This window comes from Cellulomonas sp. PS-H5 (genome assembly GCF_019265565.1).
Lineage (GTDB): Bacteria > Actinomycetota > Actinomycetes > Actinomycetales > Cellulomonadaceae > Cellulomonas.
In genome coordinates this window covers 228,510-282,460 of sequence record NZ_JAHVCI010000001.1, presented here as the reverse complement: position 1 = coordinate 282,460, position 53,951 = coordinate 228,510, and the positions used below count along the sequence as shown (strand labels likewise).

At 76.0% G+C, this 53,951-nt stretch carries 48 protein-coding genes and 1 tRNA gene; 10 read left to right on the top strand and 39 right to left on the bottom strand.

Going from position 1 to position 53,951, the window contains the following annotated elements; genetic code table 11:
- From J5O08_RS01230 to J5O08_RS01220, 3 genes are all read left to right on the top strand, one after another.
- Positions 1–1,501: O-antigen ligase (locus tag J5O08_RS01230; RefSeq protein ID WP_218705011.1), on the top strand; the 1,501-nt coding region annotated here is incomplete at its 5' end.
- Entirely contained in the window at positions 1,498–2,595 is a 1,098-nt protein-coding gene (locus tag J5O08_RS01225) for a glycosyltransferase family 4 protein (protein WP_218705010.1), read from the top strand. The genes J5O08_RS01230 and J5O08_RS01225, both read left to right, overlap by 4 nt.
- Positions 2,592–3,848 carry a glycosyltransferase gene (locus tag J5O08_RS01220; RefSeq protein ID WP_218705009.1) on the top strand — a complete coding sequence of 419 codons (1,257 nt, stop codon included), beginning with the start codon at positions 2,592–2,594 and terminating at the stop codon, positions 3,846–3,848. The genes J5O08_RS01225 and J5O08_RS01220 overlap by 4 nt, the downstream gene beginning before the upstream one ends.
- On the opposite strand, the gene J5O08_RS21480 is transcribed toward J5O08_RS01220, so the two are convergent.
- From J5O08_RS21480 to glmU, 8 genes are all read right to left on the bottom strand, one after another.
- A complete protein-coding gene (locus J5O08_RS21480) occupies positions 3,805–5,016 on the bottom strand; it encodes a glycosyltransferase (RefSeq protein WP_218705008.1) in 1,212 nt (403 codons plus the stop codon). The two genes, J5O08_RS01220 and J5O08_RS21480, sit on opposite strands and share 44 nt — an antisense overlap.
- Entirely contained in the window at positions 5,013–6,938 is a 1,926-nt protein-coding gene (locus tag J5O08_RS01210) for a polysaccharide biosynthesis tyrosine autokinase (RefSeq protein ID WP_218705007.1), read from the bottom strand. Before J5O08_RS01210 ends, J5O08_RS21480 begins: the two co-directional genes overlap by 4 nt.
- Entirely contained in the window at positions 6,935–8,152 is a 1,218-nt protein-coding gene (locus tag J5O08_RS01205) for a glycosyltransferase (RefSeq protein WP_218705006.1), read from the bottom strand. The genes J5O08_RS01210 and J5O08_RS01205 overlap by 4 nt, the downstream gene beginning before the upstream one ends.
- Positions 8,139–9,785, bottom strand: coding sequence for a sugar transferase (locus J5O08_RS01200; RefSeq protein WP_218705005.1), 1,647 nt, complete (start codon positions 9,783–9,785; stop codon positions 8,139–8,141). The genes J5O08_RS01205 and J5O08_RS01200 overlap by 14 nt, the downstream gene beginning before the upstream one ends.
- A gap of 501 nt (positions 9,786–10,286) precedes the next feature.
- Entirely contained in the window at positions 10,287–10,904 is a 618-nt protein-coding gene (pth, locus tag J5O08_RS01195) for an aminoacyl-tRNA hydrolase (RefSeq protein ID WP_147795746.1), read from the bottom strand.
- Between the two features lie 109 nt (positions 10,905–11,013).
- Positions 11,014–11,619 carry a 50S ribosomal protein L25/general stress protein Ctc gene (locus J5O08_RS01190; RefSeq protein ID WP_217615089.1) on the bottom strand — a complete coding sequence of 202 codons (606 nt, stop codon included), beginning with the start codon at positions 11,617–11,619 and terminating at the stop codon, positions 11,014–11,016.
- A gap of 319 nt (positions 11,620–11,938) precedes the next feature.
- The gene (locus J5O08_RS01185) at positions 11,939–12,922 is read right to left on the bottom strand and encodes a ribose-phosphate diphosphokinase (RefSeq protein WP_147795744.1); all 984 of its coding nucleotides are present in this window, start codon (positions 12,920–12,922) and stop codon (positions 11,939–11,941) included.
- Positions 12,919–14,526, bottom strand: a complete 1,608-nt coding sequence (gene glmU, locus J5O08_RS01180) for a bifunctional UDP-N-acetylglucosamine diphosphorylase/glucosamine-1-phosphate N-acetyltransferase GlmU (RefSeq protein WP_374225901.1) — start codon at positions 14,524–14,526, stop codon at positions 12,919–12,921. Before glmU ends, J5O08_RS01185 begins: the two co-directional genes overlap by 4 nt.
- A gap of 243 nt (positions 14,527–14,769) precedes the next feature.
- Here glmU and J5O08_RS01175 point away from each other — a divergent pair, with 243 nt between their 5' ends.
- From J5O08_RS01175 to ptsP, 3 genes are all read left to right on the top strand, one after another.
- Positions 14,770–15,207: a VOC family protein gene (locus tag J5O08_RS01175; RefSeq protein ID WP_218705003.1), complete on the top strand. Its 438-nt coding sequence runs from the start codon at positions 14,770–14,772 to the stop codon at positions 15,205–15,207.
- Between the two features lie 255 nt (positions 15,208–15,462).
- Positions 15,463–15,741, top strand: coding sequence for an HPr family phosphocarrier protein (locus J5O08_RS01170; RefSeq protein ID WP_218705002.1), 279 nt, complete (start codon positions 15,463–15,465; stop codon positions 15,739–15,741).
- A complete protein-coding gene (gene ptsP / locus J5O08_RS01165) occupies positions 15,738–17,474 on the top strand; it encodes a phosphoenolpyruvate--protein phosphotransferase (protein ID WP_308281221.1) in 1,737 nt (578 codons plus the stop codon). The genes J5O08_RS01170 and ptsP overlap by 4 nt, the downstream gene beginning before the upstream one ends.
- A gap of 224 nt (positions 17,475–17,698) precedes the next feature.
- On the opposite strand, the gene J5O08_RS01160 is transcribed toward ptsP, so the two are convergent.
- The 8 genes from J5O08_RS01160 to J5O08_RS01125 form a co-directional block, all read right to left on the bottom strand.
- Positions 17,699–18,373: a DUF6518 family protein gene (locus J5O08_RS01160; protein WP_218705001.1), complete on the bottom strand. Its 675-nt coding sequence runs from the start codon at positions 18,371–18,373 to the stop codon at positions 17,699–17,701.
- A 101-nt stretch (positions 18,374–18,474) separates the two neighbouring features.
- Entirely contained in the window at positions 18,475–18,855 is a 381-nt protein-coding gene (locus tag J5O08_RS01155) for a PH domain-containing protein (protein WP_218705000.1), read from the bottom strand.
- Between the two features lie 82 nt (positions 18,856–18,937).
- Complete coding sequence (locus tag J5O08_RS01150; RefSeq protein ID WP_218704999.1) at positions 18,938–19,603, bottom strand: nucleoside/nucleotide kinase family protein; 666 nt, start codon at positions 19,601–19,603, stop codon at positions 18,938–18,940.
- Positions 19,593–20,459, bottom strand: coding sequence for a sugar phosphate isomerase/epimerase (locus tag J5O08_RS01145; RefSeq protein WP_218704998.1), 867 nt, complete (start codon positions 20,457–20,459; stop codon positions 19,593–19,595). Before J5O08_RS01145 ends, J5O08_RS01150 begins: the two co-directional genes overlap by 11 nt.
- Before the next feature lie 50 nt (positions 20,460–20,509).
- A complete protein-coding gene (locus J5O08_RS01140) occupies positions 20,510–21,424 on the bottom strand; it encodes a sugar phosphate isomerase/epimerase (RefSeq protein ID WP_218704997.1) in 915 nt (304 codons plus the stop codon).
- A complete protein-coding gene (locus tag J5O08_RS01135) occupies positions 21,421–22,197 on the bottom strand; it encodes an ATP-binding cassette domain-containing protein (RefSeq protein WP_218704996.1) in 777 nt (258 codons plus the stop codon). The genes J5O08_RS01140 and J5O08_RS01135 overlap by 4 nt, the downstream gene beginning before the upstream one ends.
- Positions 22,194–23,192 carry an ABC transporter permease gene (locus J5O08_RS01130; protein WP_218704995.1) on the bottom strand — a complete coding sequence of 333 codons (999 nt, stop codon included), beginning with the start codon at positions 23,190–23,192 and terminating at the stop codon, positions 22,194–22,196. Before J5O08_RS01130 ends, J5O08_RS01135 begins: the two co-directional genes overlap by 4 nt.
- 109 nt (positions 23,193–23,301) lie before the next feature.
- Positions 23,302–24,354: a substrate-binding domain-containing protein gene (locus J5O08_RS01125; protein ID WP_218704994.1), complete on the bottom strand. Its 1,053-nt coding sequence runs from the start codon at positions 24,352–24,354 to the stop codon at positions 23,302–23,304.
- Positions 24,355–24,508: 154 nt separating this feature from the next.
- Between J5O08_RS01125 and J5O08_RS01120 the strand changes: the two genes are divergently transcribed.
- On the top strand, positions 24,509–25,666 hold the full coding sequence (locus tag J5O08_RS01120) for an ROK family transcriptional regulator (protein WP_218704993.1): 1,158 nt from the start codon (positions 24,509–24,511) through the stop codon (positions 25,664–25,666).
- A 103-nt stretch (positions 25,667–25,769) separates the two neighbouring features.
- On the opposite strand, the gene J5O08_RS01115 is transcribed toward J5O08_RS01120, so the two are convergent.
- The 13 genes from J5O08_RS01115 to J5O08_RS01055 all read right to left on the bottom strand — a co-directional run bounded on the left by J5O08_RS01115 (position 25,770) and on the right by J5O08_RS01055 (position 38,033).
- The gene (locus tag J5O08_RS01115; protein ID WP_218704992.1) at positions 25,770–27,698 is read right to left on the bottom strand and encodes an FtsX-like permease family protein; all 1,929 of its coding nucleotides are present in this window, start codon (positions 27,696–27,698) and stop codon (positions 25,770–25,772) included.
- A complete protein-coding gene (locus J5O08_RS01110) occupies positions 27,695–28,474 on the bottom strand; it encodes an ABC transporter ATP-binding protein (protein ID WP_218704991.1) in 780 nt (259 codons plus the stop codon). The genes J5O08_RS01115 and J5O08_RS01110 overlap by 4 nt, the downstream gene beginning before the upstream one ends.
- Positions 28,475–28,616: 142 nt before the next feature.
- A complete protein-coding gene (locus J5O08_RS01105) occupies positions 28,617–29,288 on the bottom strand; it encodes a response regulator transcription factor (protein WP_217615104.1) in 672 nt (223 codons plus the stop codon).
- The gene (locus J5O08_RS21475) at positions 29,285–30,637 is read right to left on the bottom strand and encodes a histidine kinase (protein ID WP_218704990.1); all 1,353 of its coding nucleotides are present in this window, start codon (positions 30,635–30,637) and stop codon (positions 29,285–29,287) included. Before J5O08_RS21475 ends, J5O08_RS01105 begins: the two co-directional genes overlap by 4 nt.
- A 7-nt stretch (positions 30,638–30,644) precedes the next feature.
- The gene (locus J5O08_RS01095; protein WP_218705029.1) at positions 30,645–31,325 is read right to left on the bottom strand and encodes a TetR/AcrR family transcriptional regulator; all 681 of its coding nucleotides are present in this window, start codon (positions 31,323–31,325) and stop codon (positions 30,645–30,647) included.
- 148 nt (positions 31,326–31,473) lie between these two features.
- Positions 31,474–32,172: a signal peptidase I gene (locus J5O08_RS01090; protein ID WP_218704989.1), complete on the bottom strand. Its 699-nt coding sequence runs from the start codon at positions 32,170–32,172 to the stop codon at positions 31,474–31,476.
- Positions 32,169–33,905: a hypothetical protein gene (locus J5O08_RS01085; protein WP_218704988.1), complete on the bottom strand. Its 1,737-nt coding sequence runs from the start codon at positions 33,903–33,905 to the stop codon at positions 32,169–32,171. Before J5O08_RS01085 ends, J5O08_RS01090 begins: the two co-directional genes overlap by 4 nt.
- Positions 33,902–34,603 (bottom strand): hypothetical protein, encoded by a 702-nt coding sequence (locus J5O08_RS01080; RefSeq protein WP_218704987.1) that lies wholly within the window; start codon positions 34,601–34,603, stop codon positions 33,902–33,904. The genes J5O08_RS01085 and J5O08_RS01080 overlap by 4 nt, the downstream gene beginning before the upstream one ends.
- Positions 34,600–35,319, bottom strand: a complete 720-nt coding sequence (locus tag J5O08_RS01075) for a hypothetical protein (RefSeq protein ID WP_218704986.1) — start codon at positions 35,317–35,319, stop codon at positions 34,600–34,602. Before J5O08_RS01075 ends, J5O08_RS01080 begins: the two co-directional genes overlap by 4 nt.
- Before the next feature lie 30 nt (positions 35,320–35,349).
- Positions 35,350–36,051: a hypothetical protein gene (locus J5O08_RS01070; protein WP_218704985.1), complete on the bottom strand. Its 702-nt coding sequence runs from the start codon at positions 36,049–36,051 to the stop codon at positions 35,350–35,352.
- A 4-nt stretch (positions 36,052–36,055) separates the two neighbouring features.
- Positions 36,056–36,745 (bottom strand): hypothetical protein, encoded by a 690-nt coding sequence (locus J5O08_RS01065; protein ID WP_218704984.1) that lies wholly within the window; start codon positions 36,743–36,745, stop codon positions 36,056–36,058.
- On the bottom strand, positions 36,742–37,296 hold the full coding sequence (locus J5O08_RS01060) for a hypothetical protein (RefSeq protein ID WP_218704983.1): 555 nt from the start codon (positions 37,294–37,296) through the stop codon (positions 36,742–36,744). Before J5O08_RS01060 ends, J5O08_RS01065 begins: the two co-directional genes overlap by 4 nt.
- A gap of 83 nt (positions 37,297–37,379) precedes the next feature.
- On the bottom strand, positions 37,380–38,033 hold the full coding sequence (locus J5O08_RS01055) for a hypothetical protein (RefSeq protein WP_218704982.1): 654 nt from the start codon (positions 38,031–38,033) through the stop codon (positions 37,380–37,382).
- A 544-nt stretch (positions 38,034–38,577) separates the two neighbouring features.
- Here J5O08_RS01055 and J5O08_RS21470 point away from each other — a divergent pair.
- The 3 genes from J5O08_RS21470 to J5O08_RS01040 all read left to right on the top strand — a co-directional run bounded on the left by J5O08_RS21470 (position 38,578) and on the right by J5O08_RS01040 (position 41,795).
- Positions 38,578–41,094, top strand: coding sequence for a LuxR C-terminal-related transcriptional regulator (locus J5O08_RS21470; RefSeq protein ID WP_308281217.1), 2,517 nt, complete (start codon positions 38,578–38,580; stop codon positions 41,092–41,094).
- A 76-nt stretch (positions 41,095–41,170) separates the two neighbouring features.
- Positions 41,171–41,245, top strand: a tRNA-Gln gene (locus J5O08_RS01045).
- Between the two features lie 22 nt (positions 41,246–41,267).
- On the top strand, positions 41,268–41,795 hold the full coding sequence (locus J5O08_RS01040) for a MarR family winged helix-turn-helix transcriptional regulator (RefSeq protein WP_218704981.1): 528 nt from the start codon (positions 41,268–41,270) through the stop codon (positions 41,793–41,795).
- 177 nt (positions 41,796–41,972) lie between these two features.
- On the opposite strand, the gene J5O08_RS01035 is transcribed toward J5O08_RS01040, so the two are convergent.
- From J5O08_RS01035 to J5O08_RS00990, 10 genes are all read right to left on the bottom strand, one after another.
- Positions 41,973–43,136 carry an ABC transporter permease gene (locus J5O08_RS01035; RefSeq protein ID WP_308281216.1) on the bottom strand — a complete coding sequence of 388 codons (1,164 nt, stop codon included), beginning with the start codon at positions 43,134–43,136 and terminating at the stop codon, positions 41,973–41,975.
- Complete coding sequence (locus J5O08_RS01030; RefSeq protein ID WP_218704980.1) at positions 43,133–44,071, bottom strand: ABC transporter ATP-binding protein; 939 nt, start codon at positions 44,069–44,071, stop codon at positions 43,133–43,135. The genes J5O08_RS01035 and J5O08_RS01030 overlap by 4 nt, the downstream gene beginning before the upstream one ends.
- A gap of 135 nt (positions 44,072–44,206) precedes the next feature.
- Complete coding sequence (locus tag J5O08_RS01025) at positions 44,207–44,965, bottom strand: response regulator transcription factor (RefSeq protein WP_218704979.1); 759 nt, start codon at positions 44,963–44,965, stop codon at positions 44,207–44,209.
- A complete protein-coding gene (locus J5O08_RS01020) occupies positions 44,962–46,401 on the bottom strand; it encodes a sensor histidine kinase (RefSeq protein ID WP_218704978.1) in 1,440 nt (479 codons plus the stop codon). Before J5O08_RS01020 ends, J5O08_RS01025 begins: the two co-directional genes overlap by 4 nt.
- A gap of 196 nt (positions 46,402–46,597) precedes the next feature.
- Complete coding sequence (locus tag J5O08_RS01015; RefSeq protein ID WP_218704977.1) at positions 46,598–48,724, bottom strand: hypothetical protein; 2,127 nt, start codon at positions 48,722–48,724, stop codon at positions 46,598–46,600.
- An 82-nt stretch (positions 48,725–48,806) separates the two neighbouring features.
- Positions 48,807–49,793 carry a glycoside hydrolase family 130 protein gene (locus tag J5O08_RS01010; protein WP_218704976.1) on the bottom strand — a complete coding sequence of 329 codons (987 nt, stop codon included), beginning with the start codon at positions 49,791–49,793 and terminating at the stop codon, positions 48,807–48,809.
- 3 nt (positions 49,794–49,796) lie between these two features.
- Positions 49,797–50,633 (bottom strand): carbohydrate ABC transporter permease, encoded by an 837-nt coding sequence (locus J5O08_RS01005; RefSeq protein ID WP_147795722.1) that lies wholly within the window; start codon positions 50,631–50,633, stop codon positions 49,797–49,799.
- A 1-nt stretch (position 50,634) separates the two neighbouring features.
- Entirely contained in the window at positions 50,635–51,606 is a 972-nt protein-coding gene (locus J5O08_RS01000; protein WP_218704975.1) for a carbohydrate ABC transporter permease, read from the bottom strand.
- Between the two features lies 1 nt (position 51,607).
- Positions 51,608–52,888, bottom strand: a complete 1,281-nt coding sequence (locus tag J5O08_RS00995; RefSeq protein ID WP_218704974.1) for an extracellular solute-binding protein — start codon at positions 52,886–52,888, stop codon at positions 51,608–51,610.
- Between the two features lie 21 nt (positions 52,889–52,909).
- On the bottom strand, positions 52,910–53,926 hold the full coding sequence (locus J5O08_RS00990; RefSeq protein ID WP_217615114.1) for a LacI family DNA-binding transcriptional regulator: 1,017 nt from the start codon (positions 53,924–53,926) through the stop codon (positions 52,910–52,912).
- Positions 53,927–53,951: the final 25 nt, after the last annotated feature.

Genomic DNA, 53,951 nt, shown 5'->3' with positions numbered 1-53,951 from the left:
GGCGCCCGCCCCCGAGCTCGCCCCCGGCGTCCGCCCGCACCGCGTCGCGGTCGGCGGCGCGCTCGCCGAGCGGCTCCCCCGCACCACTGCCGGCCGCCGCGCGCTCGCCGGGGGCGCGCTCGTCGCCACCGCCCTCGTCGTCGGCGCGGCCACCTCCGCGCAGCCGGTGCTGGCCCTCGGCGTGGCCGCGGTGGTGCTGGTCGTCGGCCTCACGCTGCGGATGCCGATGGCGCTGCCCGTGCTCGGCATGCCGCTCCTGCTCCTGGTCAACCGGGTCGGCGGCGCGCTGTCGGTGTCGGACTTCGTGCTGTTCGCCGCGTTCTGGCCGGCGCTGCTGTTCTGCCGCCGCCCGCTGACCCGGCCCATGCGCAACGTGCTGTGGGCGTCGGCGTTCTACCAGGCCACGGTGCTGTTCACCGTCATCGCCAACCCCTACGTCGCGAACGCCGTCGAGTGGTTCCACGAGTGGCTGCTCGTCGGCGGTGCGCTCCTCGTCGGCTGGGCGATCGGCGCCGCCGGGCACGCGCGGCTCGCGCTGGGCCTGTACGTCGGCGGCTCCGTCGTCGTCGCCCTCGCCGCCCTGGGCCAGTTCGCCGTGAACGCGGCCTCCGGGAACTTCGGGCCGGTGTACCTGAACGAGCCGCTGCTCATGCACAAGAACTACATCGGGTGCGTGCTGGCGTTCGCGGCGATCATCGTCTACACCCGGCCGCGGTGGCTGCAGTGGAACGACCTGATCTGCCTCGGCCTGTTCGGGCTGTTCCTCGCCGGCATCCTCGTGGCGCAGTCCCGGCAGGCGCTCATCGGCCTCGCCGTCGCCATCGCCGTGGTCGCGCTGCGGCCCGACCCGCACCGGCACCGGTCGAAGGTCGTGCTGCTCGCCATCGCCGGCGCCGCGGTCGTCATCGGCACGCTGGTGCAGGACCAGCTGGAGTCCGGCAACCAGTACAACTCCGCCTACCAGCGGCTGATCTGGTTCCGGCAGTCGCTGCTGATCTGGGAGCAGTACCCGTGGTTCGGCGCCGGCCTGCGCTGGTGGTACACCGACCGGTTCGAGGAGAACTTCCAGCCGCCGAACGCCGAGTTCGAGATGCTGTCGTCCGGCGGCATCGTCGGGCTGGTCGGGTTCCTCGTGATGTTCCTGGCGATCCTGGTCATCCTCTGGCGGGTCGACTCCCGGTACGGCACCCTCGCGTTCGTCCTGGTGCTCATGCGGTTCGTGCAGGGCCAGTTCGACCTGTTCTGGGTCGCGGCCCAGGTGTCGATCCCGTTCGTCATCGCCGGGATCTGCCTCGGCGCCCAGGCGCACGCGCAGCGGTCCGGGGAGGTCGAGGACGAGCCCGCGGTGCTCGGACCGCCGCCGCCGTCGTCCCGGAGCACGCCCGGCCCGTCCGACAGCCCCGCCGGCCGGCGCGCCCGGCACCTGCGCGAGGCCGTCGTCGGCGGTCGGCCGCGCCGCCCCCGCCCCGCGCTGCCCGTCGGCCACCGGGAGCCCTCGTGACCGCGCCCGGCGCCCCCGCGGCGCGCCCCGACGTCGTGCACGTCGTGTGCACCGACGCCTTCGCCGGCGTGGAGCGCTACGTCACGACGCTCGCCCGCACCCAGGACGCCCGCGGCCTGCGGGTGCACGTCCTGGGCGGGGCCGCCGACCGGATGCCCGCCGAGCTCGCCGGCTCCGGCGTCCGCTGGTCCCCCGCACCCACCCCGCTGCGCGCCGCCCGCGCGCTGCGCCGGCTGGACGCCCGGCTCGTGCACGCGCACATGACGGCCGCCGAGCTCGCCGCGACCGCCGCGGCCCGAGCGCCGGTGGTCGCGACCCGGCACTTCGCGGACCGCCGCGGGTCGTCCGCGGTGGGCCGCGCCGTCGGCCGGTTCGTCGCGCCGCGGATCGCCGCCCAGGTCGCGATCAGCGCGTTCGTGGCCGACCGGGTGGAGGGCCCGTCGACCGTCGTGCACCCCGGCGTCCCGGTGGTGCCGCGCACCGGCGCGGAGCCGGACCGCCGCCCCGTGGTGCTGATGGCGCAGCGGCTCGAGGCCGAGAAGCGCACCGACGTGGCCCTGCGGATGTGGGCCGCCTCCGGCCTCGCCGCCGAGGGCTGGGAGCTGCACCTGGCGGGCGACGGCGCCCTGCGGCCCGAGCTGGAGGCGCTGGCGGCGTCGCTGGGCCTCGGCGGGTCCGTGCGGTTCCTCGGCATGCGCGCCGACGTGCCCGCGCTGCTGGCCACCGCCGGGATCTTCTTCGCGCCGCGCGGCGACGAGCCGTACGGCCTGTCCGCCGTCGAGGCGATGGCGCACGGCACCCCCGTGGTCGCGGGTCGCGGCGGCGGGCACTCCGAGACGGTCGGGGCCGCCGACGGCGCGGTGCTGGTGCCGCCGGACGACGTCGAGGCAGCGGGCGCCGCGCTCGCCCGGCTCGCCCGCGACCCCGAGCGCCGGGCCGCCTACGGCGAGGAGCTGCGGGCGCTGCAGCAGCGCCGGTTCGGACCGGAGACGCACGCGGACGGGATCGCGGCGGTGTACGCGGCGGCGCTGGGCGCCCCGCTCGGGCCTGCGGCGACGCCCGCAGCGCCCGGCGTGACCGGGGTGACCCCGTGAGCGCCGACACCCGGGACGCGGCAGGCGCGGCGTCCGGCCCCGACGCGGCCGGGGCTCCCGACGCCCGCCCCGGCGGAACTCCGGCCGGCGGCGACCGCCGCGACCTCGTCGTGCTCTCCCTCGAGCCGTGGGACGAGGTGTGGCGCCGCAACCAGCACCTGGTCGCCGGCCTGCTCGCGGCCGACCCCGGCCTGCGGGTGCTGTTCGTCGAGCCCCCGGTCGACCACCTGCACGACCTGCGGCGCGGCGCGTCCCCGACGCTCGGCCGGCGGCTGCGCGCGCTGGGGCCGGACGACGGCGCCCCCGCGGGCCGCGCCTGGGCGTACCGGCCCACCAAGTGGCTGCCCCGGCGCCTCGACCCGGCCGGCGACGACCGCCGCGCCCGCACGGTCGCCCGGGTGGCCCGCCGGCTCGGCATGCCCGACCCCGTGCTCTGGGTGAACGACCCCGACGGCGCCGCGGTGCTCCGCGCCACCGGCTGGCGGTCGCTCTACGACGTGACCGACGACTGGCTGCGGGCCGTGCGCGAGCCCGCCGAGCTCGAGCGGACCCGCGCGGCGGAGGACCTGCTCGTCGAGCGGTGCGCCGAGGTCGTCGTGTGCTCCCTCGCCCTCGCGCGGGCCAAGGGCGCCGACCGCCCGGTCACGCTGCTCACCAACGCCGTCGACGTCGACGCCTACCGGACGCCGCAGCCGCGCCCCGCGGACCTGCCGGACGGGCCGTACGCCGTGTACGTCGGCACGATGCACCCGGACCGCCTGGACGTGGAGGCCTGCCTGCGGGTCGCCACCCACCTGCGGGCCACCGGGGCGCGCCTCGTCCTCGTCGGGCCCGCGCTGCTCGACCCGCTGGACCTGACCCGGCTGGACGCCGCCGGCGCCCTGGTGCTGGGCCCGCGCCCGGCGGCGCTGGTGCCCGGCTACCTGCAGCACGCCGGCGCCCTGCTGGTGCCGCACGTGGTCGACGGGTTCACCGACTCGCTGGACCCGATCAAGCTCTACGAGTACCTGGCCGTCGGCCGGCCCGTCGTCGCGACCCCGGTCGCGGGGTTCCGGGACCAGCCCGCGGACCGCGTGACCACGGCCTCGCCGCAGAACCTCGCCGACGCCGTCGTGCGGGTGCTCGCGGAGGGCCGCCCGGACGGGATCGGGCCGGCGCCGGCGGACGTGCCGCGCTGGTCGGACCGGGTGCGCGAGATGCAGGCGGTGCTCAGCCGCGTGCGGGCCTCGCGACCCGCCGCCACACCGCGGTGAGCCGCTCCGCCGTGCGGGCGACCGCGTAGTCGGCCTGCACGTCCTTCCACGCGCGGTCCGCGCGCGCCGCCGCCTCCTCCGGGCGGTCCAGCACCTGCGCGACGGCCTCGGCCAGCGCCGGCACGTCCCGCGGCGGCACCACGAGGCACCGCGGCGTGCCGTCGGCCGCCACGGCGATCTCGTCGATGCCGCCGCCGGCGGTCGCGATCACCGGCACGCCGCGGGCCATGCCCTCGACGACGACCTGGCCGAACGGTTCGGGCACCGGCGAGGCGTGCACCAGGACCGACAACCGGTCGATCTCTCCGACCGGGTCCGCGACCCAGCCGGTCAGCTCGACCCTGTCGGTGAGACCCAGCGCCGCGACCTGCGCGCGCAGCTCGACCTCGTACGCCTGCTCCTCGAACAGCGCGGCGCCGACCACCCGGAACCGGGCGTCCGGGAACCGCTCGGTGAGCAGCGCGGCGGCGGCCACGAACTCCCGCTGGCCCTTCGTCGGGCTCACCCGGCCCACCAGCCCGATCACCGGGGTGGCGGGTGCGGGGCGGGCGGCCGGGTCGGCGGCGACCTGCTCCGGCGCGAGGCCGGGGTACGCGAGCGTCCAGCCGCGCGGCAGCGGCAGCAGCGTGCGCGCGGTGGCGTGCGAGTTCACGACGACGTGCCGGGGCCCGCGGCGCGCCAGCACCCGCAGCACCCGGGCGACCGGCGCCGGCAGGTAGTCCTCGGCGATCCGGTCGTGCACGTGCCAGACGAGCGGGCGGCGGGCGAGCCGGGCGGCGGGCAGCCCGAGGACGTCGGCCTTGAGGGACGTCGTGTGCACGACGTCGGGCTGCAGGTCCCGGAGCAGCCGGGCGAGCCGCGCCACGAACGGCAGGGTCGCCGCCGCCGAGCGGGCCGCGCCCAGGGCGGACCGGCCGGCGGCCGCGCGGTCGGTCTGCGCGATCCGGGAGTCCAGGGGCAGGACCCGGACCGCGACCCCGGCGTCCCGCAGCCGCCCGGCCAGCGGCCCGTCGGCGAACAGCACGACGGTGACCTCGACCGCGGCCGGGTCGAGGGCGCGGACCGTGCGCAGCAGCGCGAGCTCCGCGCCGCCGAGCTGGGCGGTGTGGTCGAGGACGACCACCCGCACCGGGCGCGGGGCGGCGCCCGGTGCGGGGGCCGCGGTCACTTCGACTCGGCGGCGACCGGCGCGCGGTCCTCGGCGGGGCGGTCGGCGTCGGTGTCGGCGTCGGCGTCCGCGTCGGACTCGGCCTGCGCGGACCGGTCGGCGGCGCGGTCGTCCGCGGACGGCTGTGCGTCCTCGGCGACGACGTCGGCGGCGCGGTGCTGGCCGTCGCCGCGGGGGCCCGACGCGTCGGCGCCGGCCTCGCCGGGGACGGTGCGCTCGGCGTCCGCGGTGCGCTCGGCGTCGGCGGCGTGCTCCGCGTCCGCCGCGCCCTCGGCGTCCGCGGGCGCCTCCGCGCCCGGCGCGGGCTGGCCGGCCGACCCGGCCCCGGCACGCTCGTCCTCGGGACGTGCCTCCTCGGCGTCCGCCTCCGCGGACTCCTCGGCCCCGGCGAACGCGTACGTCGCCTCGTAGGTCGCCTCGCTGCGCTCGGTCGTGCCGTCGACCGACAGGCCGAGCAGCGCGGCGTTCGCGGCCCGCAGGCGCTCCGCGGACTCCTCGACCGCGCCGACGTGCGTGTGGCCCAGCGTGACCGCGAGCAGCACGCCGTCGGCGTACGAGCCGAGGATCGTCGCGTCGGCCGCCACCAGCATCGGCGGGGCGTCGATGATGACGACGTCGGCGGTGGCCCGGAGCTGCTCCACGAGCGCGCGGACGTCGGACGAGGCCAGGAAGTCGGCCGGGTCCAGCTCCGTCTGCAGCGCGGGGTGCACCGACAGGTGCGGGATCGCCGTCGGCAGCGCGGCGGTGCGGGCGCGGCCGCCGGCCCGGCCGGTGCGCACGGGCGCGTCGGCGTCGGCGGGCAGCAGCGCGTTGAGCCGCGGCTGGCGCAGGTCGCCGGAGAGCACGACCACGCTCCGGCCGGACAGCGCCCAGGACGCCGCCAGGTTCGCGGCCAGGAACGACCGCGGGGTCTCGACGTCCGCCGCGGTCACGACGATCACGGCGCTGCCGGAGTCGTTCTCGACCGCGGCCTGGAGCGCGGTGCGCAGCTCGCGGATCGACCGGGTGTAGGCCGTCGCCTCGCGGCGGGCGACGGGCAGGGTGCCCTCGGCCTCGGCCGACTTCAGGGCGACGCCCGTGCCGGAGAGCCGCGCCAGCACCGGGGCGCCGGCCGAGCGGCGCGCCTGGCCGGAGGTGCGGACCTTGGTGTCCAGGCCGCGGCGGACGACCGCGAGGCCGATGCCGACGAGCAGGCCGGCCAGCGCCGCGATCGCGTAGACCAGGCTGCCCGGGATGCTCACCAGCGTGCTGCCGACGGCGTTCTGCAGGATGGTCGCCGGCGAGGCCAGCAGCTGGGCCTGGGTGAGCTGGCCGGACAGCGTCTGGTACTGGTCCATCGTGGTCGAGTACTGCGCCTCGAGCAGGCCGTCGACCGGGTCCACCTGGGCGTTCGGGCTCGTGGCGGCCGTGGCCGCGGCGGCGGCGCGCCGGGCCTCCGTGATCGCCTTCTGCTGCTGGTCGATGCTGGTGGCGAGCGTGCTCAGCCGCTCCTGCATCGACGCGAGGTCGTCGTCGAACTGCGCCTGCAGCGCCGCGACGTACGCGGTCGCGATGGCGTTGGCCCGGTCCACCGTGGCGTCGGCGTCGGGGCCGGTCTCGGTGATGATGACCGTGTTCGGGTTGTCCGTGGCGTACTCCGCCGAGGACGACGCGGCCAGGCCGTCCGCCAGGTCGGCGTCGCCGAGGTCCTTCGCCGCGGCGGCCGTGACGGCGTCGCTCGTGACCAGGCTCGGGTCGCTCTCCAGGCGCACGCCCGAGGCGGCCAGCGTCTCGGCGTCGACGATCTGCACCGTCGCCGTGCTGGCGTACTGCGGCTCCTGGCGGGACACGTAGAGGTACGCGCCGCCGAGCGCGGCGAGCACGGACACCAGCACCAGCCACTTGCCGAACCAGATGGTCCGGAACATGTCCTGCAGGGTCATCGGGATCGCCTCTCGGTCAGCACGGGTTCTGCGGGGTCGGGCCGCTCGGGTCCGCCGGGTCCGGCGGACCTCCCGGCCGCGCGCTCCTCGCGCACGACGCGGTGCAGCCGCTCGACGAACCGCTCCGCGGCGAAGTCGTCGGCGTGCGCGGTCAGCACCGAGGGGTCCCAGGTGCGGGCCAGCGCGCGACCGGCGGCCTCGGCCACCAGGTCGGGGTCGGGGGCGTCGAAGAACTCCCCGGTGACGCCGTCGCGGACGGTGTCGAGGTACCCGCCGTCGCGCAGGACGACGGACGGGCGGCCGAAGGCGGCGGCCTCCAGCGGGGACAGGCCGTAGTCCTCGTACGAGGCGGCGACCAGGGCGGCGCTGTTCCGGTAGAGCCAGCGCAGGCGCGCGTCGTCGACCCGGCCGGCCAGCACGACACGCGGCAGGTCGCGCACGCGGTGCTCGAGCGCGGCGCGCTCCGGGCCGTCGCCGACCACGACCAGCCGCGCACCCGGGGTGCGCCGCACGGCCTCGATCACGACGTCCACGTTCTTGTACGGCAGCAGCCGCGCCACGCACAGCAGGAAACCGGGCTCGACGCCCTCCACCGGGGTCTCGGCGCCGCCCGGCAGCATCGCGGGCGGCGGCGGCACGATCTCCGCCTCGATGCCGTAGACCTCGCGGATCGCGCGGGCGGTGACCGTCGAGTTCGCCAGGTAGCGGTCCGCGGTGCCGGCGGCGCGCCGGTCCCACGCGCGCAGGGCCGGCGCGAGCAGCCCGAGGGCCGCCGCCGCGAGCCGGCGCTGGGCGCCGCCGGGAGCGTTGCCGGAGCCGCCCTGCCGGGACGGGCCGAGGTACCGGTCCGACTGGTAGAGCCAGCGCGCCGGGGCGTGGCAGTAGACGACCTTGCGGCCCGTGGTCGGGAACCCGTGCGCCCAGCCCGTCGACGAGGCCAGCAGCACGTCCGCCTCGATCGGCGTCGCGCCCACGGCCGGGGCGAGCAGCGGCAGCGCCAGCCGGTGGTGCCGGCGCAGCACGCCGAACCGGTCGATCGGGCTGGTCCGCACGTCCAGCGGCGCGAACTCCGGGAAGGTCGCGGCCGGGTCGTACAGCGTCGTGTAGAGGGGGGCGCCGGGGAACGCGTCGGCCATCACCAGGGCGACGCGCTCCGCACCGCCGCGCTGCGTGGCGTAGTCGTGCGCCAGCGCGACCCCGTCACCGACCGCCATGACCGCTCACGACGACGTGCACGGTGCGCCACAGGATCATCAGGTCGAAGGCGATCGACCAGTTCTCCACGTACCGGAGGTCCAGCTTGACCGCCTCCTCCCAGGCGAGGTCGGCGCGGCCGCTGATCTGCCACAGGCCCGTGAGGCCGGGCTTCACCAGCAGGCGGCGGCGCGCGGACTCCCGGTACTGGGCCACCTCGTAGGGCAGCGGCGGGCGCGGGCCGACGAGGGCCATCTCGCCCTTGACCACGTTGATCAGCTGCGGCAGCTCGTCGAGCGAGTGCTTGCGCAGGAAGTGGCCGATGCGGGTGATCCGGGGGTCGCGGTCCATCTTGAACAGCGGGCCGTCGGCCTCGTTCGCGGCGCGCAGCGCGGCCAGCCGCTCCTCGGCGTCGACCACCATGCTCCGGAACTTCAGCATGGAGAACTCGCGGCCCTCCTTGCCGACCCGGGTCTGCTTGAACAGCACCGGGCCGGGGCTGGTGAGCTTCACTGCGAGAGCCGTGGCGGCCAGCACCGGCGACAGCACGAGCAGCGCGCCGAGCGCGAACGCCGTGTCGAACGCGCGCTTCGCGAGGATCCGGGACCGGCGCGACTCGGCGGCGTTCACGTGGATCAGCGACAGCCCGGCGGTCGGCTCCAGCGTCACACGCGGGCCGAAGACCTCGACGATGCCCGGGGCGACGACCAGCTCGGTGTCGGTCCGCTGCAGCGCCCAGGACAGCCGGCGGAGCGCCTGGCCCGACAGCTCGGAGCCGGTGACGATCACGACGTCGAACTCGCCGTCGACCGCCACCTGCACGACGTCCGACACCGTGCCGAGCACCGGGACGCCCAGCGCGGGCAGCGGGCCGTCGAACGAGGGCACGCACACGCCGGCGATGTTGTAGCCGTACTGCGGCAGACCGCACAGGTCGTCGACCACGTGCGTGATGGAGGAGGCGTCGCCCACCACCAGGGTGCGGCGCATCGACTCGCCCTGGGCGCGGCGCTTGTGCAGCGACCGGCGCGCCAGGTGGCGGGCGCCGAGCAGCAGCACCGCGACCAGCGGCAGCGCGAGGAACACGATCGTGCGGGGCACGTCCACGTCCGCGCCGACCGCGAACACCGCCAGCGCGGCCGCGGTCAGCACGCCGCCGCGGATCACGGCCTCGAACTCCTGGTGGCCGTCGCCGATCACCTGGCGGTCGTAGCCGCGCTCCACCGCGACGAACGCGATGTACAGCAGGCCGATCATCAGGCCCCAGGACAGCTGGAGAAGCGTCACGCCGTGCATGAGGAACAGGAGCAGCGTCGGGACGCAGGTGGCCAGGACGACGTCCCGGGCCAGGGTCTCGACCTGGTAGGCGGCGTGCGAGCCGCGCCAGCCCGAGGGCGCGGCGTGGCCCAGCGGCTCGTGGAACGGGCGGTCGGACGCCCAGGACAGCCGGGGGCCGCGGGTGTCGCGGCGGCGCTCGGCGGCCGCGTGCTCGGCCGGGGTGCGCTCGGCGGCGGACTCCCCCGTGGCGGGCTGCTCCGTGGGGCGATCGACGGCGCCCGCGGGGGCCGTCGTGCCGCTCGGTGCCACCGTGCCCGGTGCCGCGACGTCGCGCTGCGCGGAGCGCGAGACGTCGTGATCGTCGAGCAGACTCATGTCGGATCCCCCCGGGCGGCTTTGGTGTGAGTTGAGGCTATATCAGCGTGTTTGTCCTAGTCCGCCCGATGTGTCCGTTTTCACCCCTTTCACACCCGTATGGGCGAGCGCAGCCCCTCTGACGTGCACGAACACCCCCGAACGGCCCCCGCCGGGGGTACCCGGAGGGGGTGGTCCTGACCAGCACGAACCCCGCTGACCAGCGCCGACGCGAGGGCCTGCGGCGGGCCGACGGCGGCGCGGTTCACCCGCCCGCGCAGCCCCGCGCGCCCCCCGCCCGACCCGGGCCTCCGCGCCCGCGCGCCCCGCGCGCCGGACGGGGCGTGCGTCGAGCGGGTACTCGACACGTCGAGCGAGTAGTCGCCGACTGCTCGCTCGACGCGTCGGCTACTCGCTCGACGGGCGCCGCGGCGATGCGGGGCGGGCGCCACCGCGGCGCGGACGCGCGCGAGGCCGCCACCCCCGGTGGGGTGACGGCCTCGGTGGCGCGCGGTGGCGCGGCTACGCGGTGCGGGTGTGGAACCGGAGCTGCGCGCGCTCCAGGCCCTCGGTGACCAGCATCTCCACGGCGTCCGCGGCGTCGTCCAGCAGCAGCGGCAGCTCCTTGAGCTCCGGCTTGGCGAAGTCGCGCAGCACGAAGTCGGCCGCGTCCATCCGCCCCGGCGGCCGGCCGACGCCGACGCGCACCCGCAGGTAGTCCTTGGTGCCGAGCGCCTTGGTGGTGTCGCGCAGGCCGTTGTGCCCGCCCTCGCCGCCACCGATCTTCAGCTTGATCTCCCCGAACGGGATGTCGAGCTCGTCGTGCACCATGATCACGCGCTCGGGCGGCACGTCGTAGTACCGCGCCAGCGCGGCGACGGGGCCGCCGGACGTGTTCATGTAGGTGGTCGGCTTCGCGAGCACCGCGCGGGGGCCCGGGGCGCCGCCGGGCAGCGTGCCGATGCGCACCTCCGCGGTGGCCGCCTGCGGGCGCCGGGACAGCACGCCGCCCTTCGACCCGAACGAGGCCTGCCCGCGGCGCGCGAGCTCGTCGAGCACCATCTGCCCGACGTTGTGCCGGTTCCCGGCGTACTGCGGCCCGGGGTTCCCGAGCCCGACCACCAGCCAGACGTCGCTCATCGCGGCGCCACTCCCTCCGTCGTCCGTCTCCGGGGACGCCGGACGCCCGGCACCGTCACGGTACCGGGCGTCCCGACGCGGTCGGCGCGCGCGGGGCGCGCCGGGCGGATCACTCCGCGGCAGCCTCGGCGGCGGCCTCGGCCTCGGCCTCGTCGGCGGCGCGGTCCTCGGCGGAGACGGTCGGGACCGTGACGGTCACGACGATGGTCTCCGCGTCGGTCACCAGGGCGGAGCCCTTCGGCAGGGTCAGCTCGCCGGCGGTCAGCGCGGTGCCGGCCTCGAGGCCCTCGATGGAGACCTCGACGTGCTCGGGCAGGTGCGTGGCCTCGGCCTCGAGCGCGAGCGCCTGGGTCTCGACGATGTGGATGGTGCCGGGGGCCGACTCGCCCACGACAGTCACGGGGACCTCGACCGAGACCTTCTCGCCGCGCCGGACGATCAGCAGGTCGACGTGCTCGATGATGTTCTTGACCGGGTCGCGCTGGACGTCCTTGGCGAGGGCCAGGACCGGCTTGCCGTCGAGCTGGATCTCGAACAGCGCGTTCGCGGCGCCCTTGACCGCGAGCATGGTCTCGTGGCCCGGGAGGGCGACGTGGACCGGCTCGGTGCCGTGCCCGTACAGGACGGCCGGGATCTGGTGCGCGCGGCGCAGGCGGCGCGCGGCGCCCTTGCCGAACTCGGTGCGGGCGGTGGCGGCGAGCTTGATCTCGGACACGGTGACTCCTGGAGTGCTGAGAAGGGCGATGGCGAGCGGTGGTGGCCTCGACGCGGGGCGCTGGACGGGCACGCGGAGGCGTTCCACCCTGTCGATCACGGACCGGATGGACCCGGGTCTCTCCGGTGACCGTCCGACATCCCTCGCCGAGGCAACTGGTCGATCTTACCCGGGCGCGCGGCCCGCACGAAACCGGCCCGGCGACCACGCAGCGCGCCCCGACGGCCCCGGGACGCGCCGACGCGCCGAGGCCCGCTCCCCCGGCGTGGGGCGAGCGGGCCTCGGGCGGGCGCGCGGCGACGGGCGCCGCGCGCGGGGCTCAGGACTGGCCGTCGAACAGGCTGGTCACCGAGCCGTCGTCGAACACCTCGCGGATCGCGCGGGCGATGAGCGGCGCGATCGACAGGACCGTGAGGCCCTCGAACCGGCGCTCCTCCGGGATCGGCAGCGTGTCCGTGATGATGACCTCGCGGGCGCCCGACTGCTGCAGGCGGTCGATCGCCGGGTCCGACAGCACGCCGTGGGTCGCCGCGACGATGACGTCCTTGGCGCCGGCCTCGTGCAGCACGCGCACCGCGCCGGCGATCGTGCCGGCCGTGTCGATGAGGTCGTCGACCAGCACGCAGGTGCGGCCCTCGACGTCGCCGACGACGCGGTTGGCGACCGTCTTGTTCGGCTGCCGGATGTCGCGCGACTTGTGCACGAACGCCAGCGGGCCGCCGCCGAGCTTCTGCGCCCACAGCTCCGCGACGCGGATGCGGCCGGCGTCCGGGGACACGACGGTGACGTTCTGCACGTCGACGCGGGTCCGCACGTACTCGGTGAGGATCGGCATGGCCCACAGGTGGTCCACCGGCCCGTCGAAGAAGCCCTGGATCTGCGCGGCGTGCAGGTCGACGCTCATCAGGCGGTCGGCGCCGGCGGTCTTGAACAGGTCCGCCATGAGGCGGGCCGAGATCGGCTCGCGGCCGCGGTGCTTCTTGTCCTGCCGCGCGTAGCCGTAGAACGGCGCGATCACGGTGATGGTCTTGGCCGAGGCGCGCTTGAGCGCGTCGACCATGAGGAACTGCTCCATCAGCCACTGGTTGATGGGCGCCGCGTGGCTCTGCAGCACGAACACGTCCGCGCCGCGCACCGACTCGGCGAACCGGACGTAGATCTCGCCGTTCGCGAAGTCGTAGGCCGTGGTGGGCAGGAGGTCGATGTCGAGGCTCTTGGCCACGGCGGCGGCGAGCTCGGGGTGGGCGCGGCCCGAGACCAGGACGAGCCGCTTCTCACCGTCCTGCGAGACGATCCCGGTCATCGTGCGGTGTCCTCCGTGCTGGGCTGGGCGTCGGGCAGCGGGGCCGGGTGGTCCGGCAGGGTGGGGGGTGGCGTGCGGTGCACGCCGGTGCCGGCGGTCGCCTGGCCGGCGCGCTCGCGCTCGGCACGGGCCTGCGGCGACAGCTCGGCGTCCTCGCCGCGGGCGCGGGCGGCGGCCTCGGCGGCCGGGGTGCCCGGGCGGGACCGCGCGACCCAGCCCTCGATGTTGCGCTGGGCACCGGCGCTGACCGCGAGGGCCCCCGCCGGCACGTCGTGCCGGATCACGCTGCCGGCGCCGGTGTACGCGCCGTCGCCGACCTCGACCGGGGCGACGAACATGTTGTCCGAGCCGGTCCGGGCGTAGGAGCCGATCGTCGTGCGGTGCTTGCGCACGCCGTCGTAGTTGACGAAGACGGAGGCGGCGCCGATGTTCGTCTCGACGCCGATCGTGGCGTCGCCGACGTACGACAGGTGCGGCACCTTGGACCCGGCGCCGATCTCGGCGTTCTTCGTCTCGACGAACGTGCCGATCTTGCCGCGCTCCCCGAGCACCGTGCCGGGGCGCAGGTAGGCGAACGGGCCGACGGTGGCGTCCTCGCCGACCACGGCCAGCGAGCCGTGCGTGCGGACCACCGTGGCGCGGGCGTGCACCTCGACGTCCTGGAGGGTGGTGTCCGGGCCGATCGTGGCGCCGGTGGCGACCGACGTCGCGCCGAGCAGCTGGGTCCCGGGGAGCAGCGTCACGTCCTGCGCGAGCTCGACGTCGACGTCGACCCAGGTCGTGGCCGGGTCGACGACCGTCACGCCGGCGCGCATCCAGCCGTCGAGGACCCGGCGGTTGAGCTCGGCGCGCAGCACCGCGAGCTGCGCGCGGTCGTTGACGCCCTCGACCAGCACGGGGTCGTCGGTGCGCAGCGCGCGCACCCGGCCGCCGTCGCCGCGGGCGATCGCGAGCACGTCGGTCAGGTAGACCTCGCCCTGCGCGTTGTCGCGGCCGAGCCGGCCGAACGCGCCGCGCAGCACGGCGGCGTCGAAGACGTAGACCGAGGAGTTGATCTCGGCGATCGCGCGCTGGGCGTCGGTGGCGTCCTTCTCCTCGACGATCCCGAGAACGTCCCCGGCGTCGGGGGCGTCCGGGCCGGCGCGCAGGATGCGGCCGTAGCCCGTCGGGTCCGCGACCTCGGTGGTCAGCACGGTCACCGCGTTGCCGTCGGCGGCGTGCGCGGCGAGCAGCTCGCCGAGCGTCTCGCCGTCGAGCAGCGGGATGTCGCCCGCGAGCACCACGACGGGGCCCTCGACGAGCACGCCGGAGGCGCTGCCGGGCTCGCCCGGGCCGTCGTCGGCCGACGCGGCCTCGGCCTGCGCGGCGGCGTCCAGCACGGACAGCGCGCACTGCACGGCGCGGCCGGTGCCGGGGACGTCGTCCTGGTCGGCCACGAGCACCTGCGGCATGACCTCGCGGGCGTGGGCCGCGACGGCCTCGCGCTCGTGCCGGACCACGACCGCGGTGCGCCGCGGCTCGAGGGCCTGGGCGGCCGCGAGCGCGTGCCCGAGCATGGAGCGGCCCGCGAGGGTGTGCAGGACCTTCGGGGTGGCGGATCGCATCCGCGTTCCCTCGCCTGCGGCGAGGACGATGACCGCGGCGGGGCGGGGGGTGGTCACCTGTGGGTGCTCCCTGTGAGAGGTCTGCCCGCGCACCCTAGGGGCGAGCCGGGCGGGGACGTCGTGCGCTGACGCACTCTACCGCCGCCGGGGAGCCCGCCGTCGCGGGTCCGGTCCGGCGGCACCATCATGGGACCGGCGCGGGCGCCGGCCGGGCGTCCGCCGGTCCCCGCGAGGAGTGCTCCCATGACCGACGCGACCGCTCCCGGCGCCGCACGGCCCCGGGTCGTGCAGACGGTGCTGGACACCACCGATCCGCGGGGCCTCGCGGAGTTCTACCGGGCGCTGCTGGGCATGGAGTACCGCGCCGGGGACGAGCCGCCCGCGCCCGGGGAGCCGGACCCGCAGGGCGACGACTGGCTGGTCCTGCGCGGCGACGGGCTGTGGCCGCTGGCGTTCCAGAAGGTGCCGGAGATCACGCCGCCGACGTGGCCGGAGCCCGCCGTGCCGCAGCAGCTGCACCTGGACATGACGGTGCCCGACGGGGACACGCTCGACGCGCAGCGGGACCGGGCGGAGGCCCTGGGTGCCCGCCTCCTGCTCGACCGTCGCGACGACCCGGACGAGCCGCTCTACGTGCTCGCCGACCCGGCGGGCCACCCGTTCTGCATCTTCGTGGGGTGACCCGCCGCGCGCCGGGAGGTGACCCGCCGCGCGGCGCCCGGCGCCGCCCGCGCCGGCGCGCCCCTGACGCGCCGCGCTCGACCCGGGCGTTTGACGGCGCAGGCCCGGCAGCCGTACAACTGACGCCACCAGGGTTGTTACTGAGCGGTTCAGGCAAGACCTGAGGCACCGGCGAGCGTCGGACGCCTCAGGTCTTTTTTGTTGCCCTGGCGCGCCGTCCGACGCAGGTCGGCGCGACGAGAAGGGAAGTCCCCCATGCCTCGACGTCGAGCACGAGTCGCCACCGCCACCGGCCTGCACGCCCGCCCGGCGTCGCTGGTGACGCGCAAGGCCGCCGAGGGCGGCCACCCCGTCCTGATCGGCCGCGAGGGCGAGCCCGGCGTGGACGCCTCGAGCATCCTGTCGGTCATGGGCCTGCGCCTGCAGCACGGCGACCAGGTCGAGCTGAGCTCCACCGCCGACGACGCCGAGGCGCTGCTGGACGAGCTGGCCGCCCTGCTGGAGAGCGACCTGGACCTGGTGGAGCAGGCGTGACCACCGTCGACGCGGCCCCCGCGGGTGCGCCCGCCGCCGGCACCGTGCTCGCCGGGATCGGCGTGGGGCGCGGCGTCGCGCTGGCCCCCGTCGCCCGGGTCGCCGCCCCACCGTCGGTCCCGGCCGACGAGCCCGCGCCCGCCGACCCGGCCGCCGCCGAGGCCCGGCTGCGCGCGGTGCTCGCCGAGGTCGGCGACGACCTGCGCGCCCGGTCCGCCGCGACCGGCAACGCCGACCTGAGGAACATGCTCGAGGCCGCCGCCACCATGGCCGGCGACCCCGCGCTCGCCGCCGAGGCCGCCCGCCTGGTGCACGCCGGCACCGGCCCGGCCACCGCGCTGGACCAGGCCGTCGAGGGCTTCGCGGCCGTGTTCACCGCCGCCGGCGGCGACCTCGCCGAGCGGGCCACGGACCTGCGCAGCGTCCGGCACCGCGCCGTCGCCCGGCTGCTCGGCGTGCCGGAGCCCGGCCTCGCGGCGCTGGACGCCCCGGCCGTGGTCGTCGCGGACGACCTGTCCCCCGCCGACACCGCCGCCCTCGACCTGTCGAAGGTCGCCGCGATCGTCACCGAGCTCGGCGGCCCCACCAGCCACACCGCGATCGTCGCCGGCCAGCTCGGCCTGCCGTGCGTGGTCCGGGTCGCCGGCGCCACCGCCCTGGCCGCCGGCACGCCGGTCCTCGTCGACGCCGCTGCCGGCACCGTCGAGGTGTCGCCGTCCGCCGAGGCCGCCGACCGCGTGGCCCGCCGCGCCGAGGACGAGGCCGTCGTGGCCGCCGTCACCGGCCCGGGCGCCACCGCCGACGGCCACGAGGTCCCGCTGCTGGCCAACGTCGGCACCCCGGACGACGCCCGCGCGGCCGCGCCGCGCACCGAGGGCGTGGGCCTGTTCCGCACCGAGGTGCTGTTCCTCGACGCGCGCACCGAGCCCGCCGTCGCCGACCAGACCGCCGCGTACGCGGAGGTCATCGAGGCGTACGCGGGCCGCAAGGTCGTCATCCGCACGCTCGACGCGGGGGCCGACAAGCCGCTGGCGTTCGCCACCCAGGCCGACGAGGAGAACCCGGCGCTCGGCGTCCGGGGCTACCGGCTGGTCCGGTCGTTGCCGGGCATCGTCTCCCGCCAGCTCGAGGCGCTGGGCGCGGCCGTCCGCGCGCTGCCCGCCGAGCGGCAGGCCGACGTCTGGGTCATGGCCCCGATGATCGCGACCCCCGCCGAGGCCCGGGCGTTCGCGTCGGCCGCGCGCGAGGTGGGCATCGTCAAGGTCGGCGTCATGGTCGAGGTCCCCGCGGCCGCGCTGCTCGCCGAGGCGATCCTGGCCGAGGTCGACTTCGTGTCCCTGGGCACCAACGACCTGGCGCAGTACACGATGGCCGCCGACCGGCTGCGCGGCGAGCTCGCCGACCTGCTGGACCCGTGGCAGCCGGCCGTGCTGTCGCTCGTCGCCGCGACGGCCTCGGCGGGCGTGCGCGTCGGCAAGCCCGTCGGCGTCTGCGGCGAGTCGGCCTCCGACCCGCTGATGGCGCTCGTGCTCACCGGCCTCGGCATCACCAGCCTGTCGATGGCGGCGGGCCGGGTGCCCGCCGCGCGCTACGCGCTGCGCTCGCTGACGCTGGAGGCCTGCCAGGCGCTGGCCGCGGCCGCGCTGGCGGCGCCCGACGCGGCGTCGGCCCGGGCCGCGGTGCGCGCCGGGCTGGACGCCGACGTGGCGCGGGTCCTCCTCGGCGAGGGCTGACCGACCCCGCCGGGCGGGCTCCTACGCAGGCCCGCCCGGCGGCCCCGCTTCCTCCTCGTGGGTGGAACCGAGTGGAGGGGGGGGGGGCGGCACCCACCCCGGGGGGGGGGGGGAACGACCCCCCCGGGCCCCCCCGCCCCCCCGGGGGGGGCACCCGCGGGCCGGGGTCGCCCCCCCCCGCCCCGGCGTGTCGGGCAGAACGCTCCACCGATGTCCGCTCCCGGCTACGTGAGGGCCACGTGGACCGCGGCGAAGCCGGCCGCGCCCACGACCGCCGCGGCCGGGAGCCAGCGCAGCAGCGCGCCGGTCTGGCCACCGACCCGGCCGAGCAGCACCACCAGCAGGGCCGCCACCACGGCGAACACCGCCGCGTCGTCGCCGTACCGCAGCATGACCGCGTACGTCACGACCGCCTCGGCCAGCCAGCACCCCGCGAGCAGCGCCGGACCCAGTCCGCGCCACGGCCCCGCCGCCGTCCGCCAGAGCCGCCCGGCCCAGCCGAACACCGGCCCGCCGACAACGCCCGCGACCACCCACACGGCGACCGACGCCGCACCGACGGCGAACCCCCGCAGGTCGGCCACCAGGTAGTACCCGGCGACCTCGCCGGCGCAGGCGAGCAGGCCGGCGAGGGCCGCGACCCACCCGCGCCGGGCGAGCGCGCCCACCAGGAACGAGGCGACCAGCCAGGGGCTGACGGCGTTCGCCAGCCCGGCGAACCACGTCCCGCCCAGCAGCGTCTGGCCGAACGAGGTCAGCGCCCCGACCGCGAGGCCCGCGCCGACGGCGGCGGCGAGGACGGCGGGGGCGGGACGGCCGGGGACGGGGGCAGGCGCGGGCGGCCCGGGGTCGACGGGCGGGGCCGGGACGGCGCGCGGGGCGGGGACGGCGGTGCTCACGGCTCCCATCCGACCGCGCAGCGCCCCGGGTCGTCGTCCCCCCGGGGCCGGACCGCGCCCGCGCGCCCGTCCCCCTGGGGTCGGGCGCGCGCCTCAGGCGGTCAGCGCCCGCCCGAGGCGATCAGCCAGAGCACCGTGTCGTGCACGTGCCGCGCCTTGTCGTCGCCGCGGAACGTCGCCTCGTGGACCGTCGAGCCGGCGGTGATGGCGAGCGTCGCCGAGGACGCGAACTTCCCGAACATCGACTTGTCCGACACGAACGACACCGAGGTGATCGACCGGATCGGCAGCGACGTCACGGCGCTCTTGCCGCCGACGAACGACTTGTCCTGCAGGATCACGCGCAGGTTGGTGACCCCGACGAACCCCGTGCCCGCGCCGGTGCAGTCGTAGACGGCGAAGACCTGCTCGCCCTGGATGAGACCGGCCTGGACCTTCTCCAGCTGGTCGGACTTGTCGTGCGGGACGGTGGCGGTGGACATGCGGGGCGTCTCCTCGGGCTCGCGTCGGTGCGGTCACCCACCCCATCGGCGCAGGGCGCAGCGGGTTGAGCGACCGGCCGGCTCACCCGGCGGCCGGCGCCAGCTCCCCCGAGACCACCAGGTCCGCCCGGTCGCGGGTCGACTCGATCAGCACCGCGTTCCGCCCGTCGACCTCCGTGGCCCACGCCGTCGCCGCCTCGACCGTCCGGCCGTGCCGGGTGTGCCGGTCCACGAGCCGCCGCTCCCGCTCGCCGCCCGGCGTCGCGCAGAACCACGCGTCGTCAAGCGCGTCCCGGACCTGCGCCCACGGGCCCTCGTCGACCAGCAGGTAGTTCCCCTCGACGACGACGACCGCGTGGTGCGGCTCGACCGCGAGCTCGGCCGCGACCGGCTCGTCGACCTCCCGGCGGAAGCTCGGCACGTACACGGTGTGGTCGGTCTCGGCGTGCACCCGGCGCAGCAGGGCGAGGAACCCCCAGCCGTCGAAGGTGTCCAGCGCGCCCTTGCGGTCGTGCCGCCCGAGCCGGTCGAGCGTGTCGTTGGCCAGGTGGAACCCGTCCATCGGCAGGTGGACGGCGTCCGGTCCGAGCGCCTCGACGAGCCGGAGCGCGAGCGTCGTCTTGCCGGCCCCGGGGCTGCCCGCGATGCCGACGACGACCCGCCGGCCGGTGCGGTCGGCGAGCTCGCGCACCCGGGCCGCGAGCGCCCCGAGGTCCGCGACCGCGGCGCCCGCGCCCTCAGGCGGCACGGTTCGCCTCGAGCAGGCTCGTCATGTGCCGGTGGGCGTGCGCCGCCAGCGCTGGGCCGTCGCTCCACAGGTTCCGCCAGATCGCCAGGTCGTTCGACAGCGTCGGCGAGACCACCGCGGAGGAGAACGACTCGAACGTGATCGGCCCGGTGTAGTCGACGGCCGCGAGCGCGTGGAAGAACCCGGTGAGGTCGAGGTGCCCGCTGCCCAGGTAGCCGCGGTGGTTCTCCCCGATGTGCACGTAGCCGAGCCGGTCGCCGACCAGCAGCACCGGCCGCACGAGGTCGGACTCCTCGATGTTCATGTGGTACGTGTCGAGGTGGATCAGCACGTTGTCCTGGCCGATGTCGTCGGCCAGCCGCAGCGCGTCCGCGGCGGTGTTGATGACGTTGGTCTCGTACCGGTTGCAGATCTCGAGGCCGAGCGTCATCCCGCGCCCGGCGGCCTCGGCGGCGAGGTCGGTCAGCGTGGCGACGACGTTCGCGCGCCCGGCCGTCGACAGCGGCCGGCCGTACTTGCCGAGCGCGCTGTACAGCGCCCCGGTGAAGTGGGTGCCGCCGAGCTCGTGCGTGATCCGCAGCGAGTCCTGCAGCAGCGCCGCGCCCCGCTCGACGACCGCGGGGTCGTCGCTGGACACGTCGGCGTCGAAGGCGAGGCCGCGGGAGCAGACGATGCCGAGGCCGGCGGCCTCCAGCTCGGCGCGCGCGGCGACCACGTCGAGGGCCGGGGAGTCGTGCAGCGACAGCTCGAGGAGGTCGTAGCCGGCCTCGCGGGTCTGCCGGATGATCTGGGTCATCTCCGCGGGCGAGGTGCCGCCGGCGAAGACGAGGGCGTGGACGCCGAGCAGGTTGGTCATGGCGGTTCCGTTCGTCCGTGGGTGGTCGGGTGGTCGGGTGGTCGGTGGGGTCAGGCCGGCACGGGCGCCGGGGCGGCGAGCGACAGCGCCGCGGCCGCGAGCTGCGCGCGCAGGAACCGGACCGAGGTCTCCGCGATCTCGTCGGGGTCCGTCCACTGCGCCCGCCACAGCCCGATGTCGACGGCTGACGCGGGCCCGACGACGTCGCGCGCGAACGACTCGACGGTGATCGGCCCGGCGTACCCGGCGGCGAGCAGCGCCCGGAGCAGCCGGGGCCAGTCGAGCGTCCCGGTGCCGAGCGCGCCCCGGTGGTTCTCGGAGGCGTGCACGTAGCCGAGCCGGTGCCCGGCGACCGCGACCGGGGCGACGACGTCGGCCTCCTCGAGCGCGGCGTGGAAGGTGTCGAGGTGCACGACGACGTTGTCCGCGCCGACGTCCTCGACGAACGCGAGCGCCTGGGCGGCGGTGTTGAGCAGGTTCGACTCGTACCGGTTCACGTACTCGACGCCGAGGGTCACCCCCTGCGCGGCCGCCTCGTCCGCGACGTCGCGCAGGGTGGCGACGGCGCTCGCGCGGCCGGCAGCGGTCGGCGGCTCGAGGTACCGGCGCATCGCCGAGTGCGTCACGCCGCCGACGTAGGTCGACCCGATCGCCGCGGCGAACGCGACGGCCTCGGCCAGCCGGTGCCGGCCCCGCGCGACCACGGCCGGGTCCGGCGAGGTGATGTCGTCGTCCGGACCGAGGGCGAGGGACACGGCGGGGGCGATCCCGTGCCGCTGGAGCGCGGCGGCGGTGTCCCGCCAGTCGAGCACCGACCGGTCGACGGCGGGGACCTCGATCAGGTCGTACCCCGCCCGGGCGGCGGCCCCGATCGTGCGGTCCGCCTGCTGCGGCGCCCAGCCGAAGCCCCAGAGCCCGGCGTGCACCCCGAGGGGCGGCAGCCCGCCCGCGCCCGCCGCGCTCACGCGGCCTTCGCCCCGGTGATGAGCGCCACGAGCTCGTCGCCCGAGGTCTGGTCCGCGCGCCGCTCCGCCACGGCGAGGCCGGCCCGCATCACCCACACGTGCTGGGCGAGCCGCAGGACCTGGTCGAAGTTGTGGCTGATGAGCAGCACCGCGACGCCGGAGTCCTGCAGCTTGCGGATCACCGCCTCGACGCGCGCGGTCTCCTGCACGCCGAGCGCCGCGGTCGGCTCGTCCATGATGACGATCGAGCTGCCCCAGCCGGCGGCGCGGGCGATCGCGACCGCCTGCCGCTGCCCGCCGGACAGCCGGCGCACCCGGGACGTGACCGGCGGGACGTTCACGGCGAGCCCGCCGAGCAGCGTCTCGGCCTTGGCCCGCATGGCCGCGCGGTCGAGGAACCGGACGGGCCCGACGCCCTTGGTGATCTCCCGCCCGACGAAGAAGTTCTGCCAGACGGTCAGGTCCTCGACGAGCGCGAGGTTCTGCTGCACGGTCTCGATGCCGTGCGCCCGGGCGTCGAGCGGCGAGTCCAGCTGGACCCGCTCGCCGCCGAGGGTGATGGTGCCGCCGTCCGGCCGGTGGATGCCCGACAGGCAGCGCACCAGGGTGGACTTGCCGGCGCCGTTGTCGCCGATGAGCGCGGTGACCTCGCCCCGGCGCATCGTGATCGAGGCGCCCTTGAGGGCGTGCACGCCGCCGAACGACTTGGTGATGTTCTCCGCGGTCAGGACCAGGTCGACGCCCTGGTCGGTCGCGGGCACGGTGGTGGTCATCGCTTCTGGAACCTCGTGAGCAGGGCCGCGAGGACGACGACGAGTCCCACGGCGAGCGGCTGGTAGAACTGCGAGACGGCGAGCAGCGTGAGCCCGTTAGTCAGGGCGGTGAGCAGCAGCGCACCGAGGACCGGGCCGACGATCTTGGCCCGGCCCCCGGACAGGCTGACGCCGCCCAGGACGACCGCGGCGATCGAGTTGAGCAGGTAGTTCGTGTTGATCGCCGGCTCGGCCGCGCCGATCCGCGCGACCAGCAGCAGCGACGCCATGCCGGCCAGCGCGGCCGCCCAGACGTAGACGGCGATCCGGACCCGCGGCGCCTTGACGCCGTTGGCGACCGACGCCTCCTCGCTGCCGCCGACGGCCTGCACGTGCAGCCCGTACCGGGTGCGGAACATGACCACCCAGGCCAGCACGCCGACGACCAGCGCCACGATGAACGGGTAGCCGACGAAGCCGATCTTCCCGGTGGTCAGCCGGAGCAGCTCCGGGCTGAACACGCTGATCGGCTTGCCGTCCGTGAGGATCAGCGCGGCGCCGGTGGCCACGCCCAGCGTGCCGAGCGTCGCGATGAAGTCGGTGACCTTGCCCTTCGCGATCAGCAGGCCGTTCGCGACGCCGATGACCGTCGCCGACAGCACGCCCACGACCGCGGCGGGCCAGAACGGCAGCCCGGCCCGGAACGCGAGGCCGAAGCCGACCGCGCCGATCGTCATGGTCGCCGAGATCGACAGGTCGATGCCGCCGGTCGTGATCACGAACGACTGGGCCACGGCGAGGATCACCAGGATCGCGCCGGCGACCAGCATCGCCTGGATGTTGCCGAGGGTGAGGAACGTCGGGCTGAGGATGCTGAACACGACGACCAGGACGACCAGGCCGATCGGGGCGGCGTTCTCCGCCCAGAAGCTCAGGTGCCGCGCCTCGGCGAGCGCGCTGACCGCGCGGCGCGTGGGCGGGGGTGCCGACGTCGTCGGCGTTGCGGTGGTGGTCACGAGGGCTCTCTCCGGTCGGCGCCGCGGGGCGGCGGCGCGGGACGGGTGGGCTGCGGGGTGGAGCGCGCGGAGCGGCGCGGCGCAGGGGGTCGGCGCCGCCCCGCGCGGATCAGGGCAGGAGGTCGGTCAGGGGGTTGTCGAACTCCTGGAACGGCTGCGGGAACGCGTCGAGCGCCTGCTGCGCGGTGCTCGCGTCCACGAGGGCCGTGGGCGACTCGATGTCCGCGGGCAGGTCGGTGCCCGCGGTCGCGACCTCGCAGGCCTGCACACCGAGCGAACCGATCGCGTAGGGGTACTGCGCCACGGTGGCGCTCAGCCCGCCGTCGAGCACGGACTGCAGCGCGTCCTGGTTGCCGTCGACGCTCACCACGGTGATGTCGCCGGTGCGGCCCGCGTTCTCGACGGCCTTGACGATCCCGAGGCCCATGTCGTCGTTCGCGGCGAAGAAGGCCGTGATGTCGGGGTTCGCGGCGATGATGTCGGTCGCCTTGGTGAGGGCCACGTCGCGCTTCCAGTCGGCGGCCTCCTCCTGGACGACGTCGACCGAGTCGCCCACGGCGCCCTGGAACCCGTCGACGCGCGCGGCGCTGGTCACGTCGCCCGAGACGCCGCCGATGATGGCGACCTTCGAGCCGGCGGCGACCTTGCTCACCACGAAGTCGCCGGCCTTGCCGCCCGCGGCCTCGTTGTCGGTGCCGATGTAGGTGGCGATGTCGAGGTTCGCGGCCGACGCGGCGTCGGCGTCGATCGGGTTGTCGATGTTGACGATCGGGGTGCCGGCGGCTCCGACGGGGGCGAGCGCCTGGACCAGGTTGGTGCCGCTGATCGGGTTGACGACGAAGCAGCCGAAGTCCTGGCCGGCGAGGGCGGACAGCTTGTCGGCCTGGCCGGTGGTGTCGCCGATGTCGGCCGCGGCCTGCACGGTCACGTCGACGCCGTCGGTCTGCGCGGTCTCCTCGATGCCCTGCTGCATGGCCTGGAAGAACGGGTTGTCGAGGCCCTTGATGACGGCGGCGACCTTCTCGCCGCCACCGCCGGACGCGGTGGTCGAGCCGCCGCCGGAGCTCCCGCCGTCGGAGCAGGCGGCCAGCGCGAGGGCGACCGTCGCGGCGGCCGCGGCGGTGACGAGTGCGGTCCGGGACTTCGAGGGTGCGTGGGACATGGCGATCCTTGGCCTCCAGGGGCACCACTGTGTGCCCGCATCTCCGAAACTACGACCCCTTTTGACTGACGTCAACCCAAAAGTCCCGCCACTTCTCGGCAGAGTTCGCGGTAACGTGGGCCTCGACCCGACGCGCACCCCAGGAGGCGAACCGATGCCGCAGGTGACCGGCCACACGGCCGACGTGCTGGACCTGTTCCGCACGCTCGGCGCGCTGAGCCGCATGGAGGTCATCGACCAGACCGGGCTGTCCCGGTCGACGGTGAACCAGCGCCTCGGCTCGCTCGAGCGCGCCGGCCTGATCCGGGAGATCGGCGGCGCGGAGTCCAGCGGCGGGCGGCCGTCCAGCCGGTTCGAGTTCGCCGCCGACCGCGCCCGGGTGCTCGCCGCCGACATCGGCGCGATGGGGTTCACCCTGGCGGTCTGCGACCTCGCCGGCCGCCCCGTCGCCGACCTGTCCCGGGACGTCGAGGTGTGGGCCGGGCCCGAGAAGGTGCTGGCCATGGTGCAGGAGGGCTTCGACGAGCTCGCCTCGCCGGACGACGTCTGGGCGGTCGCGGTCGGCGTGCCCGGGCCGGTGGAGTTCGCGGCGCACCGCGTGGTGAACCCGCCGATCATGACCGGCTGGGACGGCTTCGACATCGCCGCCGCCTTCCAGCCCCGGTACCGCGGGCCGGTGGTGGTCGAGAACGACGTCAACGCGCGGGCCGTCGCCGAGGCGCGGCTCACCGGCGCGGACAACATCATCGGGCTCAAGGTCGGCACCGGCATCGGCGCCGGCCTGGTGTTCAACGGCAGCATCGTGCGCGGGGACAAGGGCGCGGCCGGCGACGTCGGGCACACCCGCGCCCTGCACACCGACCCCGAGCCCCGCCCCTGCCACTGCGGCAACCTCGACTGCCTGGAGACCTACGCCGCGGGCTGGGCGCTGGTCCGGCAGCTCGCGGACCTCGGGCGAGACGTGCGGCGCACGGGCGACGTGGTGGCGCTGGTCCAGCAGGGCGACATGGAGGCCGTGCGGCTGGTGCGGGCGGCGGGCCGGGCGATCGGCGAGTCGGTGGCCGGCCTGGTCAGCGTCCTGAACCCGCGGCGGATCGCGCTCTCGGGCCAGCTGGCGCAGTGCGGCGAGGTGCTGCTGTCCGGCATCCGGGAGCGGATGTACCAGCAGACGTTGCCGCTGGCGACGCGCGACCTCGTGGTCGGGCCGTCGGACCTGGGCGAGCTCGCGGGGGTGACGGGGCTGGCGCTGATCGCGATCGACACGCTGCTGGCCCCGGACTCCCTGGAGGCGGTGCTCTCGGCGACGGTGTGACGGGGCGCGATCCCCACCCGATTCTCGCGTCGCCACCCTCGGGAGCAGGTGACAGCGCGCGGATCGGGTGGGGATCAGGGTGGGCCCGGCCTCACCTCGGGCCTCAGGCCGCCCGGGCCGCCAGGCCCCCGGCCGACGGCCGCGTCGCGCGGACCGCCGCCGCGACCGGCAGCGTCAGCCCGATCAGCGCCACGACCGCCAGCAGCCCGCCCAACACCACCGGGTCGAGCACCGGCACCGGCACCCCGAGCAGCCCCTGCCCGACGCCGAGCAGCGCGGGCAGCACCGCGGCCAGCCCCACCCCGACGGCGGTGCCGGTGATCAGCGCCGACTCGGCCGCGACCATCCGGATCAGCTGCGCCCGCGTCGCGCCCGTGCGGCGCAGCAGCGCGAGCTCCGCCCGCCGGGTCCCGACCAGCCCCACCAGCGTGGTGCCGGCCGCCACCGCGACGAACGCCAGCAGCGCCAGGAGCAGCGCGGTCGACAGCCCCTGCTCCCCCGCGGCCGCGTCGCGCACCGAGGCGGCGTACCCGGCGGGGTCCGTGACGTCGAGCCCGGTCGCGGCGACGGCCGCGCGCACGTCCCCGGCCGCCGCCGGGTCGTCGGCGCGGACGAGCAGCACGCCGCCCTCGGCCCCCGCGGCGACGGTGGTCCCGGACCCGATCAGGTAGTCGCCGAGCCCGAGCCCCCGCTCGTAGACGGCGACCACCGTCAGCTCCACGGACTCGCCGCCGACCCGCACCTCGACCGGCCTGCCCAGCCCGGTGCTGCCGAGGGCCGCCTCGCTGCTCACCGCGATCGTCCCGTCCCGCCCGAGGTCGTCGAGCGAGCCGGACCGCACGTCGGGGTCGAGCAGCGTGGTCTCGGCCGGCACGGTGCGGAGCGTGGCCGGCTCCCAGGACAGCCCGTCGAGGAACGGCAGGTCCTCGTCCTCGGCGTCGGTCCGGACCTGGGCGGGCACGCCCGCGGTGACGCCCGCGGCGGCGACGCCCGGCAGGGCCGCGACCTCGGCGGCCGCCGCCTCCGGCACCCCGGCGGACCCGGGGTCCCGCGCCACGACGTCCGCGACCACCCCGTCGCGCACCTGCTGCTCGGCCGCGTCCACGATCGCCGCGTTCGCCCCGGACTGCACGGTGCCGAGCGCGAGCAGCAGCGCGAGCGGCAGGACCGCACCGGTGAGCCGCCGGGAGAACCCGCGGGCGTTGGTCAGCGCCAGCGTCGGCACGGCGCGCGACCCGCGGGTGAGCCGCAGCCCGCGCTCCGCGCCCCACCGGACCAGCAGCGGCCCGACCAGCGCGGCCGCGATCAGCAGCACGATCGCCGAGGTGGTCGCGGCCGCGGCGCCCGCGATCCCGGGCAGGGCGAACGGCACCAGCGCGGCGACCAGCCCCGCGGCGACGAGGGCGGCGGCCGTGAGGGCGCGGCCCCGCGGGATGCCCCGCGGCTCGACCGCGGCCTGCTGCACGGCGCTCGCCGGGCTCAGCCGCGCGCTCTCCCGACCCGCCAGCCGCGCGCCGAGCAGCGCGGTCGGCACCAGCAGGGCGAGCGCCCCGAGCACCGGCCACGGCGACAGCGCGGGCGCGTACCCGGCAGGCACCACCCCGCCCGCGGCCAGCACGTCGGACAGCAGCGGCGCGAGCAGCAGCCCCGGCACGGCGCCGACGGGGGCGGCGACCGCGAACACGAGCAGCACCTCCGCGGTGACCAGCTGCCGCACCTGGCCGGTCGTCGCGCCGACCGCCCGCAGCAGCGCGAACTCCCGCGCCCGCGGCCTGAGCGCTCCGGCGAACGTCGACGCCACGACGAGCAGCGCGATCAGCACCGCCGTCCCCGCGAACGACGACGCGACGGCGAGCAGCATCGACGCGGCGGGGTCGTCGGACGCCCCGGCGGCGAGCCGGGTCCCGGCCTCCACCCAGACGCCCGTCGCGGTGAGCAGCGCGGCCGCGAGCGCCACGACCAGCGCGCTGCCGGCGAGGCTGCCGCGGTGCACGCGGACGGCGGACCGGGCCATGGCCCCGACGGCGCTCATCGGCCCAGCTCGATCATCCGGGCCGTGACCTGCTCGGTCGTCGGCGCGTCGAGGTGGCCGGCGATCAGGCCGTCGGCCAGGAACAGCACGCGGTCCGCCGCCGCGGCGACGTGCGCGTCGTGCGTCACCAGCACCAGCGTCTGCTGCAGGGTCTGCGCGGTCGAGCGCAGCACCTCCAGCACCTGGTCGCCGGTGTGCGAGTCGAGCGCGCCGGTCGGCTCGTCGGCGAACACCACCGCGGGCCGGGTGACCAGCGCCCGGGCGATCGCGACGCGCTGCGCCTGGCCGCCCGAGAGCTCGCCCGGCAGCCGGTCGTCCATCCCCTCGAGCCCCACGGCCGCCATGAGGTAGCGGCGCAGGTGCGCGTCGGGCTCCCGGCCCCCGAGCAGCAGCGGCAGCGCGATGTTCTCCGCCACGGTCAGGTGCCCGACCAGGTTGTACGCCTGGAACACGAAGCCGATCCGGTCCCGGCGCAGCCGGGTCACCGCGTCGGGCGACATCGCCGTGAGGTCGGACCCGCCGACCACGACCCGCCCGCTGGACGGCCGGTCCAGGCCGGCGGACACGTTGAGCAGCGTCGACTTCCCGGAGCCCGACGGCCCCATGACGGCCGTGAACGACCCGGGGGCGAGCGCCAGGGAGACGCCCGCGAGCGCCGCGACCGTGCCGCGGCCGTTGGGGTAGGTGCGGTGGACCCGGTCCAGCAGCACGGCGGGCTCCGACGCGGTGTGCGTCGGGCTCGCGGGGCTGGTCGGGGTGGGTGCGGTGGCGCTCATGGCCGGTCTCCTCGTCTGGGGTTCTGCGTCCCCTCGACGCTAGGAATCCGGCACCCCCGCCCTCCAGCCGCCTGCGACGGAACCCGCGGGCCTGCATCCTTCGACGCAACCGCTCCCCCGCCCGGCCGACCCCGGGCGCGCGTCACCCCTCGTCGGGGACCGTGACCACCCGGTTCTGGTACGCCCAGACGACGGCCTGCAGCCGGGACCGCACCCCGAGCTTCGGCATCATCCGCGCCAGGTGCGACTTCACCGTCGACACCTCGACCACCAGCTCGGCGGCGATCTCCTCGTTCGACATCCCCTGCGCGAGCAGCCGGAGGATGTCCTGCTCCCGGGCGGTCAGCACGTCCGCTCCGCGCTGCACCGTCACCGGCTGCAGGCGGCGCCGGTCCGCGAACTCGCGCAGCACCCGGTGGGTCAGCGCCTGGTCGAGCGTGCCCCGCCCCGCGGCGACGTGCCGGACCGCCCGCACGATCTCCTCGGGCTCGGCGTCCTTGAGCAGGAACCCCGACGCGCCCGCCTCCAGCGCGCCGAACACGTAGTCGTCGAGGTCGAACGTCGTCAGCACGAGGACCGGCACCGGCCGCTCGACCTCCGGCCCGCAGAGCTCGCGGGCGACGCTGATGCCGTCCCGGCCGGGCATCCGGATGTCGAGCACCGCCACGTCGGGCTCGGTGCTGCGGGCCAGCGCCACCGCCTCGTCTCCGTCGGCCGCCACGCCCACGACCTCGAGGTCGGGCTCGGCGGCGAGCAGCGCGGACAGGCCGGCGCGCACCAGGGGCTGGTCGTCGGCGATGAGCACCCGGATCACGGGGCGTCTCCCTCGGTCAGGGGCTCGCGCGGCAGCACGAGCCGGACCTCCCAGCCCCCGTCGGGGGTCGGGCCGTGCCGCAGGTCGGCGCCCACCAGCTCGGCGCGCTCCCGCATCCCGCGCAGCCCGTACCCGGGGTGCGCGGGGTCGTCGGCGGGGACGTCGCCGGTGGGCACGCCGTTGCGCACGGTCAGCACGACGGCGTCGGCGCCCCGGTCGTCGACCGTCACCCGGCAGGCCGCCCCGGGGGCGTGCGTCCGGAGGTTCGCGAGCGCCTCCTGCACGATCCGGTACCCGGCGAGCTGGGCCAGCGGCCCGACGCGCGCGCCGAGCGCGGCGCCGTCCGCCCCGTCCGCCCCGGGCGCGCGCAGCACGTCCAGCGTCACGTCGCCGGGGGCGCCGGGCGCGGCCGCGACCAGGTCCGGCACCGCCGCGAGCGTGAGCGCCGACGTCTCCGCGCCGTCGTCCTCGCGCAGCAGCCCGACGAGCCGCCGCAGGTCGGCGAGCACCACCCGGCTCTGCTCCCGAACCTGGCGCACCCCGGCGCGCGCGGCCTCGGGGTCGGTCGTGATCTGCCGGTCGATCGCCGACGCCATCAGCGCGATCCCGGACAGGTGGTGCGCCGCGAGGTCGTGCAGCTCGCGGGCCATCGCGGTCCGCTGCTCCGCCAGCGCCGTGCGGACCCGGGCCTCCTGCTCGCCGGCCAGCGCGCGCAGCTCCCCCTCCTGCGCCGCCCGCACCGCCCGGCGCGACGACACGACCAGGGCCGGCACCAGCCCGAGCGCGACGACGGCGACCGCCTGCGCCGCGGCGGCGAGCACGAGGAGGGGGGTCCCGGGCGCCTCGACCGCCGCCGCCCCCGCGACGGCCGACGCCGCCGCCAGCAGCACCACCCCGGCGACGAGCGCGAGGCGGACCCGGGCGAGCGGCACGGTGACCGCGGCGCGGTACGCCGCGACGACGACCGCGAGCGTCAGCAGCCCGGACGCCGCGACCGCGGGCCCGCCGCCGGCGACCGCGGCGAGGAGCGGGACACCCGTGACGGCGACCAGCGCGCGGCGCGGCGCGACCCGCGCGACGGCCACCGCGCCGGCCTGCACCGCCAGGGCGACCAGGACGAGCCACCAGCCGGGCGTGCCCGCGGTCGGCACCGGGTCCGGGTCGGCGGGCTCCATCGCCGCGAGCGCCGGCAGCGCGAGCAGCCCGGCGACGCCGAGCGCGAGCGTGACCGCCGCCGCCACCACGTCCCCCCGACGGACGGTCGCGGTGCCGGGGCCGACGGGCGACGCGGCGCGCCGGGATGCGGCGGGCGCGGACGTGGTCGGCGTCGCCGCGGGCACCTCGGGCACGGCGCCCTCAGCCCTCCGGCGTCGCCGGAGCGTCGCCACCGGCCGCGCCCTCGCGGCGCGCCCGTGCGGTGGCGGTCCGCCTCCCGGCCTCGGGCGCGCTGGTCAGCCGGGGCCGGCGCTCGAGGCCGGACAGCCCGTTCCAGGCCAGGTTCACCAGCGCCGCGGCCACGTCGGCCTTCTTCGGGCTGCGGGCGTCCAGCCAGTACTGCCCGGTGAGCGCGACCATGCCCACCAGCATCTGCGCGTAGATGGGCGCGGTCCGCGGGTCGAGGTGCCGCCGCTTGAACTCGTTCGCCAGCAGGTGCTCGACCTGGGTCGCGACGTCGCCGATCAGGCTGGAGAACGTCCCCGTCGCCTGCGCGACCGGGGAGTCGCGCACCAGGATGCGGAAGCCGTCCTCGGACTCCTCGATGTAGCCGAGCAGCGCGAGGGCGGACCTCTCGACGAGCACCTTCGGGTGGCCGCCGCCGTCCAGCGCCCCGGTCAGCGCGCTCGTGAGCGCCTGGATCTCCCGGTCGATGACGACGGCGTAGACGCCCTCCTTGCCGCCGAAGTGCTCGTAGACGACCGGCTTCGACACCTCCGCGCGGGCGGCGATCTCCTCGACCGACGTGCCTTCGAAGCCCTTCTCGGCGAACAGCCGGCGGCTCACGTCGAGCAGCTGCGCACGCCGCTCGGTCGCGGTCATGCGGGCGCGCGTCGTCCGTGGCGTGCGGCGGGGCTCGGCGGTCATCGGGCCATCCTCGCAAATGCGGGCACCGGCCGGGGCGTGCGGACGCACGGGCGGGCCCGGGGAACCTCGTCCCCGGGCCCGCCCGCACCTTCCCGTGGCGCGGTCAGCGCGCCGCGTCCCCGCCGGATCGCCTCCCCCCGAGGCGGTCGACGGGGGCGGTGACGAGCACCGTCACCACGAGGAGTCCGGCGACCACCGCGACGACGTTCTGCTGGAGCAGCTGCACCAGCGTGCCGACGCCGGGGACGGTGGTGAGGACGTGGCCGACCTCGGTCACCACGTACGGCAGGAGGTCGGGGTCCCGGTTGGCGTCGCCCTGCAGCTCGAGCACGGTCGACCGGCCGTCGTCCGCGGGGGTGGTCGCCACGACGCGGTGGGTGACCAGGCCGTCGGCGTTCACCCGGGGCACGGTCACGACGTCGCCGACCTGCACCTGCTCGGCCGGGACGGTGCGGGACACCGTGAGCGACCCCACCGGGATGCCCGGCTCCATCGACCCCGAGATGACCACCGCCGGCCGGATGCCGAACAGCAGGCACAGCACGCTGACGACGATCGAGATCGTGCCGAGCACGGCGGCCACGTTCAGCACCGCCCGCTGGGTGAACCGGATCCCGGCGACCGCCCGGTCTCCGGCGCCGGTGCGCGCGGAGGTCTCGGCGCGGTGCGTGGCCACGGGGCCGGGCAGCGTGTCGGGCGCCGCGGGCACCGGGTCCGACGCCGCCGCCGGCACCGGGTCGGGCGCCGCCGCGCGCAGCGCGCGCCGGGTCACGGGGGCAGGGGCCTCGTCGAGCCGCGTCATGAGCCGAACACCTTCCTGGTCGCGGTGGCCGCCACGTTCAGCGGGGAGCCGAACGGCGACTCGAGGGTCGCGTCGTTGAAGTCGTAGACCCGGTAGCCGTGGCTCGTCTGGTTCACGCAGTTGCGGAAGTCCGAGCCGACGACGGTGCCGCCGCCGAAGGCGTACATGGTCCCCTCCTCGGCGGTCAGCCACGTCGTGCACGCCGTGCCGCCCAGGTCGGTGATGACGTCGTCCTCGTCGACGCCCCAGACGGGGGTGGCGTACCAGACGGCTCCCGCGGGCCGCAGCCCGGTGGTCGCCGTCGAGCCCTGCTGGGCGCAGTTCCCGTTGTTCCGGTCCGGGTCGGCGTACCCGCTCGTGGAGTGCGTGCCGATGGCCTGGCACCAGTTGTTCGCGCCCCAGCCGTACACCCGACCGTCGGTGGTCACGGCCTGGACCGCGGACGTGCCGGCGGAGAAGTGGTGCACCGGGATCGTCGGGCCGTTCTGCGAGGTCTGGATCAGGCCGGGGGCGTAGCCGCCGGCCGAGGCGGACGTGGAGGCGACGTACCGGCCGATGGTGGGCCAGCCGTAGGTGTCCGTCGTGGCCGCCCAGGTGTACATCTCGTGGTTCGACAGCAGCACGCGGAACGCCCGCGCGCCCGTGCTGAGCTGCCGCACCGGGCACCCCGAGGCGTCGTACGCGCGGGTGACGTCGTACTCGCCCGTGCAGACCTGCCGGCCCTTCATGTCCTGGTAGATGCGGTTGTACGTCGTCCAGTAGGCCGGGTCGCCCGCCTGCAGGGTCGTGCCGTCGGCGGCGTGGTAGACCTCGGGGTACGTCTCGAACAGCAGCGCGTTGACGCCCTGGGCGTCCAGCGGGGCGCGCTGGTTGGACATGCTGGTCTGCGTGGAGCGGCCGACGTGGGTGTCGTAGCCCCAGACGTAGACCAGGCCCTCGGTGGTCACCCCGAACGACGAGTTCTGCCCGCCGTACACCCGGTGCCAGGTCGTCGCGCGGGCACCGGCGGAGGTGCCGGGGACGATCGCCCCGCCCGACACCACGCCGACGTTGCTCGTGCCGGTGGACGAGTCCACGACGATGTTCGCGGGCAGGGGCACCGCGCGCGCCGTGCCGCCACCGACCGGGTTCGGCAGGTTCTCCCCCGCGTACCCCCAGACGTACATGGTGCCCGCGGCGTCCAGCGCGTAGATCTGGTTCTCGGACGAGGTGACGTCGACGATCGTCGGCATCGGCGCGCGGTCGGAGCCGCCGGTGGGCGAGTACTCGGTGATGGCGCGCGGGCGGTTGTTCAGCCCGGAGATGCTCCCGGCGTAGTTCGACCCCCACTGGTACACGACGCCGTCGGTGCCGAGCGCCGCGAACCAGGTGGTGGAGGCCGCCTGGGCGTAGTGGAAGTCGTTGGTCCCGCCGACCACCTTCACCGCCGGCACCGGCAGGTCGACGGCCGTGGGCGGCTGGGTCGCGCTGACGGTGGCGACGCCGGTGCCCGAGGCCCCGTTGCCGCGGAACCCGCCGAGGTAGACGGTGCCCTCGGCGTTGAACGCGGCGGTGGACGACGTCCACACCAGCTCGGGCTGCACGGCGGCCCACGTCTCGGTGGTGAGCTCGGCGACGGCGTGCGTGCGGTCGGTGTAGTCGGCGGCGGTCGCGGCCACGCCGAGCGTGACGGCGAGCGCGGTCGCGAGGCCGCCGGCGGCCACCCGCGCGCGGGTGCGGGGTGCGAGCCTCATGTCGAGGTCCCTCCGAGGGTGATCGTGACGGCGGGCGAGCCGGACGAGCGGCCGGCCAGCTCGGGCGTCGGGGCGAGGTAGAGGTGGACGTGGATCGTGACGCACGAGCCCGGGGTGCCGAGCGCGAACGCGTCCCCGTCGGCCAGCGGGTCCGCCTCCCGGGGCGTGAGCGCCCGCTCGAGGACGGCCGTCGCCTCGGCGAGCGTGACCGTGCTCGCCGCGGGGTCGGCCGGGGTGCCGAGCAGGTCGACGGTCTGCCCGTCGTCGTACAGCGCCTGGGCGGAGACCAGGATCGCGCCCGCGAGCGCCTCGTCGGTCCCGGGCGCCGCGGCCACCGTGAGGTCGAGCTGCGCGTCGAGGTGCGGGCTGTTGTTGAACACCCGGATCGGCGCGACCGCGGTCGTGCCGGGCAGGTAGCCCCCGCGGGCCTCCTCGGCGACCGCGAGCGTCATCGCGGTGCCCGGGCGCAGGGCGTGCACTGTCCCGGTGGGGATGTGCACGGTGCCGATCTGGAACGTGCTGCTCAGGTCCTGCAGCTGCAGGAACGCGTCGTCGCGGAACGACGCCGCGGTCGGCGGGACCGCCAGCACGGCGACGGCGAGCAGGCCGCCGGCGGCGAGCAGGCGACGCGGCGGGCGTCGCCGCGACCGGCCGGTGTCCGGGGCGGCGGCGTGGCGGCCGCGGGCGGGGCGGGTCATGGCAGGACTCCTTCGAGGACGACGGGGGCGCCGGCGCGGCTCTGGCCGACCACCTGGACCCCGATGTCGACCGGGAGCAGCGCGTGCTCCGTCGGCGCGGACTTGAGCATCCAGGCGCGGACCTCCACGGTGCGGGCGTCGGTGGGCGCGGTGCCGCCGCCGTCGCCGGGCGGCAGCAGGACGCCGCGCCCGTCGTTCAGGGCGGCGATCGCGGCGGCGTCCATGGGCACCGGCCCGGTGAGCACCTGGCCGTCGACGGCGACGGCGAACACCAGCGAGGTGAACGGCGTGGCGCCCTCGGTGCGGTCGGCCAGGGTCAGGGCGAGCTCGCCGGTGACGGCCGCGGCGTGGCAGACGGTGACCTGGAAGGTCGCCGCGGCCTGGGTCGGGATGCCGGTGAGCGGGACCGGGACCCGGCGGATGTTGGCCGCCGACGCCCGGTCGAGCACCAGGTGCGCCTCCTCCGCGGTGGACGCGGCGACCCGGTCCGTGCAGTCCGCGCCGACGGGCTGGCTCACCTCGAACGTCCCGTCCAGGCCCTCGACGGGCAGCTCGACGGTGTCGCGGAACGCGGCGGTGGTCGCGCCGACCAGGCCGAGCAGCCCGAGGACGGCCACCGGGGCGGCCGCGGCGCGCAGCGGCAGGGACCCGCGGGGCCGGGCACCCGCGGTGGCGCGGGCGGCGCGGCGGGTCGCCGGCGGGGTGGGCGGTGTCACGGTGACCTCCAGGTCAGGACGGACGGTCGGTCAGGTGGTGGCGACGAGGTGGGCGGTCAGCGACGCGGTGCCGCCGTTCGCGAGCTGCAGGTCGCCGTCGGCGGGCAGGCGCACCTCGAGGGTGACCAGGCGGGCGGTGCCGGCGGGCAGGGCGCCGAGCGAGATCGGCAGCTCCTCGACCGGCAGGTCGTCGGCCACCAGCACGTCGTCGACCAGCACGTCGAACAGCAGCTCGTCGAGGTAGGCGGCGTTGGACTCGCCGACCGTGGCGCGCGTGCCGTCGGCGTGCACCGCGAACGCCGACGGCGTCGGGTCGTCGAGGTCCGTGCGGGACAGCACCCGCAGCTCCAGCGTCGCGTCGAGGCTCGCCGACGCGTTGCGCACCGGGATGTCGACGGTGGCGGACGCGCCGCCCGGGCGCAGCGTGCCGTTCTGCGGGATCGGCACGGTGCCGCCCACGCCCGGCGCGGGGTTCACGGGTCCGGCGCCCTCCTCCGGGATCCGGACCCAGGTGCCGTCGTCGGACAGGTCGCGGGTGTTCTGGCTCTTGACCTCGAGGTGCAGCTGGCCCGGGGTGCCGAAGCCGGTGTCGCCGCCGAGGTTGAGCCAGGAGCGATCGGTGAAGGCGGCGGTGGTGACCAGCGCGGCGACGACCAGCACGGCCGCCCCGGCGACGACGACGCGGCGCGGGACGCCCCGTGCGGCGCGGGTCAGGGACGCGATGCGGGACATGGGGTCACTCCGGGAGGTCGGTGGCGGGGGCGTCGGACGGGGACCGGCGCCGGCGGGCGGCCAGCAGGAGGCCGAGCACCGCCAGGCCGAGGGCGAGCGCGGCCAGCGCAAGGACGGAGGCGCCGGTCACGGCGAGCACGCCGCCGGCGGCCGGCGGCTCGGGCGCCGGGACCACGGGGGCGACCGGGACGTCCTGCGTGGCGACCAGGGACAGCAGCAGGGTCAGCCCCTGGCCCTGCAGCGCGTCGCCCGCGGTCGCGGGCAGGGTCGCGGTCCCGTGCAGGTGCAGCGGCTCCGGACCCAGCACGCCCAGCGCGATCGGGGTGGCGGCGAGCTCGGCGGCCGTGCCCTCGGCGAGGACCCGGCCGGCCCCGTCCGACAGCGCCAGGACCAACGAGTCCGGGCCGGCGGCGAGCGGGCCGGTGCCCCCGTCCACGAGCAGGACGAGGTCGCTCGTGGTGCCGGGGCGCGGGATCGCCGTGAGGTCGAAGGCCGTGCTGTGACCCGGGTAGGGCACGCTCACCTGAGCGGTGCTCGTGGCGCCCTGGACCAGCGGCAGCACGGGGTCCGCCGCGGTCGGGGCGGCCACGGCCGGGGCGACGGCGACCAGGGACGCCAGGAGGGCGAGCAGCCCGGCGAGCAGCCCGGCGAGCAGGGCGGCGGCGGCGCGGCGGCCGCGCTGGACGCGGGTCATCGGGTCGTCCCCTCGATCACGACCTGCACCCCGGTGCGCACGCCCGCCCAGCGGTCGTCGCCCGTGGCGGGGGTCTGCACGCGGATGTCGAGCACCCGGTGGCCCTGCCGGTCGGCGGGCAGGTCGCCCGGCAGCACGGCCAGCACCTCGGGCGCGGGGCCCTCGGCGAGCACCACCCCGTCCTCCGCGATCTGCACGTGCAGGGCGTCGAACAGGTCCGGCGCGTCCACGCTCGGGTCCGGGTCGGACAGCGTCACGACCGCGCCCGCGGGCACGCCCGCGGTGTTGCGGACCGCGACGCGGACGTCCACCGTGCCGCCCGGCGCCGGCGTGTGGTCCGGCACCTCGACCGTCACCGGCCGCGTGCTCGGGTGCCAGTCCTGCTCGACCGGCTCCCAGCCGGCCGTCGCGCTGCCCGCCGCCTCGAGCGCGAAGGTCACGCCCGTGAACTCCACGGCGGTGTCGCTGCGGTGCACGACCTGGGCCGCGGTCAGCGCGACCAGCAGGCCCAGCGGCACCGCGAACGCGGCGGTGCGTCGGTACGGGGACATGTCCGTCCTTCCTCGGGGTGTGGCGGGCGGGGGCGGGGGGGGGGGGGGGGGGGGGGGGGGGCCCCCCCCCGCCGCCGGCGGCGTCAGACGGACGAGCCGTCCAGGACCGCCTGGATGAACGCGCCCTTGCCGGAGAGCGTGTTGTCCTCCCACGCCGCGCCGGAGTCGGCCTGCGACAGCAGGCGGATGCTCAGCGAGACGGTGGTCTCCTCCTCGGCCGCCAGGTCGTTCAGCGCGAGCGCCGAGACCTCGGCGTAGGTGAGGTCGGTGTGGGTCACGGGCGCGCCGAGCTGGGTCGCCGGCATGGCGACGTCGAACCGCAGGCTCGCCAGGTAGTCGGCGTCCGTGACCTTGCCGGCCTCCACGTCGTCCGCGATCTGCGCGAGCGAGATCGCGAGCGACGACGTGAAGTGCGCCGAGTCGTTGCGCACCGGGATGTCGATGCCGATGGCCTCGGAGCCCGGGAACAGCGACTGGGCGCCCTCGAGGAACACCGGCACACCGATCGGGTCGTCGGCCTCCTGCCAGCCCTCGACGAAGCGGCCCTCGGCGTCGGTCGCCCCGACCTGGATGTTGTAGGTCGAGTCGGCACCGCCGATGCCGTTCGCGCCGCCGAGGTTGAGGAACGCGTTGTCGGTGAACGCGGCCGTGGTGATCAGCGCCGCGACGCCGGCCAGGGCGCCCCAGGCGACGAGGCCCTTGCGGCGGCGCTTGCGGTCGTGGGTCTGCGTGGTCATCTGGATCCTTCGGGAGACGGGCCCGTCGGTCGGGCACCTGGATGGGCTTGCCGAACCAGGTTGGCGAGGGCGCGGACTCACGGAACCGGCGCCTGCACGGCGTGTAGGGGGCCGCGCGACCCGGGTCCGGGACCCCGCCTGGGACTCGCGTCACCGCAGGCCAGCGGGCTGCGACGCCACGTCGCGGCTGTCCACCGGGACGGCGGCGAGCTCATCGAAAGTCGTGTAGGACGTTGGGCCCAGATGTGAGTCGGGGGCGGCGCTCGGCCGTGCGGCACGCACGCAAACGGCCCCCAGAAACCACCGCCACCGCCACCGCCGCACACCACCCGACGAGCCCGGCGTCGCAAACCCGGACGCACCGGACGTGCGCGGCGGCCCGGTGCACGGCACCCACTCACACGATCGCGCGCGCACCACCCAGTTCCGCGCGCCGGTCGCGCACCTGCCGCACGGCCGCACCGTGGAAGTGGTCGCCCGACGCGGGAGTGCGTAGGGACCGCGGAGCAGGGTCCCCGATATGGTGAGACGAAGCGGACCTGCGGTGAACTGTCAGGGGGCGGTCGGGACGAGCGCGGAGCTGCGGCGCTGGCTGGCGCTGGGTCGGGACGTCGTCCTGCGCGGCGACCACGGCGCGGGCAAGTCGACCGCCCTGAAGGGGTTGCGCATCGACCTGTCGGGCCGCAGACGCCCCGGCATCGTCGTCCGCGGGGTGGGCCCCGGCGACTACGCGACGCTGCTCGACCACCCCGCGCTCGACGTCGACGAGCCCGGCGAGCGCGCGCTGCTGTCCTGGCTGGTCGACGAGCTCGCCGCGCCGCGCAGCGTGCTCATGCTCGACGACCTCGACCGGGTGGACGCCCGGTCGCTGCGCCTGGTCGACCGGGCGCTGCGCCGCACCGGCGCCTCGCTCGTCGCCACGACGACGGCGAACCCGCTGCGGCTGGAGGTCCCCGAGGGGCGGGCGCTCCTCGCGTCGCGCGCACCCGCCGCGCTGCGGGTCCGGCCGCTGGACCTCGCGGCGGTGTCGACGATGCTGAGCGCCGTCCTCGGCGGGCCGGCGGACACGGGGCTCACCACCGCCGTGCTCGCCCAGAGCGGCGGCAACCCCGGGGCGATCACCGCGCTGGTCGCCGCCGCGCGCGCGAGCGACCTGCTGCGCCGCACGGACGGGCACTGGTCCGCGGAGGGCCGGCTCGCCGACGTGCCCGCCGACGCCCTCGCGTTCCAGTTCCTCGGCGGCCTCCGGGACGAGCTCGTCGACGCGCTGCACCAGATCGCCGCGATCGGACCCGTGGGCGCCGACGAGGCGATGCGGATGGTCGACCCGGCCGTCCTGCACGACCTCATCGACCGCGGCCGCCTGGTCAACCACCCCGTCGCCGCCGCCGGGGACGTCCTGGTCGTGGCGCCGCCCGCGCTCGCCCGGGCGCTGCGCCAGGGGGTGAGCATCGTCGAGCGGCGGGGCGCCGCGGCCCGGGCGAGCGCGGACGTCGGCCGGCAGCTCGAGCCCGTGCTGCTCCGCGAGGACGACCTGCACGCGCTCATCGACGCCGACCTCAGCGAGCAGGAGGGCTTCCTGCGCTGGTCCACCGAGCTCGCCGGCCTGGTGCACGAGCAGGAGCAGATCGCCGAGAGCCTGGCGCGCGCGGCGTGGCTGGCGGACAGCTCGGTCGCGCACGCCAACGACTACCTCGCGCTGCTGATGCTGCGGTACGCGACGACGCAGATCGACGCGGTGTTCCGCGCCACCGAGCTCTCGCCGCAGGACACCGCCGCCGAGCGGCTGACCTTCCGCTCGTACCAGCTCTACTGGCTCAACGCCCAGGGCGTGGGCGAGGACCTGCTGCGCACCGTCACCGCGGGGTGGGGCGACGAGGCGCGGTCGCTGGTCGACGTGCAGGGGCTCAAGGACCGGGCGGTCGCGGCCGTGCACCGGGGCGAGCCGGTCGGGTCCGTCCTCACGCCGGAGGCGGTCCGCCACGAGGACCCGGTCGTGCAGGGGCGGCGGGCGATCGCGCTGGCGGCGGCCGCGATCGAGGTCGGGCAGCCCGGCGTCGCGCTCGCGCTGTGCGAGGGCCACGGCGACGTGGCCGTGTCCGTCACCAGCCGGCACCACCTGAACGCGCTGCGCGTGCTCGCCCTCGTCGTGCTCGGGCGGACCGAGGAGGCCGAGCACGACGCCCGCGCGCACCTGTCCGCGGCGTACGACGCGTACGACACCCTCGGCATCCGGCTGCACGCCTGCGTGCTCGCCGAGGCCCTGTCCTTCCACGGTCAGCTCGCGAGCGCCTGGCGGGTGCTGAGCACCTCCCTGCTGCTCGGCCACGCCGGCCCGCTCGACGAGACCTTCTACCGGCGCGGGCTGACGATCGGCACGCTGCTGCAGGCCAACGCGGGGCATGCGACGCTGTGCGCCGCGCTGGTCCGCGAGCTCGACGTCACCGCCCGCAGCTCCCGGTCGCTCATCAGCTCGCTGCACGCGCTCGCGCTCGCCGCCGACGCCCGGCGGTCCGGTCACCCGGACGCCGCGGAGATCGGCTGGCAGGCCGGCGAGCAGTACGCCGCGGCCGGGCTCGTGTACCCCGCGCTGCTCACCTGGGCCTACTGCCTGCCCTCGCTCGGCCGGGAGCGGGCGCAGCGGGTGCGCGAGGTCTGGTCCCGCGCGCACGTCCCCCTCCTCGACCCCTACCTCACGCTCCAGGTGGCGATCGCCGAGCGCGACGTCGAGGCGGCGCGGTCGGTGATCGCCGACGTCGACCCCGCGGTCGCCCCCAGCCTCGTCCGGGTCGCCGCCGAGGTGCTCGGCGTCGGCAGCCCGGAGGGAGCCGGGCACCAGGAGGACGAGGCGCAGCAGCGTCCGGCGGAGCCGCTGTCCGCCCGCGAACGCGAGATCGCCCGCCTGGTGCGCTCCGGCCTGGCCAACCGGCAGATCGCCGAGCACCTGCACATCAGCGTGCGGACCGTCGAGAACCACGTCAGCCGGGTGCTGCGCAAGCTCCGGCTCTCGGGGCGCGCGGAGCTGAGCGCCTGGAACGACGACGGGCCCGCCGTCGCCTGAGACGCCCCCGCCGTGTGACGGGCACCCGCCGCGGGCTGGCAGACTGGCGGCCGACGCGGGGCGTGCCGCCCCGCGGTCCGCCCTGGTGTAACGGCAGCACGCAGGCCTTTGGAGCCTTGAGGTCCGGGTTCGAATCCTGGGGGCGGAGCCACCGGTCGAGTACCCTCGCCCGCATGTCGGCAGCCGTTCCCCAAGGTCAGCCCGGCGCGCCCCGGGACGAGGTGGACCGGATCGTCGCGGCGTGGGCGCGCGAGCGCCCGGACCTCGACGTCGCGCCGCTGTCGGTGCTCTCCCGGGTGACCCGGCTGGCCCGGCACCTCGACCTCGCCCGGCGGCAGGCGTTCGCCCGGCACGGGCTCGAGCCGTGGGAGTTCGACGTGCTGTCCGCGCTGCGCCGCGCCGGCGCGCCGTACCGGATGTCGCCCGGCGCGCTGCTCACCCAGACGCTGGTGACGAGCGGGACCATGACCAACCGCATCGACCGGCTCGCGTCCCGCGCGCTCGTCGAGCGGCTGCCCTCCCCCGACGACCGCCGCGGCGTGCTGGTCAGCCTGACGGACGAGGGCCGGACCCGAGTGGACGCGGCGATGTCGACGCTGCTGGAGATCGAGCGCGACCTGCTGGCGACGCTCCCAGCGCCGGAGCGCGACCGCCTGGCGGACCTGCTCCGCACCCTGGTCGCCCCTTTCGACACCCCCTGACCCGTACGCCGCCTACGCGACGCCACGCCGAGATGGCAACTCTCGGCTGGGTCGGGGACCGCGCGCACAGCCGAGAGTTGCCATCTCGGCGACACCGCGAGCACCGCGAGCGCGCAGACGCGACGACGCGCGCGGCACACCCCCCTGCGGGTGCCGCGCGCGTCGGTCGGACGAGGGTCAGGCCGCCTTCGTCAGGGCCTCCGAGAGCTTGACCCGGCGGCCGGTGCGGAGGACCGAGCGGGAGTAGATCCGGGCGCCGATGCCGGTGACGAGCACCGCGGTCCCCGCGAGGATCACGAGGGACACCAGCGGCTCCCACCAGGACGCCTCGCCGAGGAACAGCCGCACCGGCATCCCGACCGGGGCGCTGAACGGCACGTAGGACATGATCGTGAGCACCAGGTCGTTGTCGTTGAAGAAGATGACGCCGAAGTACGGGATCATCACGAGCATCATCACCGGGGTGAGCACGGGGCCGGTGTCCTCGACGCGGGAGACGAGCGAGGCGGCGGACGCGAACAGCGCGGCCAGCAGCACGAACCCGACGAGGAAGAACAGCACGAACCAGGCGACCGGCGCCCCGACCATCCCGAGCAGGTCGTCCTGGCCGGTGACGACGAGGCCGACGACGGCCACCGCGGCGATCGCGGCGATCTGGCCGACGGCGAGCACCGTGTTGCCGAGGATCTTCCCGCCGAGCAGGGCCCGCGGCGGGACGGTCGACAGCAGCAGCTCGACGATCCGGGACTGCTTCTCCTGGACGGTGTTCTGCGCGATGGTGCTGCCGAACGTCATGGCGGCCATGAAGAACGCGATGCCGAAGACGAAGGACACGAGGTAGCGCAGGCCGTCGGAGGTGCCGGACTCGTCCAGCAGCTCGACCGGCGGGGTCACGGCCAGCGCGCTGATCACGCCGTCCGGCGCGGAGTCGAGGCCGACCACGACGACGCCCAGCAGGTTGTCGGCGTCGTCGTCGGGCAGGACCGCGGCGGACACCTCCTCGGACTCCACGAGCGCACGGGCCGCGTCGGGGTCGGCGGCCTCGACCGCCTCCAGCCCGTCGACGTCCGCGATCACGGCGGCCGTCTCCGGGACGACGGCGACCTTGGTGTCCCCGCCGCCGAGCCGGTCGCCCAGCACCGAGGTGAGGATGATGCCGCCCAGGACGAGCACGAGCAGCACCGCGGTCGAGATGAGGAAGGACTTGCTGCGGACCTGCGTCGTGATCTCGCGCTCGGCGACCATGAGCGTCGCCTGCACCGTGTTCGGGGTGGCGGGCCGGTCGGCCGGCGCGGAGCCGGACGACGGGTCGTTCGGCAGCATCGGGGTGCGGCGGCTCATCGCACGGTCTCCTTGGTCTTCGTGGTGGCGGGCTCGTCGTCGTGGCGCTCCTCGTCGCGGACGATGTCGCGGAAGATCTCCGCGAGCCGCGGGCGCACCGGGCTGAACTGCTGGACGGGCGCGGCGTCGAGCGCGGCGCGCAGGACCCGCTGGGCGGCGGCCTCGTCGGACTCGAACAGCGCGTAGCCGCCGTCGAACTCGACGACCCGGACGCCCGGCTCGGTGCGCAGCCAGCCCATGTCGCCGCCGGAGGTGATCTCGTACCGCGGGGCGGCGTGCTGGGCGCGCAGCGCCTCCTTCTCGCCCGCCGCGCGGATTCTCCCGCCGGCGATGACGACCACGTCGTCGCACAGCCGCTCGACCACGTCGAGCTGGTGCGAGGAGAACAGCACCGGCACGCCGCGGGCGGCGTACTCCTGCAGCACGCCGAGCACCAGGTCGACCGCCATCGGGTCGAGGCCGGAGAACGGCTCGTCGAGGACCAGCACCTCCGGCTCGTGCACCAGGGCGGCGGCGATCTGCGCGCGCTGCTGGTTGCCCAGCGACAGGTCGTCGACCGGGTCGGTCAGCCGCTCGCCGAGGCCGAGCTTCTCGAGCAGCTCGCGGGCCTTCTCCGTCGCGGTGCGGCGCTCGTAGCCGTGCAGCCGCGCCAGGTAGGTGATCTGCTCCAGCACGTGCATCTTCGGGTAGAGGCCGCGCTCCTCGGGCATGTAGCCGAACGCGCGGCGGCGGTCGTCGCCCAGCGGGCTCCCGTCGAGCGTCACCGTGCCCGAGTCCGCCGAGAGCACCCCGAGGATGATCCGCATCGTCGTCGTCTTGCCGGCGCCGTTGCCGCCGACGAACCCGGTGAGCTTGCCCCGCTCCACCGAGAAGCCGACGTCGTCGAGCACCAGCCGGTCCCCGAAGGACCGGTGGATCCCGTCGAGCTGCAGCATGTCGTCTCCCGTTCTGCGACCTGTCCGGACCCGTCGTCCGCTGAGGTCAACGCTAGGAGGCGACCCCGCCCCGGCACCTCGGCCGCCGGGCGGAACTTGCCGGGCGCGCCGGCCTCCGTCCCGGGGCGGAGGGGGTCAGTCCGTCAGCCCGTTCTCGAACGCGTAGACGACCGCCTGCACCCGGTCCCGGAGGCCGAGCTTGGTGAGCACGTTCGACACGTGGGTCTTCACGGTCGCGCGGCCCAGCACGAGCTCGGCGGCGATCTCGTCGTTGCTCAGCCCGCGCGCGACCAGCCGCAGCACCTCGAGCTCGCGCTCGGTCAGCCCCGTGGCGGAGGGGTCCCCGGTCCCGCGCGCCGCACCGGCGGGGCTCCCCCCGGAGGCGGACCCCTGGCCGACGACGGCGCGGGCGATCACGGCCCGCGTGACCTCGGGCGACAGCAGCGCGTCCCCGGCGGCGACGGCGCGCACCGCGTCCGCGAGCTGCTCGGGGCGGGAGTTCTTCAGCAGGAACCCCGCGGCGCCCGCCTGCAGCGACTCCAGCAGGTAGTCGTCCCGGTTGAACGTGGTGAGCACGAGGACGCCCGCCGTGATGTCGGGGTCGGCCGTGATCCGGCGGGTGGCCTCCAGGCCGTCGACACCCGGCATCTGCACGTCCATGCAGACGACGTCCGGGCGCAGCGCCCGCGCCAGCTCGACCGCCTCGGCGCCGTCGCCGGCCTGCCCCACGACCTCGAGGTCCGGCTGCGCGCCGAGGATCGTCGCGAGCCCGGCGCGCAGCAGCGCCTGGTCGTCGGCGAGCACGACGCGCACCGGCCGGTCCGGGCCGAAGCCCCGGTCCGGGGCGTCGGCATCCGTCGCGTCGTCGAACCGCACCGCGTCGGCCCCGCTCATCGTGCCCCTCCCGTCCGCGGCCCGAGCGGCACCCGCGCCCGGACCAGGTACCCGCCGCGCCCGCGCGCGCCGGTCTCCAGCGTGCCGCCGTCGGCGGCGACCCGTTCCCGCATGCCGACCAGGCCGAGCCCGCCGGACGTCCCGCGCCGGGCTGCGCGGCGCGCGCCGGTGCCGTCGTCGGTGACCTCGAGCTCGACCGCGTCGGGCTCGTACCGCAGCCGGACGTCCACCCGGGCGCCGGTGCCCGCGTGCTTGCGCACGTTGGTCAGCGCCTCCTGGCAGATCCGGTACAGGTTGAGGGAGGTCAGCGGCGGCACCCGCACGGGCTCGCCGACCACCTGGTACTGCGCGGCGAGGCCGGTGTCCGCGGCCTGCTGCACCAGCTCGGGCAGCCGCTCGACGGACAGGGAGCCCACCGCGGACGCGGCGTGCGCTTCAGTCCCCGACTCGCGGAGCGTGCTGAGCAGCCCGTGCAGCTCGTCGACGGCCTCGCGCGCGGAGTCCTCGACCTGCTCCAGCGCGGCGGCGGCCTGCTGCGGGTCGGACTGCTGCACCATCCGCGCCGCCGCGGCCTGCACGCCCATCATCGACACGTGGTGCGCGACGGCGTCGTGCAGCTCGCGCGCCAGCCGCAGCCGCTCGATCGCGACGGCCTGCTCCTCGACCCGGCGGCGCTCGCCCACGAGCAGCCGGCCGCGGTACTCGGTGCGGGCGCGCTCGCGGGCGGCGTTCCACGCGTGCTCGCCGAACCACCAGGCCCCCGCGAAGTACAGGATGTTGGTCAGCAGCTGGATGAGCAGGTACGCCACCAGCGGGGAGAACGCGCCCGCGTTGGAGAAGCCCTCGATGCCCTCCGGGTCGGTCACCGCCTGGAACATCGCGATCAGCAGCCAGACGAACATCGCGACGACGATCCCGGCCCGCACCCACAGGGCCCGCGCGCGGTTCCGGTCCCAGGCGCCGACCGTGTAGAGCGCCATGAACAGCGCGATGTTGGCGAACAGCGTCTCGGGGACCCGCAGCTCGCCGACCAGGACGAACGCCGCGGCGACCACGACCGCGACCACGGCGGGGCGCTGCCGGCGCCACGCGAGCGGCGCGGTGACCGCGAGCACGCAGAGCACCGCGACCCAGCCCTCCGCGGGCTCGTCGTACATGCCCGCGGCGCGCCCCAGCGCCAGGCTGAGGATGCCGCCGATCAGCAGGCCCGCCGCCAGCAGCACGTCGTACCGGCGCTGGTCCGACGTGATCGGCGGCCGCCGCCAGCCCGGGGCGTCGGGGTCCGCGAGCGCCTCGACGACCGGGGCGCCACCGTCGTCCGGGCGCGCCGGGTCCGGACGCGTCGGGTCGGGGCGGGTCGCGTCGGGGCGGGTCGCGTCGGGGCGCGTCGGGTCGGGGACGTCGGCCGTGGCGGGGTCGCGGTCGAGCGGCTGCACGGGTGCCACCGTAGCCGGACCCGACCGGGACCCCCGGCCGTGACCACGGTGGACGCCCCGTCCCCGCCCGCGGGGACGACCCTCGCGAGCACGCGACCACCGTGGACGCCAGGGAGACACCGCGGACGCGGCGTGCACACGCTCGCGAGGAACTCCCCTTCCCCCGCGTGGCACCGCGTCCGCGGCGGCGGGCCGCTCAGCGGGTGATCGTGAACCCGCCCGCCGGGACCGGCACCGGCGCTCCCGGGGAGGGCACCGCGACCCGGCGGTCGACCCGGCCGTCCGGCAGGTACGCCGCTCCGGAGCCGGCCGCGAGCGCCGGCTCCGACGTGGCGCGGGCCGTGGACCCCGCGTACAGCACGGCGTCGGTCCCCGTCGTGGTGGTCCAGCGCGCCGTCGCGACCGCCGGCCGGAGGAGCAGCGCGTCGAGCCGCAGGTCGCCGCCGCCCTCGTTGGTGCAGCGGACGGTGACCGCCCCGCCCCCGGCCGGCGCCCGCTCCGGCAGCGGCCGGTCGAGCAGCTGCGGCACCAGGCTCCCCTCGGCCTCGGTGAGCCCGGCTGCACCGGTGCCGCCGTTCTCGGTGCGCCCCAGGCGGGGCCCGCCGACGACCTCCCAGCGCGCCCGCCCGGCCGGGGCGGCGGTCCGCCACACCAGCGGCAGCGCCCAGGCGCCCGCCCGGGTCCCCGCTCCGGCCCTCTCCTCAGTTCCGGCCACGGGCACGGGCACGTCGAACTCGACCGTCGACCCCGGCGGCACCCGCACGTACCCGCCGCCGACGAGGTTGCCCTCCCCGGTCCACGCGCCCTCGGCGGGCCGGACCACCTCGCAGCCGGCGCCGAGCCGCGCGGCCTCGGCGTCCAGCACCCGGAGGCCGTCGTGCGCGGCCAGGCCCGTGATCGACCGGGCGACCTCCGCGACGTCGGGCCGGGCGTCGAGCAGCTGCATCGCGAGCAGCCCGTGGATCGTCGACTCGGCCCCGGAGTTCCGGTTGACCCGGCCGTCGGTCTCCACGCCGTCGAACGTGACCCCGGTAGCCGGGTCGTACACCGGGGCGCCCGCCGGGTTCGCGCCGAAGAACCAGCCCGCGGCCAGCCCGCCGAGCACCCGCAGGCCCTCGCCGCCGCCCGCGTCCGCGGCCGCGAGCGCCGCCGCGACCCGTCCGTGGGCGCCGTAGGCGATCTGCGCCTCCCCGGGCGCCGGGGTCCAGGCGTTGAACGGTCCGCCCGTCGCGAGGACCAGCGGCGTGAACGTGCCCGCGTCCGCGAGCGCGGCGCGCCGCCAGTCCCGACGGCCGCGCAGCGCGCCCGCCGCCGCGAGCGCCTCCGGGGCCGCCGCGCCCCAGGCGTGCCAGAACCCGACCGACCCGGTCCACGGCAGCACGGCTCCGAACGGCCACGGCCGGGTGTCGGTCGCGCCCATCGCCGCGACGCCCTCGGCGTACCGGTCGAGCGCACGGGACAGCTGCCGGTCGCGCGGCAGCACCAGCACGGCGGCCACCAGACCCAGCACCGCCTCCGCCGTGGCGTCCGCGCCGCCCGCGATCAGCCACGCCGGCAGCGGCACGCCGTCGCTGCGCACCCGCCGCCCGTACCGGGACAGCGACTCCTGCTCGAGCGCGGCGACCGCCAGGTGCAGCCGGTCGAGCAGGAACCCCGCGAACGCCGGGTCGTCCGCGGCGAACGCCGCGTACCCCTCCCCCAGCGCCCAGACGGTGCGGGCGAGCCAGTACGACTCGGCGGAGTCCGACGGGTCGGGCAGCTCGACCGGCTCGGCGCTCGGGTTGAGCGCGCCGTCGGGCTGCTGCCACAGGACGACCCGCCCGGTGTTCGGCCCCGAGTCGTCCTGCAGGTAGGTCAGCGTGCGGAGCAGCTGGTACGCCTGCTCCCGGCTCTCCCCGTCGCCCGTGGACTTCCAGTCCCGCAGCAGGACGACCGCCGCGCGGGCGATGTCGTCCGCGTTGTAGGCGCCCTGGCTCCAGTGCCCCGTCGCCGGGTCGAGGGTGCCGCCGCCGACCCGGCGGAACGTGCCGCCGTCGGCGTCGGCGTAGGTCCAGGGGGCCAGCGCCGTCGGCTCCCCCGCGATCCGGTAGGTGGTGTGCGCGTCAACGGGCGGCAGCGGCACCGTGTCGAGGAGGAACCGCAGGTGCGCGGGGTTCGCGAGCCGCGACCCGTGCGCGGCGGTCCCGGCGGCGCCGGCGGTCGTGGCGCCGGTCGCCCCGGTCGCCCCGGTCGTTCCGCTCCCGCCGGGGGCGGTCCCGGGCGCGGCCGCCACCAGCGCGGGGACCGCGGCGGCCGCGGCGAGGAAGGTGCGTCGAGTCGTCATCGTCTCTCGTCTCCCTGGTCGGGTGGTGCGGGTCGGGGTGGTGCGGGTCGGGGTGGTGCGGGTCGGGGTGGTGCGGGCGGGGTCAGCCGCGGAGCGACGACCCCCAGGGCCGGGCGGGGTCGTGCACGGCCACCGCGAGCGTCGTGTCGGACTGCCCGTAGTACGCGAACCACTTCCCGTCGAACTGCACGAGCCCCTCGACGAACGTCACGTTGGACACCAGACCGTTGAGGTCCTCGAACGTCTGCGGCCGCAGCCACGGCTCCTGGAGGCGGGCCAGCACCCGGGTGGGCTCGTCGGGGTCGATCGCGATCTGGCCGCACCGGTAGTCGACGTCGACGGTGCCGTCGTCGTGCACGGTGCGGGTGGCGCCGTTGGTGAGCATGACCAGCAGGCCGTTGTCGGTGAGCACCGGCGAGGTGCCGATCTCGACGAGGTCGGCGTCGAACGACCCGGGCGTCGGCGCGTACATCGGCTCGGTGTCGGTCGTGCCCGGCGTCCAGTGGATCAGGTCGTCGCTGGTCGCCCAGTACAGGCCGCCCTCGCCGAAGTACATCCACCACCGGCCCTGCATCCGCACCGGCACGATCACCCCGGCCTTCGACCACTCGTGCCCGCGCGGGTCGACGGTGGCGAAGGTGTCGAAGCCCGGGAACAGCGGCCCGTGCCGGGTCCAGGTGCGCAGGTCGGTCGACGTGGCGAGGCACAGCCGCGCCGCCTTCCGGTCCCAGCCGGTGTACGTCAGGTAGTAGGTGCCCTCGACGTACGCGATCCGGGGGTCCTCGCAGCCGAACTCCTCGTAGTCCTCCTGCGGGGACAGGATCGGGTCGGCCTCGCGCTCGAAGTGGTAGCCGTCGCGGCTCCGGGCCAGGCCGATGTGGGACACGATGTCGTCGGCGTGCGCCCGGTAGAGCAGCAGCACCTCCTCGTCGACGACCAGCGCCGCCGGGTTGTACAGGTTCGCCGACTCCCACGACCCGCCGCGGGGCCGCAGGATCGGGTTGCCCTCGTAGGGCACGAACGGGCCGAGCGGGAAGGTCGCGCCGGTGAACAGGGTGGTCGCGGTCATGGGTCAGCCCTTCACGGCGGAGCCGAGGTCGGTGGTGCGGAAGTACCGCTGGAACAGGCAGAACAGGGCGACGACCGGGAACGCGAGCGCGCAGGCGCCGGCGAGGATCGCGCCGTTGGGGTTGGCCGCGGTCTGCGACACGTTGGAGATGTAGTTCGCCAGGGACACGGCGAGCGGCTGCAGCGACGCGTCCTTGGTGATGAGGAACGGCCAGAGGAACTCGTTCCACGGCCCGATGAAGGTCACGAGCACCACGGTCGCCAGCGCCGGCCGGACCAGCGGCAGCGCGATCGACCGCAGGATGCGCAGCTCGCCGGCGCCGTCGATCCGGGCCGCCTCGAACATCTCCCGCGGCAGCGCCCGGAAGAACTGGGCGAAGATGAACACCGCCGTGGTGTTGATCGCGAACGGCAGGATCATCCCGAGGTACGTGTCGCCCAGGCCGTAGCCGCGGGTGATCTGCACGTACAGCGGGATCATCAGCAGCTGGAACGGCACCATCTGCACCAGCAGCATGAGCACCCAGGTCAGCCGCCGCCCCGGGAACTGCAGCCGCGCCACCGCGTACCCGGCGAGCGTGCCGAGCACCACGGTGCCGAGCAGCACGCCCGCCGTGAACACCAGCGAGTTGACCAGCGACCCGGCCAGGTCGATCCGGGAGTCGATCTGCGCGAAGTTCTGCGTCGTCCACCCGGAGGTCGGCACCAGCCGGTCGGGGGTGTTGGTCGGGCTCTCCTGGAACGCCCCGACCACCATGAAGTAGAAGGGGAAGGCGAACACCAGCGCGGCCGCCGCCAGGAGCACCTGGCGCGCCACCGCCCCACCACGTCGTCGTCGCATGTCACCGCTCCCGGTTCAGTCGCTGCGCGGCCAGGGACAGCAGCCCGACGACGATCACGAGCACCATGCCGATGGCCGCCGCGACGTCGGGGTTCTGCTGCTGGATGCCGCGCTGGTAGATGAGCAGCACGGGCGTCACGGACGCCCCGTCGGGGCCACCGCCGCCGGTGAGCAGGTACGGCTCCGTGAACAGGTTGGTGCCGGTGATGATCGCCAGGACGAGCACGAGCGTCGTCGCCGCGCGCACCCCGGGCACCGTCACGTTGAGGAACCGCTGCACCCCGCCGGCCCCGTCGGTCTCGGCCGACTCGTACAGCTCCCGCGGCACGTTCTGCAGCGCCGCGAGGTACAGCAGCACGTAGAACCCGAGCTGCTTCCACGTGACGTACAGGGCGATCGTCGGCATGGCGAGGGCCTTGTTCGCGAGCCACGACGGGTCGGGCGCCAGCGGCCCGAGCACCGCGTTGACCAGGCCGTTCGACGAGAACAGCAGCATCCACACGCCGACCAGGGACACGCTCGCGGTCAGGTACGGCACGTAGTACGCGACCCGGTACGCCGCCGCCCACCGCACCCCGGCGTTCAGCGCGGACGCCAGCACCAGCGCCAGCCCGACCGTCAGCGGCACGTTGATCACCAGGAACACCGCGGTGTTGCGGAACGAGGCGAGCACCTGCGGGTCGGTCAGCACCGTGGCGAAGTTGTCGAACCCGACGAACGGCTTCGGCACCTCGACGCCCGGCGCCGTGAAGAAGTAGTCGTGGAACGCCATGTACGCCGAGAACCCGAGCGGGTAGGCGAACACGACCAGCACGAACACGAGGTAGGGCGCCGCGAACAGCGTGCCGAGCGGCTGGCCGCCCCACCACCGCCGCCGGCCGCGGCCCCGGGGCGCGGGCGCCGGGGCGTGGCCGGTGCTCGCGCCCGGCCCCGCGCCCGGCGCCGCCCCCGCGCCCGCCGTCACCGTGGACACGTCAGCCCTGCACCAGGTCGTCGATCTTCGACGCCGCGGTGCTGAGGAAGTCCTCCACCGACGTGCTCCGGAAGATCACCGCGGAGGTGTACGCCTCGCGGAACGCCTGCCACGCCTCGATCGAGTTCGGGATGCTCGGCACGTCGCCGGTGCGGGCGGCCTGGTCCGCGAACACCTCGTACTCCGGGTGCTCGGCGAAGTAGTCCGGGTACGTCGCCGCGAGGTCCTGGCGCAGCGGCATCTGGCCGGTGGCCTCGAGCAGCGCGCCGTCGTTCTCCTCGCTGGTGGAGTACTTGAGGAACTCCCACGCGGTGCCCTGGTTCTCGCAGGACGTGAACATCGAGACGTTCTTGGAGTCGGCGAACGTCGTCACGTCCTCGCGGCCGTCCGAGGTCGGCACCGGCATGAACCCGACGTCGACGCTGTCCTTGTAGGACGCGATGGCCCAGGGGCCGGCCAGCTGCATCGCGGTCTGGCCCGACACCATCGCGTCGTCGGTCGCGGCCTCCTGCGGGGCGAGGCCGTCGGCGTAGATCGACGCCCAGAAGTCGGCGACGGCCTTGCCGGCCTCGTCGTCGAAGGTCGCCTTGCCGTCCTCGACCAGCGCGGTGCCGTCGGTCTCGGCCAGGTACACCGGGTAGAAGTCGAACCACGGCTGGTAGAAGTCGTTGGTCGGCGACGGCCAGATCGCGCTGGGCGCCGCCCCGGAGTCGACGATCTGCTGCGCACCCGCGAGGAAGTCGTCGAACGTCGCCATCCCCGGGTCCTCCGGGTCGAGCCCGGCCTGGGTGAACAGCGCCTTGTTGTACATGACCATGACCGGGTTCGACTTCCACGGCAGCTGGTAGTAGCCGCCGTCGGTCTCGTAGACGGACACGCCGTCGCCGCCGCGGCCGGAGATGTAGTCGGCGCCGTCGTCGAACGTCGTGAGGTCGACCAGGCCACCCTGCCGCACCCAGCCGGGGACGGCCGCGCTGGAGATGTTGTAGACGAGACACGGCGCCGTGCCGGCGGTGATGGCGGCCGTGATGGCCTCCTCGGAGGACGAGCCGGCCGGGATCTCCTGGGCCGTCACCTGCTCGTCGGGGTGGTCGGCGTTCCAGGCGTCCACGACGTCCTGGCCCCAGCCGACCTCCTGCTCGTTGTTCGACAGCCAGACGGTGATCGGGCCGGTGGCGCCGGTGGCCTCGCCGGACCCGCCGCCGTCGCCGGACCCGTTCGAGCAGGCGGCGGTGGCGAGGGCGACGGCGCCCAGCAGGGCGGCGGTGCGGATGTACCTCATGGGAGCTCCTCCTCGAGCACGTCAGGGGGTGTGGTGCGTCGGCGCGGGGGCGTCGGTGCTCCCGCGCAGCTGCAGGGCGGTGCAGTCGACCGTGACGGAGCGCGGCCCGTCACCGGCCAGGTCGGACAGCAGCCGCGTGGTGGCGACCCGGCCGCGGCGGGCGGGGTCGGTGGACACGCTGGTGAGCGGCGGGCTGAGGTGCGCGGACAGGTGGTCGTCGTCGAACCCGGCGACGGCGAGCTCGTCCGGCACCCGGACGCCGCGGCTCTGCGCGTAGGACATCCCGGCGATCGCCATCGTGTCGTTCGCGTACAGGATCGCGGTGGGCCGGTCGCGCAGCGCGAGCAGCTCGGCGGTGTGGGCGCGCCCGCTGCCCGCGGTGAAGTCGCCCTCCCGCACGAGCTCGCGCGAGCCGACGGCCTGGACGAACGCGCGGGCCCGGGCGTAGGAGTGCACGTAGCCGAGCGGGCCGGCGACGTGCGCGATCCGGGTGTGGCCGCGCTCGCGCAGGTGCGCGATCAGCGCCCGGACCGGGGCGGCGTCGTCGGTGCGGACGCAGGACAGCCGGGTCGGGCCGTCGTACGCGCCGAGCAGCACGGCGGGCAGCCCGAGGCCGGCCAGGAACGGCACCCGCCAGTCGTCCCGGTGCAGGTCCAGCGCGATGACGCCGTCCGCCCGCCCCGCCGCCATCGCCTGGTACGCCCGCTCCTCGGCGCCCCTGCTGCCGACGACCTGGAGCACCAGCGCGACCTCGCGCTCGGCGAGCGTCTGCTCGACGCCCGCGATGAACGCGGGGAAGAACGTGTCGGACGCGAGGATCGCCGGGTCCCGCCGCAGCACGACGCCGATCGCGTTGGCCCGGCGGGCCGCGAGCGCGCGGGCGCTACTGCTGGGCACCCAGCGCAGCTCCTCCGCCGCGGCGAACACCCGCGCCTTCGTGGCCGCCGAGATGGGCCGGTGGCCGCTGTACGCGTGGGACACGGTCGCCTTCGTCACGCCGGCGGCCCGGGCGACGTCGGAGATCGTCGGTCGGCTCATGCTCACCTCCTCGTGCAGCACGTCC

Coding starts and splice junctions, on each gene's coding strand:
- J5O08_RS01185 (WP_147795744.1), bottom strand. CDS start 12,922: ATGACCGGGATCGTCTCGCAGGACGGTGAGAAGCGGCTCGTCCTGGTC.
- glmU (WP_374225901.1), bottom strand. CDS start 14,526: ATGCGATCCGCCACCCCGAAGGTCCTGCACACCCTCGCGGGCCGCTCC.
- J5O08_RS01210 (WP_218705007.1), bottom strand. CDS start 6,938: ATGACCCTGCAGGACATGTTCCGGACCATCTGGTTCGGCAAGTGGCTG.
- J5O08_RS01005 (WP_147795722.1), bottom strand. CDS start 50,633: ATGCGACGACGACGTGGTGGGGCGGTGGCGCGCCAGGTGCTCCTGGCG.
- J5O08_RS01170 (WP_218705002.1), top strand. CDS start 15,463: ATGCCTCGACGTCGAGCACGAGTCGCCACCGCCACCGGCCTGCACGCC.
- J5O08_RS01085 (WP_218704988.1), bottom strand. CDS start 33,905: ATGAGGCTCGCACCCCGCACCCGCGCGCGGGTGGCCGCCGGCGGCCTC.
- J5O08_RS01080 (WP_218704987.1), bottom strand. CDS start 34,603: ATGACCCGCCCCGCCCGCGGCCGCCACGCCGCCGCCCCGGACACCGGC.
- J5O08_RS01110 (WP_218704991.1), bottom strand. CDS start 28,474: ATGAGCGCCACCGCACCCACCCCGACCAGCCCCGCGAGCCCGACGCAC.
- pth (WP_147795746.1), bottom strand. CDS start 10,904: ATGAGCGACGTCTGGCTGGTGGTCGGGCTCGGGAACCCCGGGCCGCAG.
- J5O08_RS01145 (WP_218704998.1), bottom strand. CDS start 20,459: ATGACCAACCTGCTCGGCGTCCACGCCCTCGTCTTCGCCGGCGGCACC.
- J5O08_RS01205 (WP_218705006.1), bottom strand. CDS start 8,152: ATGGCGGTCGGTGACGGGGTCGCGCTGGCGCACGACTACGCCACGCAG.
- J5O08_RS01070 (WP_218704985.1), bottom strand. CDS start 36,051: ATGTCCCGCATCGCGTCCCTGACCCGCGCCGCACGGGGCGTCCCGCGC.
- J5O08_RS01115 (WP_218704992.1), bottom strand. CDS start 27,698: ATGAGCGCCGTCGGGGCCATGGCCCGGTCCGCCGTCCGCGTGCACCGC.
- J5O08_RS01120 (WP_218704993.1), top strand. CDS start 24,509: ATGCCGCAGGTGACCGGCCACACGGCCGACGTGCTGGACCTGTTCCGC.
- J5O08_RS00990 (WP_217615114.1), bottom strand. CDS start 53,926: ATGAGCCGACCGACGATCTCCGACGTCGCCCGGGCCGCCGGCGTGACG.
- J5O08_RS01095 (WP_218705029.1), bottom strand. CDS start 31,325: ATGACCGCGACCGAGCGGCGTGCGCAGCTGCTCGACGTGAGCCGCCGG.
- J5O08_RS01065 (WP_218704984.1), bottom strand. CDS start 36,745: ATGACCCGCGTCCAGCGCGGCCGCCGCGCCGCCGCCGCCCTGCTCGCC.
- J5O08_RS01015 (WP_218704977.1), bottom strand. CDS start 48,724: ATGACGACTCGACGCACCTTCCTCGCCGCGGCCGCCGCGGTCCCCGCG.
- J5O08_RS01040 (WP_218704981.1), top strand. CDS start 41,268: ATGTCGGCAGCCGTTCCCCAAGGTCAGCCCGGCGCGCCCCGGGACGAG.
- J5O08_RS01200 (WP_218705005.1), bottom strand. CDS start 9,785: ATGAGTCTGCTCGACGATCACGACGTCTCGCGCTCCGCGCAGCGCGAC.
- J5O08_RS01125 (WP_218704994.1), bottom strand. CDS start 24,354: ATGTCCCACGCACCCTCGAAGTCCCGGACCGCACTCGTCACCGCCGCG.
- J5O08_RS01055 (WP_218704982.1), bottom strand. CDS start 38,033: ATGACCACGCAGACCCACGACCGCAAGCGCCGCCGCAAGGGCCTCGTC.
- J5O08_RS01035 (WP_308281216.1), bottom strand. CDS start 43,136: ATGAGCCGCCGCACCCCGATGCTGCCGAACGACCCGTCGTCCGGCTCC.
- J5O08_RS01025 (WP_218704979.1), bottom strand. CDS start 44,965: ATGAGCGGGGCCGACGCGGTGCGGTTCGACGACGCGACGGATGCCGAC.
- J5O08_RS01090 (WP_218704989.1), bottom strand. CDS start 32,172: ATGACGCGGCTCGACGAGGCCCCTGCCCCCGTGACCCGGCGCGCGCTG.
- J5O08_RS01060 (WP_218704983.1), bottom strand. CDS start 37,296: ATGTCCCCGTACCGACGCACCGCCGCGTTCGCGGTGCCGCTGGGCCTG.
- J5O08_RS01155 (WP_218705000.1), bottom strand. CDS start 18,855: ATGTCCACCGCCACCGTCCCGCACGACAAGTCCGACCAGCTGGAGAAG.
- J5O08_RS01030 (WP_218704980.1), bottom strand. CDS start 44,071: ATGCTGCAGCTCGACGGGATCCACCGGTCCTTCGGGGACCGGCTGGTG.
- J5O08_RS01175 (WP_218705003.1), top strand. CDS start 14,770: ATGACCGACGCGACCGCTCCCGGCGCCGCACGGCCCCGGGTCGTGCAG.
- J5O08_RS01010 (WP_218704976.1), bottom strand. CDS start 49,793: ATGACCGCGACCACCCTGTTCACCGGCGCGACCTTCCCGCTCGGCCCG.
- J5O08_RS01135 (WP_218704996.1), bottom strand. CDS start 22,197: ATGACCACCACCGTGCCCGCGACCGACCAGGGCGTCGACCTGGTCCTG.
- J5O08_RS00995 (WP_218704974.1), bottom strand. CDS start 52,888: ATGAGGTACATCCGCACCGCCGCCCTGCTGGGCGCCGTCGCCCTCGCC.